A 57,671-nucleotide genomic window follows, 5' to 3' on the forward strand; every position below is an offset into this window, starting at 1 on the left:
CTGCCTGGACGGCCTCGATGATCTCGGGTGAGTCCGGCGCGATCGCGGAGGCAAACCGGGCCACGACCGCGCCGTCGCGGTCCACCAGGAACTTCTCGAAGTTCCACTGCACCAGGTCCGGAAGTTCGCCGGTCCTGAACTTGGTCAGCTCCGCATAGAGCGGATGCTGGTTCTCGCCCTGGACGTCTGACTTGGTGGTCAGCGGGAACGTCACGCCGAAGTTGCGTTCGCAGAACTCGGCGATCTCGGCGGCGGCCCCCGGCTCCTGCCCGGCAAACTGGTTGCACGGGACTCCCAGCACCGCGAAGCCCTGCTCCCGGAACTTGTTGTGCAGCGCCTCAAGCCCCGCGTACTGCGGCGTGAACCCGCACCGGGACGCGACGTTCACCACCAGCATCACCTCCCCCTTGAAGCGGCCGAAGTCAGTGTCCGTTCCGTCGATGAGGGTGAGTGGAATGGAGTGCAGAGCGGTCATGAGGCATCCTCGCAAAGTTGTTGGTCCCAAAGGGTCACGGTGACGGCAGGGCGACCCGCATCATTGAATGACTGTTATATTAGATGATGTATCCATCAAATAGTAAAGCCTTCGCCCGATTCCTTTGACGGTGTGGCCCGGCCGTTGCTGATTCCTGTCAGCCCTGGCCGAGGCTTTACGAACAATTTCCATGACTTTTCTACGACCGCCCCGCCCGCCGTCAGTGCGGGGGAAGGAAGAGAACCGTGCACAACATCACACACTCCAGCCTCCTGGACACCGCCCCCGTTGCTACTGACCGGCTTCTGGACTGGGTCGGGGAGGTAGCCGCCCTGACCGGACCGGACCGCATCCACTGGGTCGACGGAACCGAAGCCGAATACCGTGCGCTCACCGACGGGCTCGTCGCAGCCGGCACGCTGACGCGCCTGGCCGAGGACAAGTTCCCGAACTCCTTTGCCGCCTTCTCTGACCCCAAGGATGTCGCCCGCGTCGAAGAGCAGACCTTCATCTGCTCCGAACATGAGCGGGGCGCAGGCTTCACCAATAACTGGATGGACCCGGCGCAGATGAAGGAAAAACTGCGCGGGCTCTTCGCCGGCGCCATGCGCGGACGCACCATGTACGTGATTCCGTTCGTGATGGGCCACCTCGACGCCGAGGACCCCAAATTCGGGGTTGAGATCACCGACAGCGCCTACGTCGTCGCCTCCATGCGCATCATGGCCCACACCGGTTCCGATGTCCTGGCCAAAATGGTCGAGCTGGACGCGGACTTCGTCCCCGCGCTGCACTCCGTCGGCGCACCGCTGGAACCAGGCCAGCAGGACGTCAGCTGGCCCTGCAACGACGATAAATGGATCGTGCACTTCCCGGAGGAGAAGTCGATCTGGTCCTACGGCTCCGGCTACGGAGGCAACGCACTGCTGGGCAAGAAGTGCTACTCACTGCGCATTGCGTCCGCGATGTCCCGTCAGGAGGGCTGGCTCGCGGAACACATGCTCATCCTCAAACTCACCAGCCCGGAACAGAAGTCCTACTACATCTCCGCGGCCTTCCCCTCGGCCTGCGGCAAAACCAACCTCGCCCTGCTCAACCCCACCGTTGAGGGCTGGACGGTGGAAACCCTCGGGGATGACATCGCCTGGATACGTCCGGGCAAGGACGGGGAACTGCGGGCCACCAACCCGGAGGCGGGCCTCTTCGGCGTGGCACCGGGCACCGGATGGCAGACCAACCCCAACGCGATGGACGCCATCGCCAAGGGCAACACCATTTTCACCAACGTGGCCCTTACCGATGACGGCGGCGTCTGGTGGGAAGGGATGACCCGGGACACCCCGGAGCACCTGACCGACTGGACAGGCCAGGACTGGACCCCGGCCTCCGGCCGGCCCGCGGCCCATCCCAACTCACGGTTCTGCACCCCCATCAGCCAGGTCAGTATCCTGGCCGAGGAATACTACCAACCCGAGGGCGTGCCGCTCTCGGCCATTTTCTTCGGAGGCCGCCGGAAGACAACCATCCCCCTGGTCACCGAGTCCAGGGACTGGACAGGGGGCGTCTTCATGGGATCGACGCTGTCTTCCGAGACTACAGCGGCAGCCGCCGGTCAGGTCGGGGTCGTCCGCCGCGATCCGATGGCCATGCTTCCCTTCATCGGCTACGACGCAGGGGACTACCTCAACCACTGGCTGGAGACCGGCCGGACGGCCAATCCCGCCCGACTGCCCCGGATCTTCCTGGTGAACTGGTTCCGCCGCGGCGCCGACGGGCGTTTCCTCTGGCCCGGGTTCGGAGACAACTCCCGCGTCCTGAAATGGGCCATCGAACGGCTCGAGGGGACAGCGGCTGCCATCGAAACCCCCATCGGCTTCGTCCCAGCACCGGAATCCCTCGACATCGAAGGCCTCGACGTCGCCCCCGGACACCTCAATGCCGCCCTGGCGGTCGATTCACAGGAATGGGCCCAGGAAATCGACAGCATCGATCAGTGGTACGCCCGGTTCGGTGACTCGCTGCCCCCCGAACTGCCGGCCGAGCTGCAACATCTCAAGAACCGCTTCGCTGCCCGCCGGGGCACGCCGCGCGTCAGCTCCCGATAGGTGCCAGGCGTGGCGCCCGGTGCCCGGAACCGTCCGGGCACCGGGCGCCACGCCCATGTTCGCAGATGTCAGAGACCACCATCGGGGTGGGTCATTGGGCCCATGAAATCAAAGAGGACCGTATGAACGAAAAGATCAAGGTCGTTGGCTCCATTGTGGAACTTGACGGCGACGAGATGACCCGCATCATCTGGCAGTTCATCAAGGACCGCCTGATCGTCCCGTATCTGGATGTGGACCTGAAATACTTCGATTTGTCCATCCAGAACCGTGACGCGACCGATGACCAGGTCACGATCGACGCCGCGAACGCCATCAAGGAATACAACGTCGGCGTTAAGTGCGCAACGATAACCCCTGACGAGTCCCGGGTAGAGGAATTCGGCCTGAAGAAGATGTGGCCGTCCCCGAACGGAACGGTCCGCAACATCCTGGGCGGCGTCGTTTTCCGCGAGCCCATCATCATTTCCAACATCCCGCGCCTGGTTCCGGGCTGGAACAAGCCGATCATCATCGGCCGCCACGCTTTCGGCGACCAATACATGGCGACCAACTTCAAGATCCCGGGTCCTGGCACGCTGACCATGACCTTCACCCCCACCAACGGAGGCGAAGAGATCAAGCAGACGGTGGTCACCTACCCCGACGGGGGAGGGGTCGCCATGGGCATGTATAACTTCAACGACTCCATCCGGGATTTCGCCCGCGCCTCCTTCGCGTACGGGCTGCAGCGGAACTACCCGGTGTACCTCTCCACCAAGAACACCATCCTGAAGGCCTACGACGGGCAGTTCAAGGATCTCTTCCAGGAAGTATTCGATGCCGAGTTCAAAGACCTCTTTGAGGCAGCAGGCCTGACCTACGAGCACCGGCTGATCGATGACATGGTCGCATCGGCGATGAAGTGGGACGGCGGCTACGTCTGGGCCTGCAAGAACTACGACGGCGACGTCCAGTCCGACACCATCGCCCAGGGCTACGGCTCGCTCGGTCTCATGACCTCCGTGCTGATGACCCCGGACGGCAAGACCGTCGAGGCCGAAGCCGCACACGGCACCGTGACGCGCCACTACCGCCAGCACCAGCAGGGCAAGCCGACCTCCACCAACCCGATCGCCTCGATCTTCGCGTGGACCCGCGGCATCATGCACCGCGGCAAACTGGACAACACCATTGCCGTCATTGACTTTGCCGTCACTCTCGAAGATGTCGTCATCAAGACGGTTGAATCCGGGCAGATGACCAAGGACCTGGCGCTTCTGGTGGGACCGGACCAGGAATGGCTGAGCACAGAGGAGTTCCTCGCGGCACTGGACGACAACCTCAAGGCACGCCTGGGATAGTCCCCCAGACTGACCGTTCCTGGAGATCCAGCCGCCCGCTCGGGGAAACACCGAACGGGGGGTGCAGCTCGAGCTTGATCCGACCGGCCGCCTCCGGGGCCGGGTCCGGGGCGGGGCGTGAAGGGCCAACCGGTCAAACCCGGCGTTATTCTGGGCGGTATATCATCGGCGCAAGAGCGTCGGATGAGGCAGTTGACAAGGCCAACGGCATGTCCGGGGCCGTGGAAGGACGATCATGCTCTCTGATAACAAGCCTGATATTTTTCCCGTGGAATTCCACGCCCAGAACGGAAAAATGTTTGTGCGAACGCCGCAGGGCGAGATGCTCGTGGAACTGGCCATCAACCCTTAGGTGGCCTTTGAAGCGAACGGCAGGTCGGAAACGTCCGCCCGGATCGTTGTCGTTCAAGGAACGGCCCGCGAACTGCAGGACTGGTCGGAAATCGACGCCGCTCAGCAGAAAGCCCAGCGCCCCTGGACGCCGACCGCGAAAGGGTCCTACGTGGAGATTGCCCCCACCGGGATCACCGGCCGGCGCCGGCCCATCGACACCCAGGAGGACGCACAGGAGTAAGAGACGAGGGCCGGGTCACATACGGCCCCCTGCACCTGGCGGTTGCGGATGGAATACCCAGTTCAGCCATGCCCTCTGAAGCTTCGGATGTATTCATCCGCCTGGGCCCACCCGGCAGCCCGTTACTGCTGTTCGGATTCGGTGGAGGATTCTCCACACCGGCCAAGTCGTCCGCACCCCCGCCACAGGCACCGCGCCAGGGCCTGACGCAACACTAAGACCCGAAAAGGTCCATCAGGCCTGGGTCAGCGGCGACGAACACCAGCTCGACACTGCCCGAAAATTCCACCTCATCGCCTGGGCATCCGTCGCCCGGAACATTCTCACCGACCCCTTCGAAGGAGTCGGCATCACCACCGCCCCCGCCACCACCGACTGGGGCATCGCAACCCTGAGCACCGGCAAATGCAACTGCCAACAGCAACTAACCCAACCGGACACCGCCGGAACCACCGGCGCCCAGTCCCGACTGCGGAACTTCGAAGAAGCCATAGCCGACTACAACGCCTGCCTCGACTACCTGGCTGGCACCACCAGCGAGCCGTAGTAAACCGCAGGGCCCCTCTCAATGCTGCGAACACCATCTGGATTCCTTCTGGCACCCACAATCCCGCCCCGTCCGTCGTCCGCCGTCGACCTGTTCACGAAAGTCCGCTTGTGTTGAAACCCCGCTACGTCAAAGACTGGACCCCCCTTGCAGGCGGATTCGTCGAGATCCGGATTCAAGGACAGCTGGTGGACAACGGCTTCCTCCAGGCTGCATCATCACCCACGAAACCACTGAAGAAGGCCTGACGCCGGACGAACTATATGGGCTATGCGTCAGCTCGTGCTGTCTGGCCAACGTGTATATTACCGCCGGGTGTGCGTGAGGCCGCCGAACATCACATGGCTGAAGTCATTCAGTTGCCGATTCGCAGCGGCATCCAGCACGGGTGTCGGTAGCCGGGGATCACAGACCACCACGACGGCATGGCATCCACGACTTTATGCCGCGCGCCGTCCCGGCTGCGAAGCCGCAGCCGGGACGCCGTTAGCTACATCGACTTGCTACGTCGGAGGATCCGGCGAAGCGTGCGCATAGGTTGCTACGGGTGTGCACGGTCCCGCTGAATCAGGCTCCTCTGAGCCGAAACCCGTTTCATCGAACCCGAACTCGTGGCGGGAGCATTCGGCGCTCCTGCAAAGCCTCGCGGACGGCCGCGGATACCCTCATAGCAAGCCTTGGCCCCCTATAGCCTTCAAATTTCCAGGAGAGTCGCCGCCTCCACCGTTACCTCGTGGGGCGCCTACGGTTCAAATCCATTTCGGGGCGGCCGGAACCGCCACTGGCGCAGCCGCGCCGTCGGCCGCGGTGACGCCACCGTGGCCGCGGCCTGCGGCCCATTCGACGATGGCGGGCAGGGGTCCGGTGATGACGGTCGGGTTCTTCGCGGTGGTGTCGCCGAACGTCGGGTCCGTGCCCGTCACGTTAATAAGGAGGCCCGTGTCGGTGCCGCGGGTCTTCCAGGCGACGGTGATGTCGCGAAGGAGCCGTTCCAGGACGGGTGCGGGGATGTCGGCGAAGGTTGCGCCGTTGTCGAGGTCGACGGCGTGCATCCAGACTTCGCGGGTACGCATCCAGACCGTTTCGGTGGCGGGCACTTCGCGGCCCTGGATGGTCCGGACTTTGTGGTGCCAGGCATCCCCGGGCAGGTCCCGCCATTCGACGTTCAGGTGCACGGCGGAATGGTCGAAGAGGTGCCGCAGCGCAATCGGGCTCAGGGTCGCGCCGAAGCTGATTTCGTGGTCCCGCACCGACGTGGAGGCGTACATGGGTGTCTCCACGCCGGTGCCCGCCCACTCCACCAGCCGCGCGATCGCCCGGGCGTTGTAGCCGATGTGCGCGGTGATGTGGCGGCGGGTCCAGCCGGGCAGCAGCGACGCGCCGTCGAGGTCCGCGTCACTGAGTTCGTTGAGCTTGCGGGCGAAGAACGCCGTGCCCCGGCGCGCCTGCAGCAGTGCCGCGAGGAGTTCCGGGTCCGTGGTCCGGTCGTGGCGGGCAACCATCAGGCTTCCTTGATGACGCGGTTCTTCAGCTGGCCCAGGCCCTCGATGGTGGTGACCAGGATCTGGCCTTCCTGCAGGTAGCGTTTGGGGTCCTGGGCGTGGCCCACCCCTCCCGGGGTGCCGGTGGCGATCACATCTCCGGGGTTCAGGGTGATGATGGTGGAGATGTAGGAGACCAGGAACTCGGGCGTGAAGACGAGGTCGCCGGTGGGGGTCTGCTGCTGGATTTCGCCGTCGACCGCGGAGGTCATCAGCGGGCCGGCGGTGAATTCATCGGTGGTGACCAGGGCCGGGCCGAACGGGGTGGATTTTTCCCAGGTTTTGCCTTGGAGCCACTGGATGGTGCGGAACTGGTAGTCGCGCATGGACACATCGTTCAGGACGGCGTACCCGGCGATGTGGGCCGGGGCGTCGGCTTCGCTGATCCGGCGGCCCTTCTTGCCGATGATGACGGCGAGTTCTGCTTCCCAGTCGACGGTGTCGGATTCCTGCGGGAGGGCCAGGTCATCGTTGGGGCCGATCAGGGATTCCTGGTACTTGGCGAACAGGGTGGGGTACTCGGGGACGTCCCGGCCCATTTCCTTGATGTGGTTGCGGTAGTTGTGGCCCACGCAGATGATCTTGCCCGGGAAGGGCACCACCGGGGCGAGGTCCGCGCCCTCGATCGGGTGCGTCGCGCCGGCCGCCGCCTTCGCCTTCTCTTCCCAGGCGGAGTCCTGCAGCAGTGAGCCGACGTCGGCGAAGCCATCGATCTCAGTCAGGGCGGTCCCGTCCTGGCGGACAGCCTTCGTCGTGCCGTTTCCCGTGCGGAGGGTGAGGAGTCTCATTACTTGTTGCGTCCTTCGGTGTAGGTGCGGCTGAAGTTCAGCCGTTCGAAAATGGGGGCATCGCTGAACCGGAACAGATCAAACCCGGTTCCGGTCTGCGGGTCCGCCTGGAGCGACCATTGCTGCCAGGACGGGACGACGAAGAGGTCGCCCTTGGCCAGGGTCCTGGTTTCGCCGTTCAGCACCACAGTGCCGGTGCCTTCGAAGACCTGCCACACGCTGGAGCCAACCTCCCGGACGGCTTCGGTGGTGGCGCCGGGCCGGAGGCGGTGGAACTCGGCCCGGATGGTGGGCATCACGTCCCCGCCCGTGGTGGGGTTCGAATACCGGACGGCGGCGTGGCCCTGGGAGACGGTGGCCGGGTGGCCCTCGTCCTCCAGGAGCAGCTGTTCGGCCAGGGCCCGGTCGGTGTGTTCCCACCGGTACGCCGCGATGGGGGAGCTGGTGGTGTCATCCAGGCCCGAGAGCGGGCGCAGGCCGGGGTGGGCCCAGAGCCGTTCGGAGCGGGAGATGTCCGGGGTGGCCTCGTCGGTGACGCGTTCGGTGCCGAACTCGAAGAACCCGGCGTCGGCGTAATGCACAAACGGGATGTCCAGGCCGTCGATCCAGGCCATCGGCTCATCGGTGTCGTTATGGTGGCCGTGGAAGTTCCAGCCCGGAGTCAGCAGGAAGTCCCCGCGGGACATCCGCACCGGGTCCCCGTTCACCACCGTCCAGACACCCTCGCCCTCAACGACGAAGCGGAACGCGTTCTGGGAGTGGCGGTGTTCCGGGGCGGTCTCGCGGGCACCCAGGTACTGGATCGCTGCCCACAACGTGGGCGTGGCATACGGTGTGCCCGCCAGGCCCGGGTTCGCCAAAGCGATGGCCCGGCGTTCACCGCCGCGGCCCACCGGGACCAGGTCACCGGCACGGGCCGCCAGCGGGTACAGATCGCTCCACCGCCACACATGCGGCACGGCCTTCGGGGAAGGGACCATCGGCATCAAATCCGCGATCTCCGTCCACAAAGGGATCAGGTTCTCCCGGTCAAAATCCCGGTACAGCTCCTCCAGCTGGGCAGCTTCCTCGGGCGTCGGCTCCGGGACAACATGCCCCGCGGCCACTGATTCATGAGTTGTGTTCTCGATCATGGCGCTCCTTTTACTGTGCGTGGGCGCCGGTGGCGGCCAGGCGTTCGGCGATGTCGGCGCGGAGGTCCTTCTTGTTGATCTTGCCGACCTTGGTGGTGGGCAGCTCGTCGAGGACCACCAGATGCTCAGGAATCTTGAATGCCGCTACACCGGTCCGGCGCAGCATCGCCTGGATTTGTTCAAGGGTAACTTCGCGTCCGGGTTTGACGGTGATGTAGAGGCAGAGCCGTTCACCGAGCATCGGATCCGGCATGGCGACGGCGGCTGCCATGGTCACGTCGTCGATCCGGTAGATAAGGCTTTCGATTTCCTCGGCTGAGATCTTTTCTCCGCCGCGGTTGATCATGTCCTTGTCGCGGCCCTGGACGATCAGGTTTCCGTCGGGACGCCGCTCGACAATGTCACCGCTGGCGTACCAGCCGTCGGGGGTGAAGGCCCGGGTATTGGCTTCGGGGGCGCGGTAGTAGCCCCGCGGAGTATAGGGTCCGCGGGTCAGGATGGAACCGGGAACTCCGTCCGGCAGGTCCTCGCCGGCCTCATCGACGATGCGGACCTCGTCGGCTTCGGACACCGGACGTCCCTGCGTAGTACAGATGACGTCTTCGGGGTCATCCAGTCGGGTGGTGTTGATGAGCCCCTCGGCCATGCCGAAAACCTGCTGAAGGGTCGCGCCCAGAACCGGCTTCACTTTCCGGGCAATCTCGTCCGGCAGGCGCGAACCGCCGACCTGAAGCACTTCGAGGCTGGCCAGCTGCTTGGTGCCGTTTTCCTGCTCATACTCGATCCATCGCTGGGCGACTGCGGGGACCGCCGTCGAAAGCGTCACTCCCTCATGTTCGATGGCGGCGAAGGCCTTCCGCGGTTCGGGGCTGGGCAGCATGATGACGCGGCCGCCGGCGAACAGGATTCCGAGGATGCCCGGGCAGGCCAGCGGGAAATTGTGGCTCGCCGGAAGGGTGCCCAGATAGACGGTGTCCTCGGTGACTCCGGTGGGAAGTGACGTGGCCTTGATGTTGTAGGCGTAGTCGTTGTGGGTCCTGGTAATGAGTTTGGGCAGCCCGGTGGTGCCCCCCGAGAGCAGAAACAGGGCTGGCGAGTCAGGCGACGGTGCAGCGGCGTCCAACCGTGCGCGGGCGCCAGAGAGGTCCTTGCCGGGAGCAAGGATGTCCTCGAGTCGGGCGTTCTGGGGGTTAGCTGCACCGGAAACAAGGATGATCTCCAGGGACGGAATGCTTGACGCGAGTTCTTCGGCCATCGCCTGGTGGTCGAAGTCCTTGATGACATCCGGTACGGCGATGGCCCGGGATTCGGAGAGTTCCGCGAGGAAGGACAGCTCATACTGCCGGTGTGCCGGCAGGGCCATCACGGGGATGACGCCGGCGCGGAAACACGCCAAGGTCAGTACCGTGAACTGCCAGCCGTTGGGCAACTGGACCATGATGCGGTCATCCACTTTCAGGCCCAACTGCAGGAGGCGTTCCGCGGCCGCATCCATTCTGTTGGCCAGTTCGGCGTAGCTGAGCCGGACGTCACCGTCCACTATTGCGATTTTTTCCGGCAGCCGGTCGGCTGTTTCGAGGATGTAGGCGCCGAGCGGGCGGTCTTCCCAGTAGCCCTTGCTGCGGAATTTGGCCGCAAGGTCCGCCGGCCAGGGGATGGTTCCCTCACTGGTGTGGCTGGTCATTTCATGTCCTCCTCGACATTGACAACTACTGCATCAAGGGCCACGAGCCCGTCACGGGTCAGGCGCAGGGGGTTGATTTCGATTTCTGCGATTGCGTCATTGGAAACAAGCGCATCGCCGAGCCTGACCAGTAGGGCCGCCAGCTCCTCCGTCTTCAGCATCGGCCCGGAACGGAAACCGTACAAGAGCTCGCGCGCTTGGAGATCGCCGGGCATGCCCTCCGCCACACGGACGGAAAGGGGAGCGGAGCGGATGGAAATGTCGGCGAAGACTTCCGCGGTGGTGCCACCCAGACCCAGAACGGCGATCGGTCCGAAAACAGGGTCACGGCGAACGCCGACCACGAGGTCGATGCCGGATGGAGCCATTGCTTCGACCAGGAATTCGCGGGCACCGGCGGCCTCAAGGCCGTCCAGGGCCCGGTCCATGGCCTCGGGGGAGTTCACGCCCAGGTGCACACCGCCGATCTCGGTCTTGTGCAGAACGGCGGCGTCGAGCAGCTTGACCGCAACCGGACCCCCCAGCTCGGAGAGAGCATCATGAGCCGCGGCGCGGGTGCTGCAGCTTCGCCGGGCAGGGGTGGCGATACCGAGTGCGCCAAGGAGTTCCTTGGCGCGGTTCTCGTCCCAGGGCCCTTCCAGTGCCGGCCAGGTGAAGGCTCCAGTGGGTGCTTCGGTGCGCTGGAATTGTCCACGCGCATCGTTCACCAGTGCTGTAATGCCGTGGGCCAGAGAGGTCGGTCCGCTGATCAGCGGCAGGTCGTGCTGGTGGGCTGACTTCCGGGCGCGTTCAAGGTCGCCGTCGGGTCCGTCGACGCCGATCAGGAACGGCAGGCTCTCCGCTGCTCCGGATTCGGCGACCGACAGTGGCAGGTCGGTGACTGGTTCGGTCAGTCCGTAGACTGCGACGAGATCGATGGCCGGGTCGGCTGCCACGGCGGCCACGACCTTCTCGTAACCGGGTCCCGGCCGGCCGGTGTCCACTGGGTTGGCCTGGAAGGTCAGCGGTGGCAGCAGCGTGCCGATGGTGTCCTGGCTGGTCTGTGCCAGGCGCGGCAGTGTGACGCCGGCGCTGTGGAGGGCGTCGGCGATCAATAGTCCGGGGCCGGCCTGTCCGGTGATGAGTCCGACTCCGGGATCGGCCGACGGCGCAAGCCTGCGATCCGCCAGGGCGGTGACAGCGGCAACCAGCTGGTTCTCGTCGTCGACGATCACGGCACCGGCTTGCTTCAGGACCGCCCGTGTGGTCCGCCAGGATGTGGCCAGGGCACCCGTGTGGGACTGGGCGAACTCAGAGACGTCATTTCGCCCGACGACCAAAGCCACGACCGGTTTGACCGAACTGAGGCGTGAAACGGCGTCGATGAGGGCTGGTCCGTCGGCGACGGTTTCCAGATGGAGGGCAACTGCTTTGGTTTGTTCATCGGAGATCAGGTAGTCGAGGACATCGGGTGCGCTGATGTCGGTGCCCGCGCCGATGCCGACGGCGACGCTGACGCCCGCTCCGGCGCGCTGCAAGTGGAAAGCAAGGACGTGGTTGACTCCACCGCTTGCCGCCACGACGGCTACCGAACCCGGTTCCAGTTCTGCGACGCCGGGCACGAAGCTGGCGCGCAGGTTGCGGTGGGGCACGAAGAAGCCGGACGTGTTCGGGCCGAGCAGCCGAATGCCGGTGTCCCGGACAGCTGACTCCACCTGGAGGGCGAATTCGACGCCGGGACCGCCGGCTTCGGCGAAACCCCCGGCGCAGACCAGGGCAGCCTTGGCACCGTTCGCTGCACTGTCGCGTAATGCCTGTGCGGTGGCGGCGGCAGGTACGCAGAGCACTGCCAGATCGGGGCCTCCCGGAATTGCTGCTGCGGCTTCGGCGATGCTGGTGTGCATGCCGTTTTCGCCGCGGCTGTTGACGAGTTCAACAGGAGCCGGGTAGGTGGACAGCGACTGCGCCATGACGGCGCCGAGCTTTTCCGGAGTCGACGAGGCGCCGACGACGATGATGCCGCGGGGTGCGAACAGCGGAGTGAGATTATGCATCGGTTGCCTCCGTACCTTCCGTTGCAATGGCGTCTGCCCGGCCGGAAAGCACCACGGTCAAGGCCGACACCGGTCCCCGGTCATCGACGATGACGCTTGTCAGGCCCCGGCCCAGGCGCGCTTCCTCGGAGAGGAGGATGCGCGTGAACGGATTGCCGCCTTGGATAACGATCACCGCAGCCCGGTCCGACAGCTGCTCAAAGGCGGCGGCCAAGCCCTCTTCGGTGTCCGGCGCGGTGAGCAACAGTCCGGTGTTGGCATCGGCGTCGGCCGGGACGCTGGTCAGCGCAATACTGCCGCCGGGGCCGGTCAACGCAGGCTGACCGCCCTGGTGTGTGAGGGAGAGTTGGCGCCCCTGGAACTCGACGGGTCCGGCAATGAGGGATGTCTGCAGCGGCGCGCTTCCGTGCCTGGCATGCCAGTCCTGTTCCGCGGAAGCAACCAGACTCGGGTCGCGTTGCCGGATCTTGTCGATGTCGATGCTGCGGGAGAAGAAGTGGAAGGTGAACTGGGTTGGGTCGAAGGAGTCGTAATACCTGCCGAAGTGTTCCCACCAGCTCAGGCCACCGCGTGCCTGGTTCTGGATCTTGGCGACCTGTGGCTGGCGTTCGGCCTCGTAGTTTGTGAAGGCGAGCTCGAGGTCGTCCTGGTGTGCAGCGATTTCGCGGACCAGGGTGATGGCGTCTTCCATGGCCATCTTGGTGCCGGAGCCGACGGAGAAGTGGGCGGTATGTACCGCATCTCCGAGCAGGACGACGTTGCCCTTGTGCCAGGAACGGGTCCGGCGGGTGCGGAAATTCGCCCAACGGGAGCTGTTGGCCACCAGCGGCTCACCGTCGATGTCCTCGGCGAAGAGCTTTTCGAGGAAGCGCTGGGTCTTCAGGTCCGAAGGTCCCGGAGGCTGGCTGACATCGAATTCGTCGAGGCCGGCCTTCCGCCACGTCTGCTCGTCAGTTTCGACGATGAACGTGCTCAGGTCGTCGCTGATCGGGTAGCCGTGGACGGCAAAGTTGCCAAATTCGCTCTTCCGGTGGAGGAAGGTCATGCCCTTGAATTTGTGGCTAGTGCCGAACCAGATGAACTTCGCCGTGGCAGTCTCGGCAGTGTGGCCCAGACTCTCCCCGAGCTGTTCACGGGTCGATGAATTGGCGCCGTCAGCGCCGACGATCAGGTCGAAATCATCGAGCTGAGCCAGGTCGGGCACATACTGGCCAAAGCGCATGTCGACGCCGGCTTCCGCCGCCCGGTCCTGCATCAGCTGAAGGAGAGTCTTGCGGTAGATGGCGGCCATGCCGTTGCCGGCGAAGGACTTCTGTTCGCCTTTGAGCCAGACCTCGATGTCATCCCAGTGGGTACCGAAGTCCCGGAGGCCGTTGCGGACAACGGGATCGGCGTCGTTGATCCGATTCAGTGTTGCGTCGGAGAAAACTACGCCGAAGCCGAACGCGTCCGTGGCCTGGTTCCGCTCAAAGAGCACGACTTCAGCGTCGGGAACGGTCTGCTTGAACAAGGTTGAGAAGAACAGTCCGCCGGGACCGCCGCCAATGCAGGCTACGCGAAGTGCCATCGATGCCACCTTCTAGTGTTTGGGAAATCAGTGAGAAAGGTCTCACCAAAATTATGTAACTAATCTACGCTTGGCGTCAAGTATTTGTTACATATCGCATCGGAGTAGCCGTTTTGCGGGACTTCGAGTAGGCGCTCCCTTACGCCACGACCTCCTGGCCCTGCCCGACGGGCTGACCGATAATGCCGGAGACGAATTCCGTGGCTGCAGGCCCGAGCTGGCGGTGTACCGCGCCAAACAGGCCGTATGCCTCGCTGCTCGGCCAGCCCTCGGGCTGCAGCTCGCGGGGCAGGTAGGGGTCGCGGAACGGGAAGCGACGGAAGTCGCCGATGATACGCATCCGTTCGATGAGTGCCGCGCGGCCGTCCTTGCCCGCATTCAGCGCCTCGTCGTTGAGGGTGGAATAGGTCTGGACGAATTCCTGATAGTCCGCGCCGAGCTGCTCCAGGTCCCAGCACCGCGCGGCAAGGTCCCTGTCCTCCTCGAGGTCTCCGGTTCCGCACCAGAGAGCATCAACTTTTGCCAGCGGATATTCGGCGGCGATTTCGCGGACCTCGGCAATAAGGTCGTGCGGGCTCAGCCAGGTCGACGGTGACAGTTGGCCGAAACCATGCCACGCCAGCTGCTTGCGGAGCTGTTCACGGACGGCGCGTTCGGATTCCGGGACCTGATAGATGGCCATGGTCCAGCGCCCCTCCCAGTTCTCGTCCCGGCGCCGGAAGATTCGGTCGCGTCCCTCGTCCAGGATTTCCAGCATGTGAGGTGTGAGCGAGTAGACCGTTTCCCGCCCCACGCGGCGGGTGGTGAACCAGCCCTCCTTGCGAAGGCGAGAGAGGTTGACGCGGACCGTGGCTGCCTCAATATCGAATACGGCGAGGAGCTCCGTGATGTCGGCAAGCCTGACCTCGCTCCCGGCATACCTGAGGTAGTCCCCGAAAAGATCCAGGATCAGGGCTCTGGGTTTCCACTGCATAAGGCTCCTCCAACTCTTGTTCCGGCGTGCCGGGGAGAATCGTCCATCATCAAACATGCAACAAGACTGTTGACGACCAACACATTTATGTTACATTCGATTGTGGGTCAGATCACAGACAACCGACCCCTCATCTCTGGCACAGCCACAACGTCGTGTATATCACCTGGAGTCCCCAATGGCTTTTCAATCGCCCTCCTCACCTCCGGTTCGCCCTCGTAAATCGGCAGCCGCGGTCATCTTTCTCTGCTTCCTGGCCATCGTCTTCGACGGATACGATCTGGTCGTCTACGGCGCCATCGTCCCCAAGCTCCTGGCCTACCAGCCCTGGGGCCTAACTCCGGCGCAGACCGGCGCAATCGGCAGCTACGCACTGGCCGGAATGTTCATCGGCGCCATCCTCATCGGATACCTCACTGACATCGTCGGGCGCCGGAAGGTCATGATGGTGTCCATCGCGTCCTTCTCGCTGCTGATGCTGCTGACCGCCTCGGCGCCAACTCCCGAACTCTTCGGTTTGTTCCGTTTTCTAGCTGGCCTTGGACTGGGCGGCGTGATCCCGACGGCGATCGCACTAACCGTGGAGTTCTCCAAGTCGAACCGGCGCAACTTCAATAACGCCGTGATGTTCTCCGGATACGCTGTCGGCGGGATTCTCGCCGCGCTGCTCGCCCTCGCCTTCTTGCCCGCGCTCGGATTCCAGGGAATGCTGGCCCTGGGCGGCGTTCCACTCATCGCCGTCGTCCCCCTGCTGTTCAAGTTCCTTCCCGAATCCCCGGCCTTCCTCGCTGCCAAGGGGGACCGGGCCCAAGCGGTACGCATCATCGCCGACTACGGGCTCGAACCGCTACCCGAAGCGCCGGTACAAGGCGGCGCACCCGTAGCCGGCCGTTTCCGCACCCTGCTGACCGGGCGCCTGCTTGGCGCGATGATCCTTTTCTGCCTGGCCGGTGTCTGTGGACAAACCCTCGTGTACGGGCTCAATACCTGGCTGCCGCAGCTCATGGTCATCGCCAAATACTCGCTGGCCTCCTCCCTGACATTCCTGCTGACGGTCAACGTCGGTGCCGTCGTGGGTGTGCTCGTGTCCTCCCGCCTAGCGGACCGCTTCGGTCCACGGCCGGTGACCGCGTCGGCCTTCGCCAGTTCCGGCATCGCGCTTGTTCTCATGGGAACCGGCCTGATGCCGCTGCCCGTCATGTACCTGTTGGTTGCGGTGGTTGGCTTCGGGTCCGTGGGAGCACAGATCCTAGTCAACGGCTTTGTTGCAACCTACTTCTCGGGCGCAACGCGGGCCACTGCTCTAGGCATCACGCTGGGTATCGGGCGGATCGGCGCCGTACTGGCTATTTCAGGCGGAGGGGTCCTGGTCGCCGCATCGCTGGGCACGTTCATCAACTTCTCTGTCTGGGCGATTGCGGCAGCAGTGGGCGTAGTCGCCGTACTTTCCGTACCACGGCTTCAGACCGAGGCCGCCAAGACCGGAGAGGGCACGGTTGCTGTGCCGGCTGTCTCCACCGACGCTATCCCGCACTAACCCGCCCGCCCGGTTTTTGTACCGCTGCCACCGAGGTGCACGCAACGCACACAGCGATCAACCGAACAATGACCAAGGAGTTCCCATGCAATCCCAGCGCATCAGCAACCAGACTGTGGAATCAGTCGACGGCACCCTGATCGGCTTCCGCAAGCTAGGGTCCGGCAGTCCCATCGTCCTTGTCCACGGAAGCATCTCCACGGGCGAGCAGTGGCTGGCCGTGGCCGAGCAACTGGCCGACGCCAATACGGTGTACATCATGGACCGCCGCGGCCGTGGACTCAGCGCCGACGCCGAGAAATACTCACTGCGCAACGAAGCCGATGACATCAAAGCCGTGCTCGACCTCTCCGGTGAGGGATCCGCCCTGCTTGGCCACTCCTACGGGGCGATCTGCGCACTCGAGGCCGTGCGCACCGGAGCGTCGGTTTCCTCACTGGTGCTCTATGAGCCTCCGCTGCCAGTTGACGCGCCTACCGCGGGAGCCGCGCTCCAGGAGTACGCAGCAGCGGTGGACGAGGGAAACGGAGACAAAGCGATGCGCATAGCCGCCACCAACTTTCTGCGCATCTCCCCGGATGAAACCGAGGCCCTGGCTGCGTCGCCGCTGTGGCCAGGGATGGTTGAGCTCAGTCCCACATGGACCCGCGAGCTCAGCGAAATAGACCTGACGGACGTCCTCATCCAGCAGTACGTCGAGATTGACGCCCCAACGCTGTTGCTTGTTGGCGAGGCGAGCCCGGCACACCTGGTCGGTGCCTCACGACACCTCGGGCAGCGAATGACGAACGTGACGGAGCACCTTGTCCCTGGCCAAAATCACTTTGCCCACGTCATGGATCCTGCCGGCACCGCTGACGCCATTAAAGCGTTCTTGCACCAATAGGCCAACACGCGGTCTCTTGCACCGGGGTCAATCGAGGCCGGCCAGAATCTAGGCATTGATGAGATGGCTGAATGGAGGTAGATGCCATGAATGTCGTTCAGACCAGTCAGCTGCTCCGACCTGTGACCCGAGCCACTACTACCCTGGGAGATGGCGGATACATTGAGGCGTAGAACTTGTCAGAACAAAGAAAACAAAGAAGAGGCGCGCCCCTGTGATGTGGGGTGCGGCTGGTCGCTGCGATGCTTTGAACTGGCCAATTTTGGGGTGTGGACATTGTCCGCACATCGGGCCTCGGATCGGGTCGTATGTGGGTCGGATTGGGCCGGATTCCGCATGTTTCCGCGGGTGCCCAGTATTTGCAGGGGCGGGAATGCAGTTCGAGTCCCACCTTGGGCACGCATTCCCCCTCGTCAGAGGAGGTTTTGCTTTTAATGTGTGTACATTGACCCTCCGCGGGTCCCTCTGACATTGGCCGCGGGATGTGCCTGGCGCCGCGGTGGCCTATCAAGTTATGTGGGTGGCGGGATCAGGGCCCCGGCTGGGAGCCCTCCGCCTGCTGGGATGTGGGGTCATGGTCTCCTTTCCGGCTTGTTCTGTGGGCCTGGAGACTCATCCGACGCTCAACGCCCGATACCCGTGAACCACTCCTCAGAGGGGTGGTTTCGGAGGGGAATCCACCGGAGCCCTCCTGTACTGGTCGACTTCGCCAAAGACGATGCTGGTTTTGCGAGACGACCCCCTGGCGTGTCAGGCCAATCCTGGATCCACGGTTTTTCAATCACCCCCACGGGGCGTCCGTCCGGACGAGTAGTGTTGGCGAATCTCCGGACTGCTGGGCAGGGGCCAGCTCTAGTCGTTGCTGTTTGTGGGTCGTCGGTAAACGCGCACGCCATCACTGTGTAGAAATAGCGCGCGGCCCTTTCCCTCGTTTTGCTGAAGCCAGGGGACGCTGCCGTCCAGGGCGAGCATGTCGACGCGTCCTGACGTTATGGCCTGTCCGTGACCGTGGATCTCCACTTCGTCGACTCGGGACAGCTTGGACCAGTTGGGAACTGGTTCAGGAGTCGGGGATCCGGTAAGCGGTTTGGCGTGGTGATGACGGAAGTTCATGGGATTTCTCTTTGGTCGAGGGCGGGTCGGGATGTTGGATTATGTCTGGGGATAGTTGTGGGAGGAGGCAGGGTGACATCGTGGTCACCCTGCCTCCTTTGCATGCTGCGCAGTTCTCGCGCCCGTCTTTCGGGCTGCCTGTTGCGATGGAGTGCGGGAACGGCAGCACGCGTGCCGGACGTTGAGTCCGGCAGCATGTTGTGTGTCCTCGGAGCTTGTCCGTCGTGGATGTGCGGTGGCCGGGGACTCTTTGGTGGGTTCGCCGGGACGGGCAACGGCTCGTCAGTTGTTGCTGACCGGCCGTTGCCCGAGGCGGGGGCTCCGGTTACATGATGCCGGTGGGTACCAGCAGGGCCCATGCCAGCGCCGGGGCCACCAGAACCACTCCACCGGCGTAGATCATCAGCTGCTTGTACACGCGTTGGCGGTCGTTCTCCCGGGCGTTCGCTACAACGAGGGCACCGTCGGTGGAGAAGGGAGAGACATCCACCACTGTCGCGGCGATGGCGAGTGCCGCGACCGTTCCGGAGGCGCTCAACGAACTGGAGGCCAAAAGGGGACCGGCCAGGGGGATGAATGCGGTCAGCAATGCCGTGGAGGAGGCAAAGGCTGAGCCGACGCCAATCACGTAGCAGAGTACCAGAGCGATCAGCAGGGGCGCACCCAGGGCGAGGGCTTGCTCAGCAAGGGTATCGATGACACCTACGTGCTGCAGCAGCGAGACATAGGTGATCATGCCGGCCACCAGCAGAACGGTAGACCATGAGATACCGCCGATGAAGGTCCGGTGTTCTTTGATGTTGATCAGTGCCAGCAGGAGGCCGGCGGAGAGGGCGACAAAGCCGATGGGCATATGGAAGCCCAGCGTGCATATAAGCATCGCAGCGATCAGCACCAGCGTGAGGATTTGCTGGCCGTGGGGACGCGTGGTGCGAGGCGCGTCAGCGCAGACATGCTGGGCACCCTCGCCGTCCCGCAGTTTGCCCAAGAGGGCAAACAGTACAACCGTCAGGGCTGAAAGGATGAGATTAAGGGCGAAGCTGGCGGCAAAGAGTCCGCCTTGAGAGATCGGGAAGCCATTTTTCAGCGCGATGTCGTGTACCAGAACGCCGGCAACAGACAAGGGGGAGAACCCGCCTGCGTGGGCTCCGTTAATGATGAACGCGCCCATGAGTACCGGGTGAATTCGCGATTCGTAGGCGAATCCGATGGCAGCCGGTGCGAGAAGTGCGACGGCGGCGGGGGAGAAGGTGCCCAATGAAGTCAGTGCGGCAGCCATAAGAAAGAACACCCAGGGGAGCAGCAGTGTCTTACCCCTGACCAGGCGCACACACGTCTGCACGATGATGTCGATGGTCCCGTTCCGCTGGGCCATGCTGAAGAAGTAGGTGACCCCGATGATCGTAAGAACGATACTGGCCGGGAATTCCTCGAGGATCTCCTTGTCGCTCATTCCGAGCATGAAGTACCCGACGCCGAACGATGCGACCAGCCCCATCACCCCGATGTTCAGTGGCCATTTCGTGGCGACCACGAACATTACGAGAAGTATGACCAGGGGGATGATCTGTGTAGCGGTCATTGCCGGCTCCGATTCCGGGGTGGCCGCCGGGTTGAAAATGGCACCCCCGAACACGAGGGCAACCAGACCCAGGATCGCGATCGCGGCTACCGTTATCAGCAGGATACGGCGGCGACGGTTCGGACGCTTGGAACGGTCTTCCCGGATTTTGCTCTCTGCCTCGGGAGCAGGTTGGTAAATAGTCTTAGTCATGATCTTGGCTCCTCATTGAGTGGCTGATGCTAGTGAGGCTTCGACGGCGCTGCCGAGGGCCTCGGGGAGGTGGATGATGGTGGTGGCGATGGTGCGGGCCGTTCGGTCGACGCCGACCAGTAGGGACCCGTCGCGCTCTTCGCTCCAGGTCTCGATCACCCCCGCAGGAGTGCGTAGCCGCAGCTCGGCCCGCGGGGTGTCGCCAGTGCTGCTGCTGCTAAGTAAGGTTCCGGGGGTCCGTGCGGCGAGGGTCAGGGCGATGCTGCCGGTGATGGCCAGGGCCGGGTGGGGCTTGCCCATCGAGAGCATCATGACGTTGACGTCGCAGTCCGGGTCCGACTGGGTGGGGGAGGCGACGATCGCGAGCTTGGGGATCGCGCGGGCAGCTTCGGCGATAGTTGGTGCCAGCCCCATCCGCACGGCGGCCTGTCGACGGATTTGCTCTAAAGTGTCCAGTTGCAGTTCCACCCCGGCCACCCAGCTGTCGTACCTCGCCGTGTCCAAGCCAAGCTCCTCAGCTCGGACGATCACTACCGGCGCCCCGGCGTCGACCATTGAAACAGTCCAGCGCGTACCCCCGGCGGTTATCGTGTCGGTTGCGGCACCGGTGGGCAGCAGATTTCCAGTAGTTCTGCCCGCTGGATCTAGGAAACCGAGCCCGACCCGGTAGCCGGGAAACGCAACCCCGGGCATCAGCGCATCCGGAACGATGGGCAGCGCCCCTTCGGGAGTGGCGACACGCTGAACGATGATCTGACCGGTGTTCGTGTTCCGGGTGATGATCCGGGTGACGTCTCCGTGTGGGATCACCCAACCCTTTTCGATCGCGTAAAGTCCCACAACCGCGGAGCAATTCCCACAGTTGCTGCCCCAGTCCACCGCTGCCTCTTCGATGCCGACCTGGGCGAATGTGAACTCCACGTCGACATCCTCCTCGGACGGTCGGCGAAGGATTATCGCTTTGCTGGTTGTCGAAGTTGCCCCACCGACACCATCAATCTGTCTGGAGTCGGGACTTCCGAACAGCCGGGGAAGCAACTCATCCACGCTGGTACGGGTCTCATCAAGGTGCTCCGTTTCGAAGACCCAGCATTTGCTGGTGCCTCCGCGCATCCATTCAGCTTCAATCTTCATCGTCTTTCCCGCATCTCTTCGTGCCGCATATATGTTCAGGGGCCTGATAAGAGAATGAGCCGGATCACAAATGAAGACAATGTTCAATCTTTGAGGGGGGATGTAGAGATGCTTAAGTTACTTGTACTGAAGGCCCGCAGCTTCATTTTTTCAGTCGTGTACCAGAGCGGTGCGAGCGCGCCATCTCACAGATGTGCTGGCGATTGCATAGAATGAACCAAACGGACAGAAGGGTGAAGCATTGCTTAACGATCAGAGTCAAGATTTATTCGACATCCGTCGATTGGCCTTGCTGGTGGAGGTCGTCGAGCAGGGATCGATCACTGCCGCGGCTGAACTGATGATGTACACCCCGTCAGCAGTTTCCCAGCAGCTGCGGAAGCTCGAACAAGAAGTCGGGCAGCCCCTACTCAACCGCCGCTCCCGGGGCGTTGCGCCCACAGAGGCTGGCCAGGTGCTGGCCGGGCACGCCCGCAAGATCATTGGACAGATGCGGGCAGCTCAGTCCGACCTGGACCAGATCGCCGGTCTCAGACGTGGCTCCTTGACCGTAGGCACGTTCCCCACCCTCGCGGGATCTTTTTTGCCCCTTGTTATCCGCGCCTTCAAGAAGCGATACCCGGCCATTGGCCTCTCGGTGCGCAGCGCGCGCTTTGACGAACTTGTGTCGGACCTCGGGTCCGGAGTCACCGGACTGTGCCTGCTCTGGGACTATCCCTGGAATCGGTTCCAAGACGATTCCATCCGGGTAACAGAAGTCTTCCAGGAGAGCACCGTAATCCTGGTAGCCCGCGGGCACCCGCTCGCCGACCGGGACGAGGTGAGGATGGAGGAACTACGTAAGGAGTCGTGGATAGTTCGCGCGGAGGCTCACCCGGTGGTCGAGGTCCTGCAACGATCCGCCCACGACGCCGGGTTCGAGCCGACCATTGGCTTCCTGGCCAACGACTACCAAGAGGCCCAGGCCATGGTCAGCGTCGGCATGGGCGTGGCCGTGGTGCCCAAAACCGCAGTGGCCCTCCAGCACCCCGACGTAAGGGTAATTAGCCTCGGCGCGGCCGCGCCCATGCGGCGGGTATTGCTGGCCCAACGCCAAGACAAGGTCTACGCCCCGGCAGAGGTCGCTTTCCACTCCACCCTCTTGGAAATCGCCCGCGAACATTTCGGCGACTACCTCTAGGAGCGCGGGTCAGTAGTCGGCCGGGTTCTTAAAACGCCGTGTGAATTGCCGGGGTGCGGGAGGGGTGGCTGGAAGAATCGGGAGTATGAATTCCGGTTCCCAGGATGGCCTTTTTGATGAAGCTCTCGTGGAGCGGGTGGAGCGTTTTGATGACGGGATCGTTGAGGCCGGTGCTGGTGTGAAGAAGCGGTTCAAATCCTTTGAGCCGGACGCGGTGATGCTGGTCCCGCCGTCGCTGGATGAGTGGTTGCCGGGCAATCATCTGGCCCGGTTCATCGCTGATCTGGTGTCCCGGGAGCTGAATCTGTCCCGGTTCTACGGCTCGTATGGGAAGACGAAGGGCCAGCCGCCGTATGATCCGCGGTTGATGGTCCGGGTCCTGCTTTACGGTTACTGCGTCGGGGTGCGTTCCTCCCGGGAGTTGGAGCGGGCGTGCGTGGACGTGGTCGCGTTCCGTTGGCTGGCCGGGCAGCAGGCACCGGATTTCCGGTCCATCGGCCGGTTCCGCAAACGCCATCTCGCGGCGTTGGGGAACGTGTTCCTGCAGGCGCTGGAACTCTGCCGGGCCGCGGGCATGGTCTCCTTGGGCCGGGTTGCCCTGGACGGGACGAAGGTCCGGGCCAACGCGTCCCGGCGAAAGGCGATGAGCTACGGACGGCTGACCGAAAAACAGAGGATCCTCGCCGCGGAGGTCTCGGACATGCTCGCCGACGCCGAGGCCGTGGACAGGGAGGAGGATGCCCGGTTCGGGGCGGATACGCGCGGCGATGAGCTCCCGCCGGACCTGGCCGACCGGCAATCGCGGCTGGCGAAGATGGCCGCGGCCCGCAAACAGCTCGAAGAGGACGCGGCAGCCAAAGCACGCAAAGAGGCGGAGCAGAAAGCCCGGGACCGCGGCGATGACGACGGGGCGGCTGCGGCCAAGGGCGAGGAAGCCGCGGCCAAAGCGGAGGTCAGACCGAGGGCCCAGCGCAATTTCACGGACCCCGACTCCCGGATCATGAAGACCGCAGACGGCTCGTACCACTATTGCTACAACGCCCAGGCCGTGGTCGACGCGGACCATCAGGTCATCGTCGCCACCGATCTGAACAACACCGCGGTGGACGTGCAGCAACTGGTCCCGATGACCGAACGCACCGCCGAAACCCTGGGCCGGATGCCCGCCCAATGGACCATTGATGCCGGATATTGTTCAGCAGCCAACCTCGAACACGTGAAGGAAATCGAGGCCGCCGGCGGGACCGAGTTCTTCATCGCGACCGGCCGGCTCAAACACGGCGAAAAGGTTCCCGAGACGCCCCGGGGCAGGATCCCGGCCACCGCCACACCCAAGGAACGGATGGCGAGGAAACTCAAAACCAAGAAGGGCCGGGCCGTTTACGCGCGGCGCAAGGCGATCATCGAACCGGTCTTCGGGCAAATCCACACCCGCCAGGGCAAACACGTACTCCTGCGCGGCCTCGAACAAGCCAAACACGAGTGGGAACTGATGGCAGGCTGTCACAACCTGCTGAAATTGTTCACTTTCAAAGCCAAAGCCGGTCTCAACGCCCCGGCCGGAGCCTAACCCACGGGCCAAGGCGGCCACGGCTGCCCGGCCATCAAGATGGCAACGTGTCACCGGTCAGTAGACAGGACCACCCCTGGATGACGGAAACCACTACCGCCCCACGCTCCTAGGGGCCAGGTGCGCCGCCGGCAACCTTCTCCGGCGCTGAGGAACCAGAATCGGGTCCTCCGAGATCTGGAAGGAAGCCGATGGCGGCAGCTGGCCTGATGGGTGTCGACGCCCTGTATCTCTGAAGTGCGCCATCAGTTGAAGTACGTGGAGCGGCAAGGCCACTTGGCGCTTAGAAACACCCCACTCCGGCTGATTTTCCAACGCCGATATCGGACCTTTCGTCGCCTGTAGGGACACTGCGTGCGTTGCAGCGAGCTGCCTTGATCGTCGCCTGGTACTGGTTTGGTACCATGAAGCTATGGCTATGAATCTGCGTGTTCCCGAAGAGCTGGATCGGCGTCTGGACCAGCTTGCTGCCGAGGAGCATACATCCAAGTCCGCACTACTGCTCCAGGGTGCGGAGCTTGTGTTGCAGCGTCACCGGCGCAGCCGTGACATCGGCGAGGGTCTGGATTTCGTCATGAGCCATGACGCGGAGCTCCTCACCCGCCTTGAGGATGCGTGACCGCGTACCTCGAGATAGAGGATGCGCTGCAGGTCGTTGACCGGTACGGGTTCCATATCCGCGACATCGGACTCCTGGTCTCGGCTTTGGCCCGACCGGCAACAACTGTCTTGGGCACGGAAGCCTATCCGCAGCTGCCGATGAAGGCAGCTGCCCTGCTGGAGTCGGTGGCGCGGTTCCACCCGTTGATCGACGGCAACAAACGCACAGCGTGGACGCTGATGGTTCTGATGCTCTGGATCAACGGCTACCGGCATGACTTCGGCACTGATGCGGCATTTGATCTCGTCGTAGGGGTGGCCGCCGGCGGTGTCTCACTTGAAGACAGCGCTGAGCTGATTGCCACGCAACTCGTCAGGCGCTAGCCGACGGGTTCGTGGGCTTACCGGTTGCGCGTTTCCCTGACCCGTCATGTGTGCCTGTGCCGGCCGGGTCATGAAATGACTGAAAGGAGGTGACGCCGACCATGAAGATCCGTGAAGCTGGCCGGAGGCTGAACGAGCGTCAGGCTCTTTGGGGGCGTCCCGTCGTTCCCGGATTTTGAAACTGGGGTTGGTGTTCCATTCGCTGACCCTTTGCGGATGTCCGCTTCGAGGGCCTGGACGCTGCGGTGGTCGCTGCGGCGCAGCAGGTCCTCGGGGACGAAGCCGAAGAACCTGGTTGAGCCAGGAGGAGTAGGTCGGGGTGAAATGCATGTGGAACCGTGGGTGGTTCCCGAGCCATGTCTTCACGGTCGGGGTCTTGTGGGTTTGATAGTTGTCGCAGATGAGGTGGACCTCGAGGCCCTCGGGCACTTCGGAGTCAATCTTGGCCAGAAACTTCCTGAATTCGGTGGCCCGGTGCCTGCGGTGCAGGCTGGAGATCACGGACCCGTCCGCGGCGTTCAGTGCCGCGAACAGGGTTGTGGTCCCGTGCCGGACGTAGTCGTGGGTGCGTTTCTCCGGCATGCCGGGCATCATCGGGAACGCCGGCTGGGACCGGGCCAACGCCTGGACCTGGGACTTCTCGTCTGATGTGAAGTCATCGGTTATGTGAAGCTTCTGGCGTCAGCGGTGGTGAGCGGCTTGAGAGGCGCCGATTTCTTCACATAACAGGTGGGTTCAGATCGTTTGGCGGAGACAGGTCAGCAGGTCCTGCCGGGTGGTCTGGTCGTAGTTGCTTGCTCTGAGGGTCTTCGCGGCGGCTGCTTCGATGGCTTGACGTTTCATTTCCGGGCTGGCTTTGGCGTAGATCTCGGTGGTGATGACGGAGGCGTGGCCAAGGATGTCGCGGATGTAGATCAGATTGACGCCGTTTTCCAGTAGATGCATGGCCTTCGAATGGCGCAGCACGTGGGGCGAAACGGTCGTGGGGACGAGTTCGGGACGGTCGGCGTGCGCGGTCTGGGCGCATTTGGCGAGTATGTAGGCGGCGCCGGCGCGTCCCAGCCGTTGATTGGCTCTGTTTGCAAACACCGGCCCGGACGGTTCTTGAGGCAGTGTGCCGACGTGCTGGGCAAGGATCACGGCGGCCTGCGGTGTCAGTGGAACGACCCGGGTTTTATGGCCCTTTCCGGTGAGAGTCGCGCTGGCGGGTTTATCGAGATGAAGGTCGGCAAGTGACAGGTCGCAGGCTTCCTGGACTCTGGCGGCGGTGTCGTAAAGGGTCGTCAGGAGCGCCAGGTCGCGCGGTCCGCGACGTTTGGCGTGCTCCAGCAGCAGCCCGATCGCTTCCACTGGCAGGTAATCGATGGCTGGCTCGGGAGCTTGGGCGGCTTTGAGGCTAAAGATTTGTTGGGCCTGTGCGATTTGCTCGGGGGCTTCGGTTTGAACGTATCGAAAGAACGATTTCAACGCCGCCAGGCGCTGGTTGGCGGTGGCGGCGGAGCAGCCCCTGTCGGTGCGCAGCCAGCCGAGAAAGGCCGCCACGTTCGGCGTGGTGAAGTCTGTGAAGGAGACCCTGTCCGGCGGGGTCGTCAACCGGTCTTCCATGAACCGCAGGAACAGCGTGAACGCGTCCCGATAGGCGGAGATGGTGTTCTTGGAGCAAGCCCTGGTGACGGGCAGGTGGACGATGAGGAACCGGGCCAGCATGTCGGCAAACGGGCGGGCGGCAGGCATCTCACGCCTCCTCGTGGGGGAATACGCCCGCGTAGGCGCCTTCCATGACCTGATGGATGCTGCCCCAGGCCGATGGGTCGAGGCGCAGGTAATACTCCGCTGAGACGATGTCGGCGTGTCCCATATAGGTCGCCAGCAAAGGCAGTGCTGCGTAAACGTCCACCCCGGAGGCCTGCATCTTCCCCAGGCAGGCCACCGCATACGAATGTCTCAGGTCATGGGCACGCGGAGCATGACCCGAGGCGGTCGTGACGCCCGCTTGGAGCATTAACCCCTGAATGTGCGCTGTGGCCGAGCCCGGGTTGTAGCGCCCGCCTCGCGGGGAGGGGAAGAACCACGCCCCGCGATCTTCCGGGATAAGGCCGACAGCAACCACGTAGCGGCGGGCGCATGCGGCCAAAGATTCGGACATCGGCACCAACCTGGTTCGGTTGTGCTTCGCTTTGTGGACGGTGATGACGGCATCGGCCAGGTCCACGTCACGGATCCGCAGAGACAGCGCCTCGCCGATCCGCAGCCCGCAGCACCACAGCAAGCGGACAAGCATCGCGTAGACCGGCTGGGTTTGCGGTCCGCACCGCGACGCGGGACGGGCGTCCGCGCAGGCGATGACCCGGGCCATCTCATCTGCCGTGAGTATCCTGGGAGTGAACGAGCTGGATTGGCGTGGCCCCAACCCGTCCGGCAGCACCCATGCCTCGATTCCCTTCCACCGCAGGAACAAAGCGAACTGACGGACAATACCCCGCCGGCCCGCGACCGACCCAGAGGACTCTCCATCGCCCGGCCGGACGAAGGCCTCGACCGCGTCCCTGGTCAGCACCCGCTCGTCTCCGTCGCGCCCGGCGAGGAATGCCGACAAACGCCTTACGAGGTAGAGGCGGCTTTTCGGATAGACGTAGCCCAGGTTCCTCTTGTACTCGACAAACTCGCTGAACAACTCTGGGAACGCCCCGTCGGGAATGATCTCAACGGACATCGGGCACCTCCAACGCCAACGGGCGAAGGTCAGCGACGTTGACCCTGAGATATCTGCGCGTGGTATTCGCATCGGCATGGCCCAGCACAGCGCCGATCACCGGATAAGGAGTCCCCGCCTCGAGCATCCCGACCGCGACAGAATGCCGCAATGAGTGCAGGCCGCGGTGCCTGCCGGATGCCTCGACCCCAGCACGGTCGAAGCATCCGGCAACCACCTGGTGAAAGTGGTTGCCCGCCGCGGGCGGCTGATGCGGCGCTCTTTGGCGAACCAGCAGATGCGGATCCTCGACCTGCCGCCGCTCGTTCTTCCAATAGTCAATGATCGCCAGCGCGCATTCCTCCGGAAGCGGCAGGTCCAGCCGCCGGCCACTCTTATGCAGAATCAAGGACAGCCGCCGGTTCGCCCAGTCGATCTGGTCGAACCGCAGTCCCTTGATGTCACCCGATCGCATCCCCAGCACAGACGCGAGCAGCATCACCACCCTGTCGCGCAGCGGTGACTCGGACCCGTTCCCGGCCTCCGCCAGCGCCCCAGCGACCTCGCCCCACCGGTAGACCGAAGGCAGGACCGCGTCCTTGTCCGTGACGATCACCGGGAACATGGCGCCCAGGGCAGGATCAGCTCCGTGCTCTCGCACTGCGAATCGCAGATATTCGCGCAGGAAATACAGTTGGCCCGCCCGGCTGGAAGCCGCTCTCGACGCCAGCGAGCGAGCATAGTTGGAAACGTCCAGGGCTCTGAGGCTTGCCATCTCTTGCACCCCCGAGTCGGCCAGGAACGCCAGGAACCGGCGCAGCATCCCGGTCTTACCTCGAACGGTCGCCTTGGCCAGCCCCCGTCCGCTCAGCCACGCGGCATACACCTCGTACTCCGCCGTGAAAACCTCGGGTAGCTGAATCCTCCCGCGCCCGGCGCGCAACGCGAACCGGCCCGTCTCGGCCACGTCGAACAAGCAGCCCACAGCCCGGCGGTGAAACACCTGCCACTGCTCAACGCCATCCGCGCCGGCAGCCGTACAGAACCCGGCAGCAGTCTCCCGATCCGGGTCTTCAATTTCATGCCCGGCGCAATACTCTCCGAACTGATCCCAAACGCGCTGGTAAGCGGCACAAGAACCATGAGAGTAGCCAGCCTGCACCATGAACGCGGCCGCTTCCGCCGCCAACTCGCTGACGTCAGACATCAACGATCAACCTCCTTGATTGAACAACATGACCAATCAAGGACACCCCGGTTATGTGAAGAAACCAGCCCCTCTCAAGCCACTCACCACCCCAGACGCCAGAAACTTCACATAACCGATGACTTCACATCAGACGAGTTATGCGAAGGTTCGCATAATTCATCCACACTGAGCACGACCGCCGATTCCGGGGGATTCAGATACAGACCGACCACGTCGTAGACCTTCTCGACGAACAAGGGGTCATTGGAGAGCTTGAACCCGTCGGCGCGGTGGGGCTTGAGCTCGAAGGTCCGCCAGATCCGCCCGATCGTGGACGTTGACAGCCCCGACCGCTCAGCCATCTTCGCCCTTGACCAGTGCGTGGCGTCCTTCGGCGTCGATTCCAGGGTCGCGACGACCACGTCCGGGACCTGGTCGGCGGAGATCGAGGCCGGCCGTCCGGGCCTGGGATCGTCGACCAGCCCGTCCAGCCGGTGGTCCAGGAACCGGCGCCGCCACTTCGCCACGCTGTGCGGCTCGACACCGCACCGGCCGCGACAGCCACGTTCGTCAGACCCTCGGCGCTGGCCAGCACGATCCTCGACCGTGTCGCCAACGCCTGGGATGAGTTCCGTCTCCGGGCCCACCGCTCCAGCGTCTCATGTTCTTCAACCGACAGATCCAGCAAGGCCTTCGGCCGCCCGACATTCGCCATACCTACTTCTATAATTACGAAGCGAATTTCAGGCGCAGGACACGAGGCCCGTAATCAGCTGTTGGCACCTAGGGCTGCCCGCGCGTTCTTCTTGCGTTCAGAAAGGTCCTTGCGCGCCCCTAGGGCTTCGTCCAGGCTGACGGCGGTGAACCTGGTGGTCGTGCCGGGGGCGGCGCGGGCCACCAGATCCATGTCGGCGCTGATGACCGTGCCCACCATGGCGTACCCGCCGCCGGAGACGGCATCGCGGTGCAGGAGGATGGGTTGGGTGCCACCGGGTATCTGGATGGACCCGACGGCGTAGCCGGCATCCACAATGTTGGACGGGTCGGAACCGGCCCCGAAAGGTTGCTCGCGTTCTTTCCACTTAACGCCGGGGCCGGAGTATCTCAGCCCCATTCGGTCGGCGACTGGGGTCAGTTTCCATTCGCCGTTGAGCAGGTTTTCCAGTCCCTCGTCGGTGAGGAGGTGGTCGTAAAGGCCAAGCACGATCCTGACCGTCTGCTGTTTCGCGAACACGGGCCGGAATTCCTCCGGAACGGTGTCGGCGTCGGGGAGTCTTCCGTCATTGAGCGGCCTTCCTACGGGAACTTGATCGCCCGCTTCCAGCTTCCGACCGTTGAAGCCGCCGATTGCTCCGAGGCTGTAGGTGGACCGGCTGCCAAGCGCCTCGGGAACGTCGATGCCGCCCTGGACTGCGATGTAGTAGCGGGTGCCGCCCTGGATGACTCCGAAGCTGAGCTCGTCGCCGGCGTTCAGTTGAAGCCGGGTCCACTCGGGGCGGGATTCGCCGTTGACCTTCACGTCAACCGGGGCACCGGTGACGGCGATGAGTGCATCCTGATCGGTGGTCAGCACCGGGCCCAGGTAGGTGCATTCGAGGACGGCTTCTGTGGCGGTGTTGCCCACCAGGGCATTGCCGAGTTCGGCAGAGTATTGGTCCATGGACCCGCTCTGCGGGATGCCCACGTTGTAGTGGCCGGTGCGTCCCTGGTCCTGGACCGTGGTGGCCAGACCGGGGTTCTTGATGTCAAACGCCATTGAGGGCCTCCATGAGTTCCTGGTTGTAGCCTTCGGGATTCGCGAGTGCCTTGGAAAGATCGAATGTCACAGGTACCTGCCGGTAGCGGAACGTTCCTGCGGAAACCTGCGCCTGGATGTCGTTGTACTCGGCCTCGGTGACCGGCTTAAACTTAACGATGTCTCCCGGACGAAAGAACACCATGAAGTCCTTGAAGTCTTCCAGGGTCTGGGCGGGATCAAAGATCGGCGCGGCAGCAACGCCGAACATCTGGTAACCGCCGGCACCGCGCACGGAATAGATGCAGCCAAAGCAGCCGCCGTGGCCCACGGTCAGCTTGGGGGTATCGGTGCGGGGACTCAGATACTTGGGGACTTCCAGTTGTTTCTCCCGCTCCACGAGCTGGAAGAGGAACGGCAGGCCAGCCACGAAGCCAACCATGGAGACAAGCCACGGCTGCTCATGGTGCCGCTGGATGAATTCGGCGGCATCTTTCAGGTTGTTGACCTTGGCCGCGTAGTCAATGTCGGTACCTCCCGGCTCCTGATGGAACCCTTCGCGGAAGCGCTCCGCCACTTCCGCCGTGAAGGGGTCGTTATACCAGACCGGGACCTCGATGATCCGGGTTTGGAGCGCCTGCTGCTGATGGCGGCCCAGGTCCCGTTCGATGGTCCGTACGGAGTCTTCAAGGGTCGACGGCGGCAGGACGTCGGGATCGAACCTCACCAGCAGTGAGGCGTTGGCGGGACAGACGTCCACGATGCCCGGCAGCTCCATGGTTGAAAGCTTCGCGGCAATGGACATGACCCGAAAGTTGGCAGCCAGGCTCATGGACTCTGAGACTTCGACGAAGAGGAATTCGTCTCCGCCCCAGGTGTAGCGTGCCTCCTGCGAGAAGGTTGCCGGGCTGCTCAATGTGCCTCCAAAAGATCGGCAGTTTCAAGGAATTTCGAGTGATGGGTCACGGCGGCGAATTCGGGCCGCGCCAGAAGCGTCTTGTGCACCGGGATGGTGGTCTTGACCCCTTCGATGTGTGTACCGTCCAAGGCTGTCAGCATGGCCTTAATGGCCGTTTCACGGTCGGGTGCGTGAACGATCAGCTTGGCGAGCAGGGAGTCGTAGTACGGGCTCACTACGGATCCTGCTTCCACGCCCGTGTCTACCCTGATGCCTTCGCCGGAGGGCCACTCCATGGCCGTGATGAGGCCCGGGCTGGGGAAGAAGTTGTGCTCCGGGTCTTCGGCGTTGATGCGGCATTCGATGGCGTGCCCGCTGAAGTGGACGTTATCCTGTCGGATGGACATTGCTCCTGTGGAAGCTATCAGAAGCTGTTCGCGGACCAGGTCGATCCCGGTGATTTGCTCGGTGATGGGGTGCTCAACCTGGATCCGGGTGTTCATTTCGATGAATGCGGCTTCGTGGTTGATGGGGTCATAGAGGAATTCGACCGTGCCGGCTCCGCTGTAGCCGCATTCCCGGGCGAGTTCCACGGAGGACTCCCGGATCCTCCGGCGGACGGCGTCGGGAAGGTCCGGTGCCGGTGCTTCTTCGATGACTTTTTGCGAGCGTCTCTGCATTGAGCAGTCGCGGTCCCCGAGGTGGATGAAGCTGGTTCCGTCGCCGAGGATCTGCACCTCCACGTGGCGGGCATGCTGCACAAATCGTTCCAGGTAAACCGTAGGGTCCCCGAAGACGGATGCCGCCTCCCCGCGGGCCGTCTCGATTGTTTTCAGGAGCTCGTCTTCGCTGTGGACGAAGCGGATGCCCCGGCCGCCGCCGCCGGCGGAGGCCTTCACCACCAGCGGGTAGCCGATGCCGCGGGCCACCTCAATGGCGTCGCCCCCGGGGTCCAAGGGTCCGTCCGAGCCGCGGAGTACCGGGACGCCGGCCTTGCGGGCGGATTCTCTGGCCATGGACTTGTTGCCCATCATTTCGATGGCGTCCGCGTCGGGACCCACCCAGGTCAGCCCTGCATCTGCGACCTTCCGGGCGAATGCGGAGTTCTCGGAGAGGAAGCCGTAGCCCGGGTGGACGGCATCGCAGCCGTTGTCCAAGGCCGCGGAGATGATGGCGTCCTGGTTGAGGTAGCTGGCGGGCGCAGGAGCCGGGCCTACTACCACCACGTTGTCGGCGGTGCGGGCTGCAAGGGAATTGGCGTCTGGTTCGCTGGCGACCAGGACTGTTTCGATGTCCATTTCGCGTGCGGTCCGTGCCACTCGGACGGCGATTTCGCCGCGGTTGGCGATAAGCAGTTTCTTCATGGCTTTCCTTCGTGGATGACGACGATGGCGTCGCCCGGGTTGACCATGTCGCCCTCGTTGACTTCGAAGGACTCGAGGACCCCGGCCACATCTGATTGGATTTCGGTGAACTGCTTCATGATTTCGACGATGCCCAGGGTCTGGCCGATCTCGATGGTGTCGCCTTCGTTGGCGAACGGCGGTTTGCCGGGGCCGGGCTTGCGGTAAAAGATTCCAGGGAGCGGGGAGACGATGGTTGCCACGGGGTTGCTCGCTTTCAGATGGTTGGATAAGTCAGAGTCAGCCCAGGACGGCGCGCACGGCGGTGGCCACTGCAACAGAGTTGGGTGCGTCGGAGTGGATGCAGATACTCTGGAACGCGATATCCAGTTCAGTGCCGTCAACGGCCAGAATGGGTTGTCCCGCCAGCGCCCGTCTGACGCGCTCGGCAGCGGCGATCGGGTCCGTGGGTGCCGGGCGGCGCTGGATAAGGAGCTCACCGGCGGGACCGTAATTGAGGTCAACATAGAGTTCCGGCACGAATTCCACCCCCATGGCCCGGCACACGGATTCGTGAGCGGTCCCGGCGAGCCCGAAGAAGGGGACGCCAAACTGTTTGGCGGTTCCGGCGGCGGCCTGCATCAGTTCCTCGTCGCCGGCCAGCATTCCGTAAAGGGCGCCGTGGGGTTTGATGTGGTTCAGTTCAAGCCCGTGCTTTGCCAGAAAAGCAGTCAGGGCCCCGGTCTGGTACAGGATGATCGATTCGACCTCGCCAGGGCTAAGGACCATGCGGCGGCGTCCGAATCCCACCACGTCCGGAAGACCGGGGTGGGCCCGACGGCCACGCCGTGCTCGGCGGCCAGCGCCACGGTCCGGTTCATGACGTCCGGATCGCCGGCGTGATAGCCGCAGGCGACGTTGGCGACGTCGATGATGCGCATGAGTGCATCGTCGTTGCCGAACTCGTGAAGGCCAAGGCCTTCGCCCATATCGGAGTTCAAAAGCACGCGTACGGGAGTGTCGGTAGTCACACTTGATTGCATGGGTGTAACGCTACTCAGCATTTCGGGTTACCGATATTGTGCAGACCGCCTAATATCCAGGGATGAACTATGGTTATTGCACTGTCCAGCGGGCGACTCCCGCCGTTCTTGGAGGCTTCCTTGCGAATCTCAGACTTGGTGGTCGACGCCGACCTCAACATCCGCCTTCGCGTTACGGGCGGCGAAGGCCGCCTGGCTCGACCCATCACGTGGTGCGCTCCGACCGAGCATATGGACCCCACGCCCTTCCTCAGTGTGAATGCCCTTGTGCTGACCAATGGCATGGGCCTTAACGTCAAGGACTTCAGGATCTGGGACGCCTACGTGGAACGGCTGGTCTCAGTCCCTGTCTCCGGGCTGGCATTCGGGCTGGGCGCCGCGCACAGCGAACTGCCGGCAGGCTTGGTCCAGGCCTGCGAGGCGCACGGCCTGCCACTGCTGGAGCTCCCGCCGGAAGTGCCCTTCGTGCTGATCATGCGCCATGTGGAGCAGGCCATCGCCGCGGAGCGTTATGAGGAGTTGCGAAAGGGCTGGGAGCTGGCCGATGGATGCACCCGGTTAGCGGCCGGGGGGCATTCCCTGGCCGAGGTTCTGGAACGGGTGGCGGACGTTGTCAACGCGAGGGTGGCCGTGATCGATTACAATGCGTTCGAGCTTGTCTCCGCAGGCGCGGCTCACGGCGGGCCCACGCGAACAGCGCTGCGCCTGCCCAGCGGCGACTCCGAGCAATTCCGGCTTGCCATCGAGGGCATCGGGAGCGACATCGTGCTGCAGCCCATTCTTGGCCCCGTCGCTGCAGTCATAGCGATGCAGCTGAGCTACACTCTCGGGTCGCATTCACCCCTGCATTCCCGGGAGGCCGCCCGCTTCATGGAGACCCTCTACGAGGACCGCGGTGAGCCGTCGGCGCCGTTGAGCCGCTATGCTCTCGAATCCGGGTTTGATCCCGACGGAGACTGGGGCGCGGTGCTCATCGGCAGGTCGGAAGAAGTAACCCCCGCAAAGCTGCGTGCCATCGCCTGGCGCGCACGCGTGGGGCTGCAGTCCACATTCAGCACGGTGAGGTTCATGGAGGAAGCCGGGCTGACGACTCTTCTCCTGCAGCACCGGCACGGAGCGGCCGATCTGCTGGATGCGACGCGGGGCTTCTTTACGGACGCCCCGGAACTGTCCGTCGTCGTCTCCGAATCCCTGAGCCTCAGCGAATTGCCGCTGGCGCTGCAGCTCGCCCGCCGTCACGTTGGGCGGGCCGGCGTGCACCGTGCGCCGCTGGCCGATCTCGCCGGCATTGTGCAGGGGCTGCCCAGCCCGGGCCTGGTGGCAATGTGCCAGCGGCTGCTGGCCCCACTGGCCTCCGACGGCGGCAGCGCGTTGCGTGAGACGTTCGACGCATACCTGCGCCACAGCGGGAATTCCGCGAAAATCTGCGATGAGCTCTTCATCCACCGAAACACGCTCAGCTACAGGCTCCGGAAAATCGAGGAGCTCCTCAAACTGGATTTGTCCGACGGCGAAGTCCGCGCCACTTGCCTGCTCGCCTTGGGAATCGTCGCGGCATCGCACTGAGGAAATCCGCCGGGAAATCGCTCGGGAACTCGTGCTGAGGAAATCTCCACGGTGAACCTCAGTCGCTGCTTTCCCGCACACACAGGATCGGCTCCAGCCTGACCGGCTCGACGATTTCGCCGTCCAGCACGCGCTTCAGGAGCTGCACTGCCGTCCGCCCGATGTCCAGCATGGGCGAGCGGACCGAGGACAGCGGAATCGGAAGCGCCGCGGCCAGCGAGGTGTCATTGAAACCAACCACCGCCACGTCGCCGCCAACCGCGAGGCCACGGGACCGCAGTGCTCCCATGCAACCGATCGCCGCAAAGTCATTGACGGCGAACAGCGCAGTCGGATGGGGGTTGCAGTGAGTCAGGATATTCTCGGCCGCTTCCCGTCCGCCGGCGGTATCGAACCGGGACCACACCACGGCCTTCCGGGGAATTTTTCCCCCCAGGGAACGCCAGCGATCTACGAAGCCGGCGGTCCGGTCGACCGCCGTGCTGGCATAGGGCTCGCCCGCAATCACAGCGACGTTCCGATGCCCCTTGCTCCACAGATGGTCCGCGACAAGCTCGCCGCCAAGGACGTCGTTGCAGGTGGCGGACGGGTAGCCGGGGACGCGGCGGTTCATGAGCACGAACGGTACCTTCCGTGCCGTCAACTCCCGCAACAGGCCATTGTCCAGATGTGCGTCACCGATGATCAGCCCGTCCACGCGTCGGGCCAGCATGGTGTCCGTCTTCCGTCGTTGTTCCTCGGGGTCGTCGCGGGAGTTCATGACGAACGTGGAATAGCCCAGCTCCGCAGCGGCCTCGTCAATGCCCTCGTACATGATTGCCAGGACGAGGTCCGAAAGCCGGGGCACGATCACCCCCATGAGGCGCGTGCGCCGCGTCCGCAGCCCGGCGGCCTGGGGGTCGGGAGAGTAGCCCCGTTTCCGCGCCAGCTCCCGGACGCGTTCGGCCGTTGCCACGGAGGCTGCCCCCCGCGCCACTGCGGAGCCCGAGTGAAGGATCCTGGATACCGTCGAAGGGTGAATGCCGAGCTCGCTCGCCAGATCCTTCAGTGTGACCGTGTGGTCCCCGGCCGTGGTTCTTTCCATGCGTTTCCCTGCCTCAGCTCAAAAAGACGACATTACCAAGACTGCCCGATAACGTGCGGTCGCTGATTCGGGAGCCCTTGACGTGGCGCTCCTCACATTCTATAGTCATTTCACCGCCGAACCCAATCGATTGGGTTGTCGGGGCTCGGATGCGAAGCGGCGAACTGTTTGCACCGTCGAATACTCGGAGGCGTCTGCGGGAAACATCGCAAAGATTATTTTTATCCCACAGCCCAATCGATTGGGTAAGCATCTGGCAACAGGTGCAGGACAAACGGAGTGGAAATGACTGTCACAGAATTGGCTGGCCCCCATGTGGTGCTGTTGGCGACGGGAGGAACCATTTCCTCCCGTGCGTCGCAGGGCGGGGGAGCCGCCGTGGCGTCGGACACCGGGGAGCAGGTGTTCGCCAGCATGGGGGTTGCGGCCCCGTATCCGGTCCGCGTGGTCGATGTCTTCCGGAAGGGTTCGTACCTGCTGACGGTCGATGACATGATCGCCATCTGCGCCAGCGTCAGGCAAGCCTTGGCGGACCCGCAGGTTCTGGGGGTCGTGGTCACCCACGGTACGGACACGATGGAGGAGACTGCGTATCTTGTTGACCTCACTCACGATGATCCTCGTCCTGTGGTGTTCACCGGAGCGCAGGAGGCGGCCGACTCCCAGAGGCCGGACGGTCCCGACAATCTGTCCCGCGCGATCGCCGTCGCGGGTTCCCCGCAGGGCCGGGGGAAGGGCGTACTGCTGGCGTTTGCCGGGACCATCTTCCCGGCGGCCGGAGTCCGGAAAAGCCACACAACCCGGCGCGATGCGTTCGGTAACCCGGATTTCGGAACCGCCGGTTCGGTGTCCGACTCCGGCGAGGTCAGCATGCACGCAGTACGCCCCGGCATTGCCCCGTTGCCGTTGCCGGGCGTCGGCGCCGGTTCGCCGCGCGTGGATCTTATTGCTGCCTACCCAGGAGCGGATTCCGCTCTCCTGCGGGCTTCCCTGCAGGCCGGGGCGGCAGGGGTTGTGCTGCAGGGGACGGGAACGGGCAACGCCAACCGCGCGATGTGCCGGGAGGTCGCTGACGCTACGGCGGCCGGCGTCGTGGTGGTGACGAGCACGCGGGTGGAGGCCGGCGCCGTCGTTCCCCGCTACGGCAATGGCGGCGGCGCCGACCTCCTCGCGGCCGGTGCCATACCGTCCGGGCTGCTTAGGCCATCCCAGTCGCTGGTGCTGCTCAGCCTTCTGCTCCGACTGGGCACCCCCAAGGACAGGATTGCGGAAGCGTTCGCCCGCCGGGGCACACCGCCTGACTAGTACCACCCGATACCAAAACCTCAACGACAAGACCTCTACAAAAAATGCAATGAAAGGTTGATCTCATGACTAAGGACATCCAAGTCGCGTTCGGCGTCGACGTGGACGCCGTAGCCGGAATGCTCGGCTCCTATGGGGCGAGGATTCCCCGTGCGATATCTCCCGTGGCTTGTTCAGCGGCGAGGTCGGCGGCCCGCGCATTATCCGTCTCTTCGAGAAGTACGGCCTGACCGCCACGTGGTTCGTGCCCGGCCACTCGATCGAGACCTTCCCGGACCTGACCCGGATGATCGTGGACGCGGGGCACGAAATCGGCGTACACGGGTACTCACATGAAAACCCCATCGCCATGACCCGCGAGCAGGAGACGGCCATCCTGGACCGGTCGATCGAACTCATCGAAAAGGTGTCCGGCCGTCGCCCCACGGGCTATGTCGCTCCCTGGTGGGAATTTTCCCCGGTCACCAACGAGATCCTCCTCGAACGCGGAATCAAGTACGACCACTCCCTGATGCACCGCGATTTCGAGCCCTATTACGTGCGTGTCGGTGACAGCTGGAAGAAGATCGACTACACCAAGGCCGCGGAGACCTGGATGGAGCCGCTTGTCCGCGGCAAGGAGACCGACCTTGTCGAGATCCCGGCCAACTGGTACCTGGACGACCTCCCTCCCATGATGTTCATCAAGGCGGCCCCGAACTCCCACGGATTCGTCAGCCCCCGGGACACCGAACAAATGTGGCGCGACCAGTTCGACTGGGTGTACCGGGAAATGGACCAGGCCGTCTTCACCATGACCATCCACCCGGATGTCTCGGGCCGCCCCCAGGTCCTGCTCATGCTTGAGCGCCTCATCGAACACATCAACTCCCACGACGGCGTCAGTTGGCTGACGTTCGACCAGATCGCGGACTCCTTCCTCGCCCGCAGCCCCCGAAAGGAAAACCAGTAATGACCATCCAGCAGCCCGCCGTCGACCTGACGCAACCCGCGCCGGACGAAAAACGCCGCTTCCCGGTATTCTCCAAGCACCACACAACCACCGCCACCGTTCTGGCCCTGCTGGCCTGGACCGTCGCCGTGTTCGACTTCGGACTTTTCGGCACCCTCCTGCCGGCCATGCAGGAGGAATTCGGCTGGACCGCGACGGAAGCCTACGCCATCAACACCTGGATCGCCGTCGGCACCGCCATCGTCTGCTTCGGAATCGGCCCCGTTATTGACCGGCTCGGCCGCCGCAAGGGCATGATGACCACTATCGGTGGAACCGCGATTGTCTCCGGCCTGACGGCCCTGATCCCGACAGGAATCCCGTTCCTCAGCAACGGCCTGCTGGTGCTCGTCCGTTCCTTCGGCGGGCTCGGATTCTCGGAGCAGGCCGTCAACGCGACCTACATGAACGAGGTCTACCAGGTCACCGAAGTCGCCGACAAGCGCAAGCGCCCCGGCTTCCACTACTCCTTCATCCAGGGCGGCTGGCCGCTGGGCTTCCTGCTCGCCAGCGCCCTCGCCCTCGCCTTCCTTCCGTCCCTCGGCTGGCGCGCCCTGTACCTGATGGCCACCGTTCCGGCCGCGATCATCGTGTGGGTCATCGCCAAGAAACTGAAGGAGACGCCGCAGTTCGAACTGCACCACAAGCTGACCCAACTTGAGAAGAGCGGCAAGACCGAGGACGCCCATTCCCTGGCCCATGCATTCGGCGTCGAGCACTCCTCCGCGGCCCCGCTCAAGCGCATCTGGGAGCCGCACCTGCGCCGGAACACGATCGTCTTGTCGCTGGCCTGGATCTTCAACTTCTTCGGCATCCTGATCTTCAGCATTCTCGGCAGCTCCGTTCTGAAGAACGCCAAGGGTGTGGAACTTTCTGATGCCTTCTGGATGCTGATCGTCATCAACATGCTGGCGTACTTCGGCTACGTCTTCCACGGATGGATCGGTGACAAGATCGGCCGCAAGCTGACTATCATCGGCGGCTGGATTCTCTCCGGCATCTCGTTCACCATCATGCTCAGCCCCATCGCCACGAGCCCCTTCATGATCATCGTCACCTACGGCGCCGGATTGTTCTTCCTGGTCGGACCGTACGCCGCAATCCAGTACTTCATGGCAGAGTGCTACCCCGTGAGTTGCCGTGCCACCGGCACAGCCTTCATCGGCGCAATGAGCCAGCCCGGCACCATTCTCGGCGGCGCGCTGTTCACGGCAGCGGCAGCCAGTGCGGGAACCGGCGCCGCAGCCCTGTGGGTCGGCGCGGCCGGAACGCTGTTCTCCGGCCTGCTGATGATCGCAGCGAAGCCGCCGGTTGAGGCCCTTCTCGAGGATCACCCTCATGACGACTGAGAACAGGGTGGCCGTGATTACCGGAGCGGCCAGCGGCATTGGTCGGGCCCTCGCGGTCCATTACGCCCAGCGCGGCGTGCACGCGGTGATCGGCACCTTTCCCGGTGACCCGCACGACCCGGAAGAAACCCTCCGCCTGGTGAAGGCCGCCGGCGGCCAGGCGGTCATCCACGAAGTGGATGTCCGCAGCACGCCGTCCGTCGATGCGTTCGCCGAACGCGCCCTCGAAGAGTATGGCCGTCTGGACTACGCGGTGGCCAACGCCGGAATCCTGCGCAACTCGCCCCTGGGCGAGATGACCGATGAGCGCTGGGAGGCCATGCTCGACGTCGACCTCACCGGCGTGTTGCGGACCCTGCGCGCAGGGTCCGCAAGGATGACCGACGGCGGAGCGATGGTTGCCGTGTCCTCTATTGCCGGAGGTGTGTACGGGTGGGAGGAACATGCCCATTACGCGGCCGCCAAGGCCGGCGTGCTCGGGTTGATCCGCAGCGTGGCCGCCGAGCTGGGCCCGCGCGGCATCCGCGCCAACGCCGTGATTCCCGGACTCATCGAGACGCCCCAGTCCCTGGACCCGGTGAACTCCCTCGGGCCCGACGGACTGCAACGCGCCGGTCTGGAAATCCCCTGGGGCCGCGTCGGACGGCCCCAGGAGGTTGCCAGCGTGATCGGCTTCCTGACCTCCAATGACGCTGTCTACGTCACCGGCCAGTCGCTGATCGTCGACGGCGGTCTCACCGTCAAGATGCGTGCCTGAAAAGCCCCGGAAGGACAAGAATGAACAACCCTGACGCCTCCCGTCACACGGAGGGCCGCGCTGTAGTGGTCACAGGCGGAGCCAGCGGCATAGGCAAGGCCATCGCTGAAGCCTTCACCGCCAACGGCGACAGAGTGGCTGTGCTCGACCGGTCCGGCGCGGCGGGAAGCATCGCCGTCGACGTCTCAGACGAAGCGAGCGTGAGGGCCGCCTTCGCCGCCGCACGCGCCGAGCTCGGGAGCATCGATATTCTCGTGAACAGTGCGGGACTGCTGACGGAATCACCGCTGGAGGACATGACCCTGGCTATGTGGAACGAGACGATTGCCGTTGACCTGACGGGCGTCTTCCTGTGTTGCCGGGAGGTGGTGGGGGAGATGCGGCAGCAGAAGTGGGGCCGCATCATCAACATCGCCTCACAGCTGGCCATCAAGGGCGGCACCGGGCTCAGCCACTACAGCGCCGCCAAAGCCGGGGTCGTGGGACTGACCAAGGCTCTGGCCCTGGAAACCGCCGGCGACAACGTGCTGGTCAACAGCATCGCCCCTGGCCCCATCGAGACGCCCCTGGTTGACGGCATTTCCGAGGACTGGAAAACGGAGAAGCGTGCCGGCCTGCCGCTGCTGCGCTTTGGCCTTCCGGCCGAGGTGGCGCCTACAGCGCTGCTTCTCGCCAGCGATCCGGGCGGCAACCTGTATGTCGGTCAGACGCTGGGGCCAAATTCCGGCGACGTCATGCCCTAGGAAAGGACGCCTCACATGTGCGGTGCGTGCGGACGAAGTGTTGTGAGCGACCCTGTGCTGGGTCCGAACCGAACGATGCGCCAGCACCTGATCGTCGCCCAAACGATCAACGGCGTCTGCCAATCGTGGCCCGGGGCCCCGAAAGTGGCGGCCACCAGCGACGGCTGGTTGGTTTCGGGTTCAACGGGTGCCACAACGGCGGTCGCGACGGTGGAAGCGCTGTGGTCCGTTGTTCTCCGGAGCCGCCCGGGAGCGCCGTCTTCGGATCTGCGTCCTACGGACGGGCCCTGTGCTACGGAAGAAGCTCGCGTGGCGGCGCCCATCGGCGGTTCGGAATGGGACCCGACGTCGGGGGACTTGACGGCACCGCACTTGCAGCCGGAGGAGTTGTCGCTCCGGGTCTTGAATCTTGGCCACCACATGGCGCGCGATGCGGGCACGGCCCCCGCAGGGTCCTGGGCAGCCCGCGAATAGCGCTGTCCAGACCAGGTGAATCGCACCGAGTTTGATGGAGACATCGATTACCCGGAAGGATGATTCCCATGCCAGCACAACGGCAGTACCCTGTCGAGCCGCGTGAGCGCGCAACGCAGAGGGCCATTGATGCAAGGAAGAACCCTGCGACCAGGACCGGCGAGTGCCGCCGGATCGGAGAGCATCTCGGGGTGAATCCCGAGGCGCTGCGGATCCGGGTGAGCCGGGCCGAGATTGACGAGAGTCTGCGACCGGGGACGACGACGGCGGACATCGACCGGATCACAGAACTCGAGCGTGAGGTCCGCGGGCTGCACCGGGCGAACACGATCCTGAAGCAGGCAAGGCTGTTTGCCTTTCGGGTGCACTCACCTGGCTCTAGTTCTGGTCGCCGATAATGGATCCTTCCTCAGTTGAGGGGGGAATAGGCGAGGTTGTCGCCGTGAATATCCTTCAGACCGGAAGGTTGCTCCGGCCCGTGAGCGAAGTCTCTACTGCCCGCGGGTCCACTCGCCGAGGGGATTCGGCGGCGCTCTGGAACGGCAAATACGGGGTGTGCACACTGTGCACACCCAGGGCTTCGGATCGGGCCGTACCGAACTCCGGCTCAACCTTGACTCTGCCGTCGAGGCTCCGGTGGAGCTTGGTCCGCTGATTGATTCTGAATTCCACTCCTGCGGCACCGTCCCGCCGCACGGCGCCAAGGTCCTGGCCCACCCGGACAAGGACTTCTACATTGTGGGCAGGAAGTCCTACGGCCGGGCGCCGACCTTCCTGCCGGCCACCGGCTACGAACAGGTCCGCTCCGTCGTGGCCGCCCTCGCCGGGGACCGTGAGGCCGCGGACACCGTCCACCTCGAACTCCCCGAGACCGGCGTCTGCTCCACTGACGCCGGCACCAGCTGCGATGTTCCCGCCGCGGCCATCCCGGATAGGGCGGAGGCCCGGTGCTGCGCCGCTCCCGAACCCGTACTGGTCGGGTTCCCCACCGGAATGACCCACGGCCGCTCCGGCAGCAACTGAACATCATTCGTCAGCAAACCCCATCATTGGAGTGCCGCCATGACTGAACACCGCGAAACCAGCAGGGGACTGCAGGACAACACCGAGCTCCTGCACCGCGTCAGCGCCCGCCTCGCTGACAGGTTTGCCGGGATCTTCGCCGCTGAAACCGTCGAACGCTACGTCTTTGAGTCCTACACGGCCCTGGCCCGGACCGCGAAGATCACCACCTACCTGCCCGCCACCACCGAGCACTTCGCCAGCGACCGGCTCAACGCCCTAGCCAAATCCAAGGGAGCGGTCCTCCGAACGCGGCATCGAAGGTATGGAACGCATGCGCCCGGTCCGGGACGGCATTCGGGTCCGGAATCAGAAGCTCTACGCGGAGCTCACCGGGAACTAGGCATGCCCGCCACCGCTCTGACCCGCTCGTTTTCAGCGGGTGAGGGCGAAGGCGGCAAGGACTGCGGTACAGGTGTCGCTGGCCAGTGGACGGCGGTGGAGCCCAGGAGCCGGCGGCGCAGCAGCACCAGGGTCAGCGTCAGACCTGCGGTGATCAGAAGGGCGCCGAGCATGCGTGAGGCGAGGTAGGTTCCGTCGGGAATGAAGGGGATCACCAGGTGCTGGGAACTCCAGAAGACGACGACGATGGCGGCTCCCTTCCAGATGCTGTCCGTGACGGCCTGAAGGCGTGGCAGCAGGAAGTCGAGGTAGACCATTCCTTCAGTGAAGGCCCATATCACCGGCCAAAGTGTGCTGCTGCAGACGGCAGCCCAAACCGGCAGGTGAATGGCGGTGATCCGGGGTGGGAGGGCCCCGGGCCCGTAGAAAGGAAGGGTGGCCAGGCTTGCGGCCGCGACTGCGGGCAGCAGGGCCAGCAAGTACAGGGGGATGGCGCGCAGCTGAGGGCCCAAGTTTGATGCGGGTGAGACCGGATACGTCCTGGAGTCGCCGTCGTTCCCGGCGGAGCACTAACACCAGTAAGAACAGACACCCTGCGTCTATGAGGGTGCCCTAGACGGTCCACCAACCCCGGGAGGATTCCCATTGCGTCAGGTCGCCGATGGACCACAGGATCCCGGAGGTTGTCATCTGCGCGAGGAAGGACAGGACGGCCAGGGCCGGCAGAAACAGCAGTACCGGCCACCAGGACAGGTTCCTGTCAGCAAACAGAATCCGGAGGGCGCGCGGCGTGTTGCGTCCCGTCGGCCCTGCGGCGGTCCGAAGATCGTTGACCGGGGCCTGCCTGCCGGTCGAATCCGCGGCAGCCGGGTCGGAGGGTGAGCTTTCATGAACTGGTCTCCCGCCATGGTTCCCCGGCTTGTTGCGGCTGAATGATCGTAATTCTTACGGGATCGGGGTGCGCAAACTGCGCATGAACGGTGCCGCAATGCTCGAAGGCAGCCCGTAGATGTCCCGATGAGCAGCCTGGGTACTGTGAAACTGTGTTTCCCAGTGCTGACGTCTATGAAAGATTTTTTCTCCGTTTACCTTTGAGTCTTTCACCGTTGACCTGGCATCCGTAGCTTTCTTGGTGTGACAACAAATGACCTGGCAACGGCCCCTGCACACCGCGAACAGTTCCTGGAAGCGGTGCGGGAAAACCTGACCTCCTTTACTTCCGTCGAACTGAGAATCGCCAAGGCGATGCTCAACGATCCCGCCGGGCTGATCAACCAGTCCATCGGCCAGTTCGCTGTCGTGGCCGGCGTTTCCGCGGCGTCGGCGGTGCGTTTTTGCCGGGCCATGGGGCTGGCCGGTTTCCAGGAACTCAAGTTGACCCTGAGCCGCTCGGCTCCCGCGGATCCGGCCCGGGCGGCAACGGACGTCGACGCCGGTGACTCGCCGGAGACAGCCAGCCGCAAAGTGGTGCTGGGATCCGCGGAGGCCCTGGCCACGGCGGCCGGTAACATCGACCATTTGGCTATTGCTGCCGCGGCCGGAGTGCTCGGCGAAGCCCGCAGGGTCCTGGTGGCCGGCATCGGCACGTCCGCTCCGCTGGCGGCGGATGTGGCCTATCGGCTGGCATTGATCGGGGTGGATGCCGTGTTTCCGGCGGACGCGCACGTCCAGCATGTCATGGCTAGCCACCTGGTGCCGGGGGATGCCTGCCTGGTCATCTCCCATACCGGCTCTACCGTGGAAACCCTTGCTGTCGCTGGTGCAGCGCGCGACGCCGGGGCCGTGGTTCTCGCCGTCACCAGCTTCGCCGGAACACCCCTGACCGACATCTCGGACCACGTGGTTGTCGCCGGCAGCCAGGAGACCGCCTACCGCGTGGACGCCATGACCAGCCGCATGGTGCACCTGGCGGTACTTGACGCCCTGGTGGTGGTGCTGGCGCACGCCTCGCCGTGGCGGTCCGAGACCCTTGCGGAGAGCAACGAAATCCTGGCCCGCGGCCACCGAATCTAGCCTCCTTCCCAACCCCCACCTCATTCCCTGGAGACACCCATGCCCAAACTCATCCATGGCCTTGTGACCGACGGCGCCGGAGCACCGCATCCCGGCGTCGCCGTCACCAACGGCCGAGACGTCATCACCACGGACGACGGCGGCGCGTTCAGTCTGGAGCCCGCCGGGCCGTTCATTGCCCTCACCCGCCCCACGGGGTGGACCACGGACCGCTGGTTTGCGCGGATCGACGCCGGAGCGGCTGAGGACACGGCCATCACCTTCGTGCTGGAGCCGGACGAGCAGCCGCTGCCCTACCAGTTCATGCACATCACGGACACACACATCGATGCCAAGCGCGAGTCCGAATGGTCATTCGACTACGGGCGCCTCACGCAGGCCAGCCAGCTGCGGGAGTTCCTCCAGGACCTCCCGCAGCTCTCACCCGCCAGCCGCTCCGTCGTGATCACCGGTGACCTGGTGGACCATGGCAGTGCTGAGGAATTCGCTGAACTCATGGATGCGGTGGACGGTTCGCCCGTCGACGTGAACCTGGTGCCCGGCAACCACGACCACATGCACACCGGACTCAAGGGCCTGGTCTCCCGCAACAACTACATCATCAACGGCGGCAACCCCGAGCTCTACGAGGCGATGGTGGGTCCGCGCTGGTTCTCCTACGATGTCGCGGGACTGCACGTAGTGGTGATGGACTGGCACACCCACGAACTCGGCCTGGACCACACGGTCCAGGAAGAATGGCTCCGCAACGATCTCGCCACGGCAGGCGCGAGCACCCCGTACATCCTGTGCATGCACGACCAGCCGGGGCATTCCATCATGGACCGTCTGCCCCGCAAGCCCCTGGCCACCTTCTCCGGACACTGGCACACCTCCCGCGTGGTGGACATCGACGGGGTCCTGCACGTCAACAGCCCCACGCCATTCTTCGCAGGCCTGGACTACTCGCCGCCCATGTTCCGGGAAGTGGTGTGGGACGGCACGGAGATCACACTCAACTCACGCACCATGCCGGCACGCTACCTGCACAACCCCGAACACGCCTTTGACGTGGACAAGGCCACCATCGCCGGGTACGACGCCAAGCCGGAGCGCCCGCCGGTCCGGTGGCGGCACCAGTTGGCCGGTGCCGGGCACCGTGCAGGCCTGACCCTCACCGACGGCATGGTCCTGGCCGGCTCCCAGATCGAGGACAAGCCCGCGGGGACTGTGGAGGCCCTCGACGCCGCCACCGGAAGCCTGCTGTGGACGGCCGGCACGGAGTCCGCCGTCAAGACCAGGCCCCTCAAGGTCGGGGGCATTGTGGTGGTCGCAGAAGTCAATGGTGCGGTTGCCGGACTCGACGCCACGAGCGGGGAGCGCGTGTGGACCACACCGTCCACCGACCCGTACCGGCGCTTTGCCTGGCAGTCGCCCGTAGAGTCGGAAGGGATCGTGGTTGTGGGCGACCAGAGCGACCTCCGTGCCCTCGACGCCGCCACCGGCGAGGTACTTTGGGGCAGGACCGATCTGTCCCCGCACCACAACATCGTCACCCACTCCAGCGTGCTGATCCTCGGACGGACAGTGGTGGTCGGCTTCTGGCCGACGCCCAACGCGCCAATCGCCGTCGACCTCCACACCGGCGAATCCCTGTGGCCCGTGCCTGCCCTGAAAGACGACCCCTGGGAGACCGCGCGGAAGCTCCGCGTGACGGGCACGGCCGTGTTCGACGCCGTCGACGACAGCGTCCTCCTTCCCGCCATCGCCGGTACCGTCAAGCTGGACCGCGAAAGCGGGCAGGTGCTGTGGACCGCGGACCATGAGGGCGGCTACAGCCCGTCAACACCCGTCGTCACGCCCGACGGCTATGTCGTCACGGTCACCGGCCGCGGGATCCGCATGCTCAACCGGGAAACCGGCGTCCAGCTCTGGGACGTCCCCGTAGACGGACTCGCGCCCTTCCCCATGACCGCCTACCGCAAGAAGGCCCACCCCGTCATGGCGGCACCTTTGTACCTCGCATCGGAAGACACACTACTGCTGCCCGGACTCGACGGCGTCATCCGCCGCTACCGCATGGACGGCACCCCGGCGGGCGAGTTCCGGATCGGTGTCCCGCTCGCCGCACCCCTGCTGGCTGCCGACGGCGGCTACCTGACGGTCGGCGTCGACGGCGGCGTGCTGTCGCTGGACCTACCCGCGGGCCCGGCAGCAGAAATCGGCGCGTCATCATGACGACACCTCTACTGAAGGAGCGGCCGGCGTCCGGACAGCTGCCCGCACCGGCAGATCAGCCGGCGTCCGGACACCGGGCAGCACCGAAGCGCCGCAGCATCATTCCGTACCTGCTGCTCCTGCCGGCGCTGCTGGCCATGCTGCTGTTTGTCTACGGCCCGGCCCTGTTGTCCTTCATCGGCAGCTTCTTCGTCATCCCGCTGTCCAAGGGGCCCTGGAAGTTCGCCGGACTGGACAACTACAAGTCCGTGCTCTCCGATCCGCTGATCCAGCAGGCCGCCTGGAACACCCTGGTCTACTCGGTGGCCACGATCATTCCCTCCATGGTGCTGGGGCTCCTGCTGGCGCTCCTCATGGAACGGCTGGGCCGCCGAAGCTGGCTGGCCAAGACGGCACTCATCCTGCCCATGACGGCCAATATGGTGGCGATGGCGGTGGTTTTCAAATGGATCTTCGCCCTGCAGGGCGGCCTGGCCAACCAGACCCTGGCCATGGTCGGGTTCGCCCCCGTCAACTGGCTCGGCGAGGCTGAAACGTCCTTGGCCTCCGTGATCCTGGTGGGTCTGTGGCGGGCCACATCCCTGTGCACCTTGCTGTTCATGGCCGGGCTCACCACCATCCCCGGCTCCATCCACGAGGCCACCGCGGTGGAGGGAATCCGCGGCTTCGCGAAGCTCCGCACGGTCATCCTGCCCATGCTCAAGCCGACGGTCGTGTTCGTCTCCGTCCTTTCGATCACGGGTGCGGCGCAGGTGTTCGAAATCGTCAATGTCATGACCAAGGGCGGTCCGCTGGGCAGTTCGGAGACCATAATGACCGCCACCCAGCGGGTCGGTTTCGAGTATTTCCGCGTGGGCGAAGCCTCTGCCATGTCCTTCACCCTCATCGCCATCCTCCTGGCCGTCGGCATCATCGGCCGCCGCCGCACCCCCAAGGAAGAGTCATGATCCGTCTGTACAAGCCGCTTGGACTGGTTCTCGGAGCAGTCGCCGTCGTCCTCTCCTTGTTCCCCTTCTACTGGATGCTCCGCACCGCGGTGGCGCCCGCCGGCGGCAGTGTCCTGACAGGGATGAGCCTGATCCCGGCAGAGCTGGACCTGTCCAACTTCGCCCGGGCGTGGGACCGCGCCAACCTGGGTTCCGCGATGCTGAACGGCATCACGGTCACTCTGGGGATCCTGCTGCTTCAGCTTCTGACGTGCATCCCGGCGGCCTATGCCCTCGCGAGGTTCCGCTTCCGCGGAGCCGGCGTTTTGTTGGGCCTCGTGCTGGCTTGCCTCCTCGTCCCGAGTCAGGCCACCTTGATCCCCACCTTCGTGGGACTCAACCTTCTGGGCCTGGGCGACACCAGGCTCGGCCTGGTGCTGCCGTTCGTCACGAGTGCGATCGGAATCTTCATGCTGCGGCAGCAGATGCTCTCCATCCCGGACGCCATCATGGAAGCCGCCCGCACCGATGGCCTGGGTCCGCTGCGGACCCTCGTCTCGGTGGTGGTCCCCATGTCCGCCCCCTCCATCGCGGCGTTCTCGATGCTGTCCATCTTCACCCATTGGAATGACTACCTGTGGCCGCTCCTCGTTGCACGCAGCCCTGAGATCATGACGCCACCCCTGACTCTCGCCATTTTCCAGAACGCAGACACAGGCTTCGACTACCCGGCACTCTCCGCCGCCGCGGCCATCGTGACGGCCCCTGTCATCATCCTGTTCCTCCTCGCCCAACGGCACTTTGTCCGCGGCATGGCCGGCCCGGAAGTCGCCGGCTAGCCCCCACGCCATTCCCTCCAGACCCATTCGTCCAACCCCTCCCACAGCAGCGCAACCAACTAACCAAGGAAAAAATTCAATGCGCACCAAAGCAATCGCTACCGCGTCCGTTCTGACCGCCGTCGCCCTGGGCCTGTCCGCCTGCGGATCGTCCACCGAATCCGCCTCCGCCAACCAGGCCGCCGCAGCCTCGGCGATCGACAAGTGCAAGCCCGCCGAGACGAGCATCAAACTGACCTACGCGCCGCAGGGCATGCCCGCCGTAGAGCACGCCAAGACGGTCATGGAACAGAAGTTCCCGGGGCTCAAGATCGACGCCGTGGCCTCGCAGAGCTCCAACTACTCGGACCTGACCAAGCAGATCGTGGCGGACTCCGCCGTCGGCAAGCGGCCGGACCTCATCATGACCGGTCTCGGGCAGCTGCGCTTCTGGACGGACACCTACAACCCCGCCCCGATTGACCCCGCCACGCTCCCCGAGGGGTACCAGAAACAGTTCCTCTCCGCCGGCAAGGTGGGCGACAAGAGCTACTTGGCGCCGTTCCAGATTTCCACCCCCGTGATGCTGGTCAACAAGAAGCTCCTGGCAGATGCAGGCGTTACAGATCCGGCAAGCATCAAGAACTTCGGACAGGTGGTCGAGGCCGCCAAGAAGGTCACCGAGAAGACCGGCAAGCCCAGCATCAACATCGCCTCCGACGACCTCCCGGACTGGTTCTCCCAGGCTCTGGTCCAGTCCTCCGGCGAAAAGTTCGTGGCCGACGACGGATCCTTCGGCTTCGACACCAGCAAGGGCCGAGAGGCCATGGGCCTGATCTCCACCCTTGCGAAGGAAAAGCTCGCCCTGAATGTCAAGATGGACGACGGCCAAGCCCAGTTCGTCGCCGGAAACCTGGCCTTCCAGATGGCCACCACGTCCCGGATCGCCCAGATCGTGAAGAACGCCCCGAAGGACCTCGACTGGACCCCGATCGACCTTCCCGGCCTCAACGGCCCGGAAGGAGCCCTCCCCGCAGGCGGCAACGGCTGGGTCGTCATCTCCGAAGACTCCTGCAAGGCGGCGTTCTCCCAGGCCATGGTCACTGAAATGCTGACCAAGGATGCCTCGCTCCTGAGCAGCGGCAAGGACTACAGCTACATCCCGGTCAACAAGCTCGCCACGGAAGAGCTCCTCAAGGGCGACAACATCGCCCCGCAGATGCGTTACGCCTGGACCTACGACAAGCCGCTGACCGTCTGGAGCGGATTCGCCGGAGCTCAGACCGCGCCCATTGTCGACACCCTCCGCACCATGCTCCAGCAAATGGCCGCCGGAAAGTCTGCCGACGACTCCGTGCCGGCAGCAGCCAAGACCATCAACGCGCTCCTGGGGAAATAGGCATGGCTTCAATCAGCCTCGAGAACATCTCCAAGCGTTTCGGTCACATCACTGCCCTTGATGGGGTCAATCTGGATATCAGGGACGGTGAGAGTCTGGCCATCCTCGGGCCCTCAGGCTCAGGTAAGTCCTCGCTGCTGCGTATCATTGCAGGGCTGGAGGACCCGGACACAGGCCGTATCCTGCTGGACGGCAAGGACCAGAACGGCGTCCCCGCCCACCAGCGCGACATTTCCATCGTCTTCCAGAACTTCGCGCTCTACCCCCATCTGACATCCATGGGCAACATCACCCTGGGGCTGCGCCACGGCCTTTGCCTGTCCAAGAAGGACGCCGAACAGCGGGCCCGCGAGACCGCGGCACGCATGCGGGTGGAAGATCTCCTGGACCGGCGGCCCAAGGCGATGTCCGGTGGCCAACGCCAGCGCATCGCCCTGGCCCGGGCACTCGCCCGGCACGCTGGCGTCGTGCTCCTGGACGAGCCGATGTCCGGCTTGGACGCCCAGCTGCACATCTCGCTGCGGGCGGAAATCCACCAGCTCATCAGCCAGGAAGGAGCTACGGGGGTCACCGTGACCCACGACCAGCAGGACGCCATGTCCATGGCAGACCGGATCGCCGTCATGAACCGCGGGCGCATCGTCCAGCTGGGAACTCCGGACGAACTATACGACGAGCCGGCTTCGGCGTTCGTGGCCGGGTTCATCGGGGCGCCCCCGATGAACCTGCTGGCTGCCACACCGCACCAGCAGGGGCAGCTGGCCACAGCTTTCGGGCCCATCCGGCTCCCGGAAGGAGGCCCTGACGGGACGCATTCCGGGCTGGGTACCGATGCGAAGGTGGGCATCCGGCCGGAGGACGTTCTGCTGGGCACCCCGGGCCGGGCCGGCGCCTGGGCATCGGAGGGGACAGTGATCCTCGTGGAGCCCAACGGTCCGCTGCGGACCGTCCACGTTGATCTGGGGGATGAAGTCGTGCTGGTCTCGTGCCGCTCGGAGGAGCGCCCCGATCTCCTCTCCAGGGTGGGCCTGTGGGCCCTGCCCGAGAAGATCCACTGGTTCAGCGGGCCGGAGGGCCTGCGGGCGGGAACGGCTGCCGGGCTGGGCCTCACGACGGCGGCAATGGCGGGTGCGGTATGAAATTCCTGTTCGACTGGAACGGCACCATAGCCGACGACGCCGCACGGGCTTGCTTCGCCACAAACACGGCCCTGGACGCCGTCGGGGCGCCGCGCATCGATCCCCTTGAATTCGACCGCAAGTTCATCCTCCCGATGGACGAGATGTTTCTCCGGCTCGGTGTTTCCGGGCAGGACGTTGCAGCGGCAACGTCCCACTGGAACAAGGCCATGGCCTCACGGCAGGCACCGATCCGCGCCGGCGCGGCCAGATTCCTGCGGGCTCTGCACGACGCCGGCGAGTACTGCGCGGTCATCTCCGCGGCCGGAGAGCAATACCTGCGCGAAGAACTTGAGTACTTCGGCCTCACGGACTGCTTCGACGAGGTCCTCACGGGGGCCTCGGACAAGGTCGAGGCACTGGAGGGCCTGCGGCGGGACGGCCAGGCCCTGTACTTCGGCGACACCGAATACGACATCGCAAGCGCCGTCTCCTCGGGGTGCATCGCGGTCGGGGTCCTCAGCGGGTATTGTCCCGACGACCGGCTCCGAGGCGCCGGCGCGCAGTACATCATCACGGACTTCCTAGGCTTGGACGGGGTGATTGCACGTCGGCTCTTCGGCAGCTACGTGACGCCATAGCGACCAAAACCGCTCATCCCCGGCTCCCTGTCAGGAGCCGGGGATGTTCTTCCCTTGCCTTCTCTATGTGGGGTGTCCGGACTTTCGGGTTGTTCTTGGGTCTTTTTTTGCAGGTCACGGCCGGGCCGCCTCTTCGAGTGTTCGGGCCGGTCTCCCGCCGCGGAATCTGCGGAGTGCGCCGGGAAGTCCGCTGCAGGGCGGTGTGCGGGACCTGGGCCTTCTTCCGTCGCTGTTCCTGTTCCAGTTGATTCGTCATACAAGTCCATACCGGGGTGCGCGGTTTTCGTCATGAGCACATGAGCGCGCTCTTCTACCTTTGGGGAAAGCGCTCTGTGAGGGCCGGCGGCAAATTGGCCAATGCCCCGTCTGGAGCAGGACCTGCGGGTCCTGCCGAATGGCCATGGTTGAGTACAAGCTGCGAAGTGCACCAGTGGGTCGCCTGTCGTATGCGCCCAGGTCTTGACGGCTTAGCGCGGTGTCCCGGAAGGACAAACGGAAGCAACGTTGCGCCGATTGAAGGGCTATTTCGACGCGTTCATGCCCCACGTAGTGGCACGGCCGTAACATGGAAGCAGATACATGCGCCGGCTTGCCAGGTTCGCAGAAAAGGACTCAGGACGTTGCCACTCGAAACACTTCCCATAGTCGACTTCTCCCGGTTGAACGCGGGCCTGGAGGAGGCGTCCCGGTTTCGGGACGAACTGCGCAACGCCATGCATGAGGTCGGTTTCCTCTATCTGGCCGGCCATGGGATCCCGCTGGAGCTCGCGGACGCAATGCTGGACGTGTCCCGCCGCTTCTTCGAGCTGCCCGACGAACAGAAGCTGACGATCGAGAATGTCCACAGCCCGCAGTTCCGCGGCTACACCCGTGTCGGTGGGGAACTCACGGAAGGTGCAGTCGACTGGCGCGAGCAAATCGACATCGGCATAGAGCGGAACACGGTGGAACCGGGCCCGGGCGTCGCGGACTATTGGCGCCTCGAGGGGCCAAACCTGTGGCCGGCTGCGCTGCCCGAAATGCGCGAGATTGTCGCCGAGTGGACCGAACGGCTGAGCATCATCTCACTCACTCTCCTGCGGGCCCTGGCAGTGTCGCTCGGAGCGCCTGAGGACATTTTCGATGAGGCATTCGCCGCACGGGCTTTCCCCGTGCTCAAAGTTGTACGGTATCCGGGGTCATCGCACGAGGAACCCAAGCAGGGCGTAGGCTCCCACCGCGACGGCGGGGTGCTGACGCTCCTCCTGGTGGAGCCCGGGAAAGGCGGCCTTCAGGTCGAGTACCAGGGGACGTGGATCGACGCACCTCAGGTGCCCGGAACTTTTGTGGTCAACATCGGCGAGATGCTCGAACTGGCCACGAACGGCTACCTGAAGGCCACCTTGCACCGTGTGGTCTCACCCCCTCGAGGCACCGACAGGATCTCCCTCCCCTTCTTCTACAACCCTGCACTCGACGCGACGATGCCGCGGCTTGGGGTGAGCCCGAAGTTTCAAGCCAAGGCCCGCGGCTTGTCGGTTGACCCGACGAACAGCCCGATTCTGGAAACCTACGGGGACAACGCCCTTCGCTACCGGCTTCGGGCACACCCGAACGTTGTCGCGGAGCACCACACGGACCTGCTGCAAGACTGACGGCGCCGTGGGCTGGACCTGGACCCCGCAGCTCCGGCAGGGACTCCAGTGTTGCCTTGAAGTGTGATCCGGACACTCCGATTCGGTAGGGCGTGCGCTACCAGAACTGTTCGCAGGTCCGTTTGGAACCCCTATATGAGGGAGCGGGGCAGCCTCCGGGCAGTTCCGGATATAGGGGCTGAACTTTGTGGCAGAAAGGGGATTTCTTGAAATAGGCGGCAGTTGCGAAGCTAATCCGTCAGAATGATGGCGGCGCATGGATTTTCTTTGGGGGATGCTGTCTTTCGACGGTGAGCTGTTGCCCTGAGGCCGTGGGCAGCAACAACCACTCCGTCGAAAGGCACCATCATGACCACCCCGTCCGAAGAGCCCGCGGCCCCGGCCGAGAACGAAGTGCCCTTGGCGGCTCAGCCCGCCGCCCCCGTCGCAGGCCCGTCGGCCTGGAACCCGCCGGCAGTTGCAACGCCGCCCGTCCAGTCGTTCGACCCGCCACAGCCGCCGATGTCCGCCCAACAGCAGAGCTATCCAGTGGCAGCACCTGCCCAGTACCAGCAGATGGCCCCCGCGCCCCAGCATTATCAGAGCTACCCGCCCGCACCCCCGCAGTACCCAGCGCCGACGGCCCCGCAGCAGTTCCCTGGCCAGTATCCGCAGATGTCCCAGCAGCTTCCAATGCCGAACCCGGGCTACGGCTACCCGCAGCCGAAGTCCAGGCTCGCCGCCGGCCTCCTGGGCATCTTCCTGGGCGGACTTGGCATCCATCGCTTCTATCTGGGATACACCACTATCGGCGTCATCCAGATTGTCCTCACGGTATTTCTGGGAGTCTTCACTCTCGGCATCGTCGCCCTGTGGGGCCTCGTCGAAGGGATCATGATCCTTGCCGGAGCCAGTTACTTCCAGCGCGACGCCAAGGGCATTCCCCTTCGCGACTGACCATAGCCCGTAGCCACGACCTAACTGCACCGACAAGGGGAACACTTTGGCTCAGATCATCCATGACAAGCCTGAACAGCTCGAGCAGATCAATGCCGGGCTGCTCCAAGGCGAAACGGTCTACGCCGTCTATGACTGCATTGGCGTCGGCACCGGCTTCGTCGGTATCACCAACATGCGCGTAATCCTGCAGGATAAAAGCTTCGTCGGCAACAAGCTCGCCATCACGTCTGTTCCGTACAAAAACATCCGCTCCGTGTCCATGCTGTCCAATAAATCGATGCTCGGCCGCTTTGCGTCCTCCTCAAGCATCGGCATCGACGCCGGCGGAAGCATCAAGGAAGCCGACTTCCGTGGCGACGACAAAGCCAAAGACGCGCACGACCTGATTCTCTGGAACGTGCTCCAGGCAAGGTAGCCACGTTCGCTCAAGGGGCGGCTGAACCAACCAGCCGCCCCTTGTCTTACCGTGAGGTGTACTACTGATGTGAGACACAGTTTGAAAGGATTGTGCCCATGTCTTCCCGTCCCAGTTATTCCGATGAGTTCAAGGCCGATGCCGTGAATCTCGTCATTTCCTCTGGCCGTTCGCCCGCCTCAGTTGCCCCCGAGCTGGGGATCTCCGTGACCGCGCTGAAGCGGTGGGTTCAGCTGCATCGTGAAGGAGAGGCCGGGGCCGGCGGCAAGCCTGATGATCCGGTGGATCCCGCGAAATACAAGGCGATGGAGGCACGGCTGCGGGAGCTGGAAAGGGAGAATGATTTCCTGAAAAAAGTTTCGGCGTTCTTCGCCAAAGAACAACGGTAGAGGACCTCTACCGGCTTGTTCAGGAGAAGAACGCCGAATTCCCTGTCACCTGGATGTGCGCCCGGCTGGGCATTCCGCGGGCCTCGTATTACCGGTGGCTGGACCACGAAGAATCACCGACGGCTGCCCGGCACCGTGAGCTGACCGGACTGGTCAAGGCGATGTTCGATTCCTCCGACGGGATCTTCGGCCATCGCATGGTCCACACCAAACTCGCCGCCACGGGTGTGGAGATTTCCGTGGGGACGGTCGCTGCCATCATGGCGGATAACGGCTGGGCGGCCAAGCGGATGCGCGCCTTCAAACGCACGACCATCCCCTCGGACCCGGACAAGGTTTTTGCCGATCTCATCGGCCGGAACTTCACCTCAGATACTCCCGGCACGAAGCTCGTCGGGGATATTACCTACCTGCGTACCGGCGAGGGCTGGCTGTATCTGGCCACCGTCATCGACCTGTGCACCCGCATGGTCGTTGGCTGGGCGATGGCCGATCACATGCGCGCCTCCCTTGTCACGGGCGCGCTGGCGATGGCCCGGGACCGAGGACACCTGGCCCCGGATGCCATTTTCCACAGCGATTATGCCGAGGTAATCGTTAAGCCGAGGTTGGGGAGTTTGCCCTTGTGACTCCTGGGTCGCCGGCTCGTTCCTCGGCTTAATGTTTCCGCCTAACCTGCCTTGTATCCATGCTCCTAGCAGAAGGACAAGGCAATGGTTACGACAGTCACGGCTATCGGAGATGTCGTTGTGGCAGCGTTGGAAGACGCCGGCTATATGCAGTCCACGATCGGCCAGTATCGCAAGTCCATCAAGTGGCTGGGTGTTCTGGCCAAGAAACAAGAAGGCGTCTATACAAGCAAGCTGGGTACGGAATTCGGCTCGATGACAACGAGCCCACGGACCGGCAGGTACAGCGCCCAGCGCCACACCGATTTCAGCCGGTTGGTGTGGCTGTTCGACTCGTGTCTACTCACCGGCACGGTGGATCTTTCCACACGACCCCGCGGGCAACTGAGGAAAAGGCCCAACAGCCCGGAATTCTCCGGGTTGCTGGCTGCATGGTCCCAAGACATGGTGCAGCGTGGCCTCGCGCGTTCCACGCAAGACAGTTTCGGTTCGTTGGCCTGCGAGTATCTGAACTTCTTGGAAGCTGCCGGGACTTCCTCGTGGGCTGCCGCCGACGGATCCAGCGTTCTGGGATTTCTCGAGTCCCTTCGAAGCCGGTGGGCCGAGTCGAGCATGTGGTCGGCGGTTGCCAGCTTCCGCCCGTTCCTGAAATTCACATCCCGCACGGATCTGCTTGATGCATTGGCCTTGGCCCGGACCAGGCGGCACCACGAGATTGTTCCCTTGCTCGATTCCGGAGTTGAAGGACAAGTTGTTGACGCCTGCCGGCAAGGGTTGGTGTCCTCACGGGACGCGGCGATTGCCTTGCTCTCGTTGTCCACCGGGTTGCGTTCGTGCGATATCCGCGGCCTGCGGCTGGCAGACATCGACTGGCGGGGCGGCACGATGGGGCTCGTGCAGCAAAAGACCGGCAACCCACTGACCCTGCCGTTACCGCCACTGGTCCTGGCCAAGCTTGCGCACTACGTGCTTGACGAGCGGCCGGTCTCCGACGAAGAAGAAATGTTCTTGAGGCTGAA

At 64.0% G+C, this 57,671-nt stretch carries 47 protein-coding genes and 7 pseudogenes (2 of these 54 cut by a window edge); 33 read left to right on the forward strand and 21 right to left on the reverse strand.

All coding sequences use genetic code 11. The annotated features are described in order from the left end of the window. Positions 1–475: the 5' portion of a glutathione peroxidase gene (locus FCN77_RS11190; protein WP_137322323.1), read on the reverse strand. It extends 11 nt beyond the left edge of the window; the window shows 475 of its 486 coding nt (coding positions 1–475); its start codon is at positions 473–475; its stop codon lies beyond the left edge, outside the window. 245 nt (positions 476–720) lie between these two features. On the opposite strand from FCN77_RS11190, the gene FCN77_RS11195 reads away from it, so the two are divergent. The 4 genes from FCN77_RS11195 (at position 721) to FCN77_RS26305 (ending at position 5,292) form a co-directional block, all read left to right on the forward strand. Then, positions 721–2,580 (forward strand): phosphoenolpyruvate carboxykinase (GTP), encoded by a 1,860-nt coding sequence (locus tag FCN77_RS11195; RefSeq protein WP_137322324.1) that lies wholly within the window; start codon positions 721–723, stop codon positions 2,578–2,580. 122 nt (positions 2,581–2,702) lie between these two features. Continuing rightward, complete coding sequence (locus FCN77_RS11200) at positions 2,703–3,923, forward strand: NADP-dependent isocitrate dehydrogenase (RefSeq protein WP_137322325.1); 1,221 nt, start codon at positions 2,703–2,705, stop codon at positions 3,921–3,923. Between the two features lie 352 nt (positions 3,924–4,275). Beyond that, positions 4,276–4,497: a pyridoxamine 5'-phosphate oxidase family protein gene (locus FCN77_RS11205; protein WP_137322326.1), complete on the forward strand. Its 222-nt coding sequence runs from the start codon at positions 4,276–4,278 to the stop codon at positions 4,495–4,497. Positions 4,498–5,154: 657 nt separating this feature from the next. Beyond that, on the forward strand, positions 5,155–5,292 hold the full coding sequence (locus FCN77_RS26305; RefSeq protein ID WP_217496280.1) for a hypothetical protein: 138 nt from the start codon (positions 5,155–5,157) through the stop codon (positions 5,290–5,292). Positions 5,293–5,793: 501 nt separating this feature from the next. Here FCN77_RS26305 and FCN77_RS11215 read toward each other — a convergent pair. From FCN77_RS11215 to FCN77_RS11245, 7 genes are all read right to left on the reverse strand, one after another. Continuing rightward, positions 5,794–6,546 carry a maleylpyruvate isomerase family mycothiol-dependent enzyme gene (locus FCN77_RS11215; protein ID WP_137322327.1) on the reverse strand — a complete coding sequence of 251 codons (753 nt, stop codon included), beginning with the start codon at positions 6,544–6,546 and terminating at the stop codon, positions 5,794–5,796. After that, positions 6,546–7,373 (reverse strand): fumarylacetoacetate hydrolase family protein, encoded by an 828-nt coding sequence (locus FCN77_RS11220; RefSeq protein ID WP_137322328.1) that lies wholly within the window; start codon positions 7,371–7,373, stop codon positions 6,546–6,548. The genes FCN77_RS11215 and FCN77_RS11220 overlap by 1 nt, the downstream gene beginning before the upstream one ends. After that, positions 7,373–8,506, reverse strand: coding sequence for a cupin domain-containing protein (locus tag FCN77_RS11225; RefSeq protein WP_137322329.1), 1,134 nt, complete (start codon positions 8,504–8,506; stop codon positions 7,373–7,375). The genes FCN77_RS11220 and FCN77_RS11225 overlap by 1 nt, the downstream gene beginning before the upstream one ends. A gap of 10 nt (positions 8,507–8,516) precedes the next feature. Then, entirely contained in the window at positions 8,517–10,190 is a 1,674-nt protein-coding gene (locus FCN77_RS11230; RefSeq protein WP_137322330.1) for a (2,3-dihydroxybenzoyl)adenylate synthase, read from the reverse strand. Beyond that, positions 10,187–12,223, reverse strand: a complete 2,037-nt coding sequence (locus FCN77_RS11235) for an acetate--CoA ligase family protein (RefSeq protein ID WP_137322331.1) — start codon at positions 12,221–12,223, stop codon at positions 10,187–10,189. The genes FCN77_RS11230 and FCN77_RS11235 overlap by 4 nt, the downstream gene beginning before the upstream one ends. Continuing rightward, entirely contained in the window at positions 12,216–13,790 is a 1,575-nt protein-coding gene (locus FCN77_RS11240) for an FAD-dependent monooxygenase (RefSeq protein ID WP_137322332.1), read from the reverse strand. The genes FCN77_RS11235 and FCN77_RS11240 overlap by 8 nt, the downstream gene beginning before the upstream one ends. 139 nt (positions 13,791–13,929) lie before the next feature. Continuing rightward, on the reverse strand, positions 13,930–14,763 hold the full coding sequence (locus FCN77_RS11245) for a PaaX family transcriptional regulator C-terminal domain-containing protein (protein ID WP_137322333.1): 834 nt from the start codon (positions 14,761–14,763) through the stop codon (positions 13,930–13,932). Positions 14,764–14,941: 178 nt separating this feature from the next. Between FCN77_RS11245 and FCN77_RS11250 the strand changes: the two genes are divergently transcribed. Together FCN77_RS11250 and FCN77_RS11255 are read left to right on the forward strand one after the other, a co-directional pair. Continuing rightward, a complete protein-coding gene (locus tag FCN77_RS11250; RefSeq protein WP_137322334.1) occupies positions 14,942–16,300 on the forward strand; it encodes an aromatic acid/H+ symport family MFS transporter in 1,359 nt (452 codons plus the stop codon). Positions 16,301–16,385: 85 nt separating this feature from the next. After that, the gene (locus FCN77_RS11255; RefSeq protein ID WP_137322335.1) at positions 16,386–17,186 is read left to right on the forward strand and encodes an alpha/beta fold hydrolase; all 801 of its coding nucleotides are present in this window, start codon (positions 16,386–16,388) and stop codon (positions 17,184–17,186) included. A gap of 1,438 nt (positions 17,187–18,624) precedes the next feature. Here the strand turns inward: FCN77_RS11255 and FCN77_RS11260 are convergent. Both FCN77_RS11260 and FCN77_RS11265 read right to left on the reverse strand, forming a co-directional pair. After that, positions 18,625–20,073, reverse strand: coding sequence for an SLC13 family permease (locus tag FCN77_RS11260; protein WP_137322336.1), 1,449 nt, complete (start codon positions 20,071–20,073; stop codon positions 18,625–18,627). Positions 20,074–20,085: 12 nt separating this feature from the next. Beyond that, complete coding sequence (locus tag FCN77_RS11265) at positions 20,086–21,207, reverse strand: PrpF domain-containing protein (protein ID WP_137322337.1); 1,122 nt, start codon at positions 21,205–21,207, stop codon at positions 20,086–20,088. A 241-nt stretch (positions 21,208–21,448) separates the two neighbouring features. On the opposite strand from FCN77_RS11265, the gene FCN77_RS11270 reads away from it, so the two are divergent. The 4 genes from FCN77_RS11270 to FCN77_RS11285 all read left to right on the forward strand — a co-directional run bounded on the left by FCN77_RS11270 (position 21,449) and on the right by FCN77_RS11285 (position 24,941). Further along, on the forward strand, positions 21,449–22,387 hold the full coding sequence (locus FCN77_RS11270) for a LysR family transcriptional regulator (RefSeq protein ID WP_137322338.1): 939 nt from the start codon (positions 21,449–21,451) through the stop codon (positions 22,385–22,387). An 85-nt stretch (positions 22,388–22,472) separates the two neighbouring features. Further along, positions 22,473–23,957: an IS1182 family transposase gene (locus FCN77_RS11275; RefSeq protein WP_137322339.1), complete on the forward strand. Its 1,485-nt coding sequence runs from the start codon at positions 22,473–22,475 to the stop codon at positions 23,955–23,957. A gap of 412 nt (positions 23,958–24,369) precedes the next feature. Further along, the gene (locus tag FCN77_RS11280) at positions 24,370–24,576 is read left to right on the forward strand and encodes a ribbon-helix-helix protein, CopG family (protein ID WP_223986328.1); all 207 of its coding nucleotides are present in this window, start codon (positions 24,370–24,372) and stop codon (positions 24,574–24,576) included. Further along, positions 24,573–24,941 (forward strand): type II toxin-antitoxin system death-on-curing family toxin, encoded by a 369-nt coding sequence (locus tag FCN77_RS11285; RefSeq protein ID WP_137322340.1) that lies wholly within the window; start codon positions 24,573–24,575, stop codon positions 24,939–24,941. Before FCN77_RS11280 ends, FCN77_RS11285 begins: the two co-directional genes overlap by 4 nt. Positions 24,942–25,153: 212 nt before the next feature. Here the strand turns inward: FCN77_RS11285 and FCN77_RS11290 are convergent. The 10 genes and pseudogenes from FCN77_RS11290 to pxpA form a co-directional block, all read right to left on the reverse strand. After that, positions 25,154–25,586 (reverse strand): annotated as a pseudogene (locus FCN77_RS11290) (IS630 family transposase); the annotation flags it as partial. 90 nt (positions 25,587–25,676) lie between these two features. After that, positions 25,677–26,675, reverse strand: coding sequence for a tyrosine-type recombinase/integrase (locus FCN77_RS11295; RefSeq protein ID WP_137322341.1), 999 nt, complete (start codon positions 26,673–26,675; stop codon positions 25,677–25,679). Between the two features lies 1 nt (position 26,676). After that, complete coding sequence (locus tag FCN77_RS11300) at positions 26,677–27,654, reverse strand: tyrosine-type recombinase/integrase (RefSeq protein ID WP_175417231.1); 978 nt, start codon at positions 27,652–27,654, stop codon at positions 26,677–26,679. Next, on the reverse strand, positions 27,644–28,840 hold the full coding sequence (locus FCN77_RS11305; protein ID WP_137322343.1) for a tyrosine-type recombinase/integrase: 1,197 nt from the start codon (positions 28,838–28,840) through the stop codon (positions 27,644–27,646). Before FCN77_RS11305 ends, FCN77_RS11300 begins: the two co-directional genes overlap by 11 nt. A gap of 107 nt (positions 28,841–28,947) precedes the next feature. Continuing rightward, positions 28,948–29,349, reverse strand: a complete 402-nt coding sequence (locus tag FCN77_RS11310; RefSeq protein ID WP_254678951.1) for a helix-turn-helix domain-containing protein — start codon at positions 29,347–29,349, stop codon at positions 28,948–28,950. 242 nt (positions 29,350–29,591) lie between these two features. Further along, complete coding sequence (locus FCN77_RS11315) at positions 29,592–30,578, reverse strand: biotin-dependent carboxyltransferase family protein (RefSeq protein WP_137322344.1); 987 nt, start codon at positions 30,576–30,578, stop codon at positions 29,592–29,594. Beyond that, positions 30,568–31,389 (reverse strand): allophanate hydrolase subunit 1, encoded by an 822-nt coding sequence (locus tag FCN77_RS11320; RefSeq protein ID WP_254679015.1) that lies wholly within the window; start codon positions 31,387–31,389, stop codon positions 30,568–30,570. The genes FCN77_RS11315 and FCN77_RS11320 overlap by 11 nt, the downstream gene beginning before the upstream one ends. 80 nt (positions 31,390–31,469) lie before the next feature. Next, positions 31,470–32,819: an acetyl/propionyl/methylcrotonyl-CoA carboxylase subunit alpha gene (locus FCN77_RS11325; RefSeq protein WP_137322346.1), complete on the reverse strand. Its 1,350-nt coding sequence runs from the start codon at positions 32,817–32,819 to the stop codon at positions 31,470–31,472. After that, positions 32,816–33,061, reverse strand: a complete 246-nt coding sequence (locus FCN77_RS11330) for an acetyl-CoA carboxylase (RefSeq protein WP_137322347.1) — start codon at positions 33,059–33,061, stop codon at positions 32,816–32,818. Before FCN77_RS11330 ends, FCN77_RS11325 begins: the two co-directional genes overlap by 4 nt. 37 nt (positions 33,062–33,098) lie before the next feature. Next, positions 33,099–33,862, reverse strand: a pseudogene (gene pxpA / locus FCN77_RS27680) (5-oxoprolinase subunit PxpA). Between the two features lie 99 nt (positions 33,863–33,961). Here pxpA and FCN77_RS11340 point away from each other — a divergent pair. Further along, positions 33,962–35,407 (forward strand): PucR family transcriptional regulator, encoded by a 1,446-nt coding sequence (locus FCN77_RS11340; RefSeq protein ID WP_175417232.1) that lies wholly within the window; start codon positions 33,962–33,964, stop codon positions 35,405–35,407. Between the two features lie 58 nt (positions 35,408–35,465). On the opposite strand, the gene FCN77_RS11345 is transcribed toward FCN77_RS11340, so the two are convergent. Next, entirely contained in the window at positions 35,466–36,491 is a 1,026-nt protein-coding gene (locus tag FCN77_RS11345) for a LacI family DNA-binding transcriptional regulator (RefSeq protein ID WP_137322349.1), read from the reverse strand. 285 nt (positions 36,492–36,776) lie between these two features. Between FCN77_RS11345 and FCN77_RS11350 the strand changes: the two genes are divergently transcribed. The 22 genes and pseudogenes from FCN77_RS11350 to FCN77_RS11455 form a co-directional block, all read left to right on the forward strand. Continuing rightward, positions 36,777–37,796 carry an asparaginase gene (locus FCN77_RS11350; RefSeq protein WP_175417233.1) on the forward strand — a complete coding sequence of 340 codons (1,020 nt, stop codon included), beginning with the start codon at positions 36,777–36,779 and terminating at the stop codon, positions 37,794–37,796. A 65-nt stretch (positions 37,797–37,861) separates the two neighbouring features. Beyond that, positions 37,862–38,748: pseudogene (locus FCN77_RS11355) on the forward strand (polysaccharide deacetylase). After that, positions 38,748–40,136: an MFS transporter gene (locus FCN77_RS11360; protein ID WP_137322350.1), complete on the forward strand. Its 1,389-nt coding sequence runs from the start codon at positions 38,748–38,750 to the stop codon at positions 40,134–40,136. The pseudogene FCN77_RS11355 and the gene FCN77_RS11360 overlap by 1 nt, the downstream one beginning before the upstream one ends. Continuing rightward, positions 40,126–40,893 carry an SDR family NAD(P)-dependent oxidoreductase gene (locus FCN77_RS11365; RefSeq protein ID WP_137322351.1) on the forward strand — a complete coding sequence of 256 codons (768 nt, stop codon included), beginning with the start codon at positions 40,126–40,128 and terminating at the stop codon, positions 40,891–40,893. The genes FCN77_RS11360 and FCN77_RS11365 overlap by 11 nt, the downstream gene beginning before the upstream one ends. Before the next feature lie 20 nt (positions 40,894–40,913). After that, a complete protein-coding gene (locus FCN77_RS11370; RefSeq protein WP_137322352.1) occupies positions 40,914–41,636 on the forward strand; it encodes an SDR family NAD(P)-dependent oxidoreductase in 723 nt (240 codons plus the stop codon). A 542-nt stretch (positions 41,637–42,178) separates the two neighbouring features. Then, positions 42,179–42,508: a hypothetical protein gene (locus FCN77_RS11375; RefSeq protein WP_137322353.1), complete on the forward strand. Its 330-nt coding sequence runs from the start codon at positions 42,179–42,181 to the stop codon at positions 42,506–42,508. Between the two features lie 199 nt (positions 42,509–42,707). Continuing rightward, positions 42,708–43,133 (forward strand): annotated as a pseudogene (locus FCN77_RS11380) (flavoprotein); the annotation flags it as partial. A gap of 39 nt (positions 43,134–43,172) precedes the next feature. Then, positions 43,173–43,337: pseudogene (locus tag FCN77_RS27685) on the forward strand (three-helix bundle dimerization domain-containing protein); the annotation flags it as partial. Between the two features lie 79 nt (positions 43,338–43,416). Beyond that, positions 43,417–43,515 (forward strand): annotated as a pseudogene (locus FCN77_RS26825) (low molecular weight phosphatase family protein); the annotation flags it as partial. Positions 43,516–44,648: 1,133 nt separating this feature from the next. Then, positions 44,649–45,527, forward strand: a complete 879-nt coding sequence (locus FCN77_RS11395; protein ID WP_137322354.1) for a MurR/RpiR family transcriptional regulator — start codon at positions 44,649–44,651, stop codon at positions 45,525–45,527. 39 nt (positions 45,528–45,566) lie between these two features. Further along, positions 45,567–47,744 (forward strand): PQQ-binding-like beta-propeller repeat protein, encoded by a 2,178-nt coding sequence (locus tag FCN77_RS11400; protein ID WP_137322355.1) that lies wholly within the window; start codon positions 45,567–45,569, stop codon positions 47,742–47,744. After that, entirely contained in the window at positions 47,741–48,691 is a 951-nt protein-coding gene (locus FCN77_RS11405) for a carbohydrate ABC transporter permease (RefSeq protein ID WP_137322356.1), read from the forward strand. Before FCN77_RS11400 ends, FCN77_RS11405 begins: the two co-directional genes overlap by 4 nt. Continuing rightward, positions 48,688–49,509 (forward strand): carbohydrate ABC transporter permease, encoded by an 822-nt coding sequence (locus tag FCN77_RS11410; RefSeq protein WP_137322357.1) that lies wholly within the window; start codon positions 48,688–48,690, stop codon positions 49,507–49,509. Before FCN77_RS11405 ends, FCN77_RS11410 begins: the two co-directional genes overlap by 4 nt. 79 nt (positions 49,510–49,588) lie before the next feature. Further along, positions 49,589–50,887: an extracellular solute-binding protein gene (locus tag FCN77_RS11415; RefSeq protein ID WP_137322358.1), complete on the forward strand. Its 1,299-nt coding sequence runs from the start codon at positions 49,589–49,591 to the stop codon at positions 50,885–50,887. Positions 50,888–50,889: 2 nt separating this feature from the next. Next, positions 50,890–52,026 carry an ABC transporter ATP-binding protein gene (locus tag FCN77_RS11420; protein WP_137322359.1) on the forward strand — a complete coding sequence of 379 codons (1,137 nt, stop codon included), beginning with the start codon at positions 50,890–50,892 and terminating at the stop codon, positions 52,024–52,026. Then, on the forward strand, positions 52,023–52,646 hold the full coding sequence (locus FCN77_RS11425; RefSeq protein WP_137322360.1) for an HAD family hydrolase: 624 nt from the start codon (positions 52,023–52,025) through the stop codon (positions 52,644–52,646). Before FCN77_RS11420 ends, FCN77_RS11425 begins: the two co-directional genes overlap by 4 nt. A 620-nt stretch (positions 52,647–53,266) precedes the next feature. Continuing rightward, a complete protein-coding gene (locus tag FCN77_RS11430) occupies positions 53,267–54,280 on the forward strand; it encodes an isopenicillin N synthase family oxygenase (protein WP_137322361.1) in 1,014 nt (337 codons plus the stop codon). A gap of 348 nt (positions 54,281–54,628) precedes the next feature. After that, complete coding sequence (locus FCN77_RS26830) at positions 54,629–55,216, forward strand: TM2 domain-containing protein (RefSeq protein WP_137322362.1); 588 nt, start codon at positions 54,629–54,631, stop codon at positions 55,214–55,216. Positions 55,217–55,262: 46 nt separating this feature from the next. After that, a complete protein-coding gene (locus FCN77_RS11440) occupies positions 55,263–55,634 on the forward strand; it encodes a PH domain-containing protein (protein ID WP_137322363.1) in 372 nt (123 codons plus the stop codon). A 98-nt stretch (positions 55,635–55,732) separates the two neighbouring features. Then, positions 55,733–56,023: a transposase gene (locus tag FCN77_RS11445; protein ID WP_137322234.1), complete on the forward strand. Its 291-nt coding sequence runs from the start codon at positions 55,733–55,735 to the stop codon at positions 56,021–56,023. A gap of 38 nt (positions 56,024–56,061) precedes the next feature. Beyond that, positions 56,062–56,652, forward strand: a pseudogene (locus FCN77_RS11450) (IS3 family transposase); the annotation flags it as partial. Positions 56,653–56,799: 147 nt separating this feature from the next. Next, positions 56,800–57,671: the 5' portion of a tyrosine-type recombinase/integrase gene (locus FCN77_RS11455; protein WP_254678954.1), read on the forward strand. The gene runs 271 nt beyond the window's last position; the window shows 872 of its 1,143 coding nt (coding positions 1–872); it begins with the start codon at positions 56,800–56,802; its stop codon lies beyond the right edge, outside the window.

This window comes from Arthrobacter sp. 24S4-2 (assembly GCF_005280255.1).
Classification (GTDB): domain Bacteria; phylum Actinomycetota; class Actinomycetes; order Actinomycetales; family Micrococcaceae; genus Arthrobacter.

Coding starts and splice junctions, on each gene's coding strand:
- FCN77_RS11200 (WP_137322325.1), top strand. CDS start 2,703: ATGAACGAAAAGATCAAGGTCGTTGGCTCCATTGTGGAACTTGACGGC.
- FCN77_RS11215 (WP_137322327.1), bottom strand. CDS start 6,546: ATGGTTGCCCGCCACGACCGGACCACGGACCCGGAACTCCTCGCGGCA.
- FCN77_RS11220 (WP_137322328.1), bottom strand. CDS start 7,373: ATGAGACTCCTCACCCTCCGCACGGGAAACGGCACGACGAAGGCTGTC.
- FCN77_RS11225 (WP_137322329.1), bottom strand. CDS start 8,506: ATGATCGAGAACACAACTCATGAATCAGTGGCCGCGGGGCATGTTGTC.
- FCN77_RS11230 (WP_137322330.1), bottom strand. CDS start 10,190: ATGACCAGCCACACCAGTGAGGGAACCATCCCCTGGCCGGCGGACCTT.
- FCN77_RS11235 (WP_137322331.1), bottom strand. CDS start 12,223: ATGCATAATCTCACTCCGCTGTTCGCACCCCGCGGCATCATCGTCGTC.
- FCN77_RS11240 (WP_137322332.1), bottom strand. CDS start 13,790: ATGGCACTTCGCGTAGCCTGCATTGGCGGCGGTCCCGGCGGACTGTTC.
- FCN77_RS11245 (WP_137322333.1), bottom strand. CDS start 14,763: ATGCAGTGGAAACCCAGAGCCCTGATCCTGGATCTTTTCGGGGACTAC.
- FCN77_RS11250 (WP_137322334.1), top strand. CDS start 14,942: ATGGCTTTTCAATCGCCCTCCTCACCTCCGGTTCGCCCTCGTAAATCG.
- FCN77_RS11255 (WP_137322335.1), top strand. CDS start 16,386: ATGCAATCCCAGCGCATCAGCAACCAGACTGTGGAATCAGTCGACGGC.
- FCN77_RS11260 (WP_137322336.1), bottom strand. CDS start 20,073: ATGACTAAGACTATTTACCAACCTGCTCCCGAGGCAGAGAGCAAAATC.
- FCN77_RS11265 (WP_137322337.1), bottom strand. CDS start 21,207: ATGAAGATTGAAGCTGAATGGATGCGCGGAGGCACCAGCAAATGCTGG.
- FCN77_RS11275 (WP_137322339.1), top strand. CDS start 22,473: ATGAATTCCGGTTCCCAGGATGGCCTTTTTGATGAAGCTCTCGTGGAG.
- FCN77_RS11280 (WP_223986328.1), top strand. CDS start 24,370: ATGGCTATGAATCTGCGTGTTCCCGAAGAGCTGGATCGGCGTCTGGAC.
- FCN77_RS11295 (WP_137322341.1), bottom strand. CDS start 26,675: ATGCCTGCCGCCCGCCCGTTTGCCGACATGCTGGCCCGGTTCCTCATC.
- FCN77_RS11300 (WP_175417231.1), bottom strand. CDS start 27,654: ATGTCCGTTGAGATCATTCCCGACGGGGCGTTCCCAGAGTTGTTCAGC.
- FCN77_RS11305 (WP_137322343.1), bottom strand. CDS start 28,840: ATGTCTGACGTCAGCGAGTTGGCGGCGGAAGCGGCCGCGTTCATGGTG.
- FCN77_RS11315 (WP_137322344.1), bottom strand. CDS start 30,578: ATGGCGTTTGACATCAAGAACCCCGGTCTGGCCACCACGGTCCAGGAC.
- FCN77_RS11320 (WP_254679015.1), bottom strand. CDS start 31,389: ATGAGCCTGGCTGCCAACTTTCGGGTCATGTCCATTGCCGCGAAGCTT.
- FCN77_RS11325 (WP_137322346.1), bottom strand. CDS start 32,819: ATGAAGAAACTGCTTATCGCCAACCGCGGCGAAATCGCCGTCCGAGTG.
- FCN77_RS11345 (WP_137322349.1), bottom strand. CDS start 36,491: ATGGAAAGAACCACGGCCGGGGACCACACGGTCACACTGAAGGATCTG.
- FCN77_RS11350 (WP_175417233.1), top strand. CDS start 36,777: ATGACTGTCACAGAATTGGCTGGCCCCCATGTGGTGCTGTTGGCGACG.
- FCN77_RS11360 (WP_137322350.1), top strand. CDS start 38,748: ATGACCATCCAGCAGCCCGCCGTCGACCTGACGCAACCCGCGCCGGAC.
- FCN77_RS11365 (WP_137322351.1), top strand. CDS start 40,126: ATGACGACTGAGAACAGGGTGGCCGTGATTACCGGAGCGGCCAGCGGC.
- FCN77_RS11370 (WP_137322352.1), top strand. CDS start 40,914: ATGAACAACCCTGACGCCTCCCGTCACACGGAGGGCCGCGCTGTAGTG.
- FCN77_RS11375 (WP_137322353.1), top strand. CDS start 42,179: ATGCCAGCACAACGGCAGTACCCTGTCGAGCCGCGTGAGCGCGCAACG.
- FCN77_RS11400 (WP_137322355.1), top strand. CDS start 45,567: ATGCCCAAACTCATCCATGGCCTTGTGACCGACGGCGCCGGAGCACCG.
- FCN77_RS11405 (WP_137322356.1), top strand. CDS start 47,741: ATGACGACACCTCTACTGAAGGAGCGGCCGGCGTCCGGACAGCTGCCC.
- FCN77_RS11410 (WP_137322357.1), top strand. CDS start 48,688: ATGATCCGTCTGTACAAGCCGCTTGGACTGGTTCTCGGAGCAGTCGCC.
- FCN77_RS11415 (WP_137322358.1), top strand. CDS start 49,589: ATGCGCACCAAAGCAATCGCTACCGCGTCCGTTCTGACCGCCGTCGCC.
- FCN77_RS11420 (WP_137322359.1), top strand. CDS start 50,890: ATGGCTTCAATCAGCCTCGAGAACATCTCCAAGCGTTTCGGTCACATC.
- FCN77_RS11425 (WP_137322360.1), top strand. CDS start 52,023: ATGAAATTCCTGTTCGACTGGAACGGCACCATAGCCGACGACGCCGCA.
- FCN77_RS26830 (WP_137322362.1), top strand. CDS start 54,629: ATGACCACCCCGTCCGAAGAGCCCGCGGCCCCGGCCGAGAACGAAGTG.
- FCN77_RS11445 (WP_137322234.1), top strand. CDS start 55,733: ATGTCTTCCCGTCCCAGTTATTCCGATGAGTTCAAGGCCGATGCCGTG.